Source organism: Candidatus Neomarinimicrobiota bacterium, from assembly GCA_036476315.1.
GTDB lineage: Bacteria > Fidelibacterota > Marinisomatia > Marinisomatales > S15-B10 > JAZGBI01.
This window is the reverse complement of the sequence record JAZGBI010000098.1, coordinates 1-57,671: the sequence shown is the minus strand read 5'-3', so window position 1 is coordinate 57,671 and position 57,671 is coordinate 1. Positions and strand designations below refer to the sequence as shown.

Annotated in this window: 53 protein-coding genes and 1 pseudogene (1 of these 54 running past the window's edge); 31 read left to right on the top strand and 23 right to left on the bottom strand. The window is 51.4% G+C overall.

What is annotated here, in order from left to right:
- A protein-coding gene (locus V3U24_09935) for a gamma-glutamyltransferase (GenBank protein ID MEE9167760.1) crosses the window boundary here: on the top strand, positions 1-1,336 show its 3' portion. It extends 200 nt beyond the left edge of the window; 1,336 of the gene's 1,536 nt are visible here — the last part of the coding sequence; its start codon lies beyond the left edge, outside the window; it ends in the stop codon at positions 1,334-1,336.
- A gap of 15 nt (positions 1,337-1,351) precedes the next feature.
- On the opposite strand, the gene V3U24_09930 is transcribed toward V3U24_09935, so the two are convergent.
- From V3U24_09930 to V3U24_09915, 4 genes are all read right to left on the bottom strand, one after another.
- Entirely contained in the window at positions 1,352-2,059 is a 708-nt protein-coding gene (locus tag V3U24_09930) for a gamma-glutamyl-gamma-aminobutyrate hydrolase family protein (GenBank protein ID MEE9167759.1), read from the bottom strand.
- 151 nt (positions 2,060-2,210) lie between these two features.
- Positions 2,211-2,381: a hypothetical protein gene (locus V3U24_09925; GenBank protein MEE9167758.1), complete on the bottom strand. Its 171-nt coding sequence runs from the start codon at positions 2,379-2,381 to the stop codon at positions 2,211-2,213.
- Positions 2,362-2,952, bottom strand: a complete 591-nt coding sequence (locus V3U24_09920; protein MEE9167757.1) for an NADH-quinone oxidoreductase subunit B family protein — start codon at positions 2,950-2,952, stop codon at positions 2,362-2,364. Before V3U24_09920 ends, V3U24_09925 begins: the two co-directional genes overlap by 20 nt.
- 3 nt (positions 2,953-2,955) lie before the next feature.
- On the bottom strand, positions 2,956-3,204 hold the full coding sequence (locus tag V3U24_09915; GenBank protein ID MEE9167756.1) for a hypothetical protein: 249 nt from the start codon (positions 3,202-3,204) through the stop codon (positions 2,956-2,958).
- A gap of 319 nt (positions 3,205-3,523) precedes the next feature.
- On the opposite strand from V3U24_09915, the gene V3U24_09910 reads away from it, so the two are divergent.
- The 9 genes from V3U24_09910 (at position 3,524) to V3U24_09870 (ending at position 11,711) form a co-directional block, all read left to right on the top strand.
- Positions 3,524-5,161: an NAD-dependent malic enzyme gene (locus V3U24_09910; protein ID MEE9167755.1), complete on the top strand. Its 1,638-nt coding sequence runs from the start codon at positions 3,524-3,526 to the stop codon at positions 5,159-5,161.
- Positions 5,162-5,242: 81 nt separating this feature from the next.
- Positions 5,243-5,923, top strand: coding sequence for a TIGR02206 family membrane protein (locus V3U24_09905; protein MEE9167754.1), 681 nt, complete (start codon positions 5,243-5,245; stop codon positions 5,921-5,923).
- Between the two features lie 73 nt (positions 5,924-5,996).
- Positions 5,997-6,233 (top strand): hypothetical protein, encoded by a 237-nt coding sequence (locus V3U24_09900; protein MEE9167753.1) that lies wholly within the window; start codon positions 5,997-5,999, stop codon positions 6,231-6,233.
- Positions 6,234-7,334 (top strand): endonuclease/exonuclease/phosphatase family protein, encoded by a 1,101-nt coding sequence (locus V3U24_09895; protein ID MEE9167752.1) that lies wholly within the window; start codon positions 6,234-6,236, stop codon positions 7,332-7,334. It begins immediately after the preceding gene.
- Positions 7,331-8,143: a hypothetical protein gene (locus V3U24_09890; GenBank protein MEE9167751.1), complete on the top strand. Its 813-nt coding sequence runs from the start codon at positions 7,331-7,333 to the stop codon at positions 8,141-8,143. The genes V3U24_09895 and V3U24_09890 overlap by 4 nt, the downstream gene beginning before the upstream one ends.
- 191 nt (positions 8,144-8,334) lie before the next feature.
- Positions 8,335-9,228, top strand: coding sequence for a diacylglycerol kinase family protein (locus V3U24_09885; protein ID MEE9167750.1), 894 nt, complete (start codon positions 8,335-8,337; stop codon positions 9,226-9,228).
- Positions 9,229-9,255: 27 nt separating this feature from the next.
- Complete coding sequence (locus tag V3U24_09880; GenBank protein MEE9167749.1) at positions 9,256-9,552, top strand: hypothetical protein; 297 nt, start codon at positions 9,256-9,258, stop codon at positions 9,550-9,552.
- Complete coding sequence (locus V3U24_09875) at positions 9,545-10,099, top strand: hypothetical protein (protein MEE9167748.1); 555 nt, start codon at positions 9,545-9,547, stop codon at positions 10,097-10,099. The genes V3U24_09880 and V3U24_09875 overlap by 8 nt, the downstream gene beginning before the upstream one ends.
- 553 nt (positions 10,100-10,652) lie before the next feature.
- Positions 10,653-11,711 carry a PDDEXK nuclease domain-containing protein gene (locus tag V3U24_09870; GenBank protein MEE9167747.1) on the top strand — a complete coding sequence of 353 codons (1,059 nt, stop codon included), beginning with the start codon at positions 10,653-10,655 and terminating at the stop codon, positions 11,709-11,711.
- 747 nt (positions 11,712-12,458) lie between these two features.
- Here V3U24_09870 and V3U24_09865 read toward each other — a convergent pair.
- The 6 genes from V3U24_09865 to V3U24_09840 form a co-directional block, all read right to left on the bottom strand.
- Complete coding sequence (locus V3U24_09865) at positions 12,459-13,136, bottom strand: Swt1 family HEPN domain-containing protein (GenBank protein ID MEE9167746.1); 678 nt, start codon at positions 13,134-13,136, stop codon at positions 12,459-12,461.
- Between the two features lie 326 nt (positions 13,137-13,462).
- The gene (locus tag V3U24_09860) at positions 13,463-13,681 is read right to left on the bottom strand and encodes a hypothetical protein (protein MEE9167745.1); all 219 of its coding nucleotides are present in this window, start codon (positions 13,679-13,681) and stop codon (positions 13,463-13,465) included.
- Positions 13,678-13,917, bottom strand: coding sequence for a hypothetical protein (locus tag V3U24_09855; protein MEE9167744.1), 240 nt, complete (start codon positions 13,915-13,917; stop codon positions 13,678-13,680). Before V3U24_09855 ends, V3U24_09860 begins: the two co-directional genes overlap by 4 nt.
- Before the next feature lie 517 nt (positions 13,918-14,434).
- Entirely contained in the window at positions 14,435-14,608 is a 174-nt protein-coding gene (locus tag V3U24_09850) for a hypothetical protein (protein ID MEE9167743.1), read from the bottom strand.
- Positions 14,605-15,033, bottom strand: a complete 429-nt coding sequence (locus V3U24_09845) for a PPC domain-containing DNA-binding protein (GenBank protein MEE9167742.1) — start codon at positions 15,031-15,033, stop codon at positions 14,605-14,607. The genes V3U24_09850 and V3U24_09845 overlap by 4 nt, the downstream gene beginning before the upstream one ends.
- A gap of 23 nt (positions 15,034-15,056) precedes the next feature.
- Positions 15,057-15,734 (bottom strand): SOS response-associated peptidase, encoded by a 678-nt coding sequence (locus V3U24_09840; GenBank protein MEE9167741.1) that lies wholly within the window; start codon positions 15,732-15,734, stop codon positions 15,057-15,059.
- 158 nt (positions 15,735-15,892) lie between these two features.
- On the opposite strand from V3U24_09840, the gene trxA reads away from it, so the two are divergent.
- Positions 15,893-16,717 (top strand): thioredoxin, encoded by an 825-nt coding sequence (trxA, locus tag V3U24_09835; protein MEE9167740.1) that lies wholly within the window; start codon positions 15,893-15,895, stop codon positions 16,715-16,717.
- Positions 16,718-16,804: 87 nt separating this feature from the next.
- Here trxA and V3U24_09830 read toward each other — a convergent pair whose 3' ends face one another.
- Positions 16,805-17,938 (bottom strand): aminotransferase class V-fold PLP-dependent enzyme, encoded by a 1,134-nt coding sequence (locus V3U24_09830; GenBank protein ID MEE9167739.1) that lies wholly within the window; start codon positions 17,936-17,938, stop codon positions 16,805-16,807.
- Positions 17,935-19,479, bottom strand: coding sequence for a radical SAM protein (locus V3U24_09825; protein ID MEE9167738.1), 1,545 nt, complete (start codon positions 19,477-19,479; stop codon positions 17,935-17,937). Before V3U24_09825 ends, V3U24_09830 begins: the two co-directional genes overlap by 4 nt.
- 96 nt (positions 19,480-19,575) lie before the next feature.
- Here V3U24_09825 and V3U24_09820 point away from each other — a divergent pair, with 96 nt between their 5' ends.
- From V3U24_09820 to V3U24_09735, 18 genes are all read left to right on the top strand, one after another.
- Positions 19,576-20,559, top strand: a complete 984-nt coding sequence (locus V3U24_09820) for a DUF1028 domain-containing protein (GenBank protein MEE9167737.1) — start codon at positions 19,576-19,578, stop codon at positions 20,557-20,559.
- The gene (locus tag V3U24_09815) at positions 20,552-21,694 is read left to right on the top strand and encodes a threonine synthase (GenBank protein ID MEE9167736.1); all 1,143 of its coding nucleotides are present in this window, start codon (positions 20,552-20,554) and stop codon (positions 21,692-21,694) included. Before V3U24_09820 ends, V3U24_09815 begins: the two co-directional genes overlap by 8 nt.
- Before the next feature lie 490 nt (positions 21,695-22,184).
- A complete protein-coding gene (locus V3U24_09810; GenBank protein MEE9167735.1) occupies positions 22,185-22,439 on the top strand; it encodes a hypothetical protein in 255 nt (84 codons plus the stop codon).
- Between the two features lie 61 nt (positions 22,440-22,500).
- Positions 22,501-22,926 carry a rhodanese-like domain-containing protein gene (locus V3U24_09805; protein ID MEE9167734.1) on the top strand — a complete coding sequence of 142 codons (426 nt, stop codon included), beginning with the start codon at positions 22,501-22,503 and terminating at the stop codon, positions 22,924-22,926.
- Between the two features lie 308 nt (positions 22,927-23,234).
- Positions 23,235-24,671, top strand: a complete 1,437-nt coding sequence (locus tag V3U24_09800; GenBank protein MEE9167733.1) for a Na+/H+ antiporter NhaC family protein — start codon at positions 23,235-23,237, stop codon at positions 24,669-24,671.
- Between the two features lie 173 nt (positions 24,672-24,844).
- The gene (locus V3U24_09795) at positions 24,845-26,014 is read left to right on the top strand and encodes a hypothetical protein (protein ID MEE9167732.1); all 1,170 of its coding nucleotides are present in this window, start codon (positions 24,845-24,847) and stop codon (positions 26,012-26,014) included.
- Positions 26,014-27,576, top strand: coding sequence for a FecR domain-containing protein (locus tag V3U24_09790; GenBank protein ID MEE9167731.1), 1,563 nt, complete (start codon positions 26,014-26,016; stop codon positions 27,574-27,576). Before V3U24_09795 ends, V3U24_09790 begins: the two co-directional genes overlap by 1 nt.
- A 22-nt stretch (positions 27,577-27,598) precedes the next feature.
- Complete coding sequence (locus tag V3U24_09785) at positions 27,599-30,364, top strand: hypothetical protein (protein MEE9167730.1); 2,766 nt, start codon at positions 27,599-27,601, stop codon at positions 30,362-30,364.
- A gap of 160 nt (positions 30,365-30,524) precedes the next feature.
- Entirely contained in the window at positions 30,525-31,655 is a 1,131-nt protein-coding gene (locus tag V3U24_09780) for a carboxypeptidase regulatory-like domain-containing protein (GenBank protein MEE9167729.1), read from the top strand.
- On the top strand, positions 31,652-32,629 hold the full coding sequence (locus V3U24_09775; protein ID MEE9167728.1) for a tetratricopeptide repeat protein: 978 nt from the start codon (positions 31,652-31,654) through the stop codon (positions 32,627-32,629). The genes V3U24_09780 and V3U24_09775 overlap by 4 nt, the downstream gene beginning before the upstream one ends.
- Positions 32,630-32,631: 2 nt before the next feature.
- The gene (locus tag V3U24_09770; GenBank protein MEE9167727.1) at positions 32,632-33,996 is read left to right on the top strand and encodes a tetratricopeptide repeat protein; all 1,365 of its coding nucleotides are present in this window, start codon (positions 32,632-32,634) and stop codon (positions 33,994-33,996) included.
- Between the two features lie 9 nt (positions 33,997-34,005).
- Positions 34,006-34,794 carry a MotA/TolQ/ExbB proton channel family protein gene (locus tag V3U24_09765; protein MEE9167726.1) on the top strand — a complete coding sequence of 263 codons (789 nt, stop codon included), beginning with the start codon at positions 34,006-34,008 and terminating at the stop codon, positions 34,792-34,794.
- A gap of 5 nt (positions 34,795-34,799) precedes the next feature.
- On the top strand, positions 34,800-35,582 hold the full coding sequence (locus V3U24_09760; GenBank protein ID MEE9167725.1) for a flagellar motor protein MotB: 783 nt from the start codon (positions 34,800-34,802) through the stop codon (positions 35,580-35,582).
- Between the two features lie 25 nt (positions 35,583-35,607).
- Positions 35,608-37,143, top strand: coding sequence for a flagellar M-ring protein FliF C-terminal domain-containing protein (locus V3U24_09755; protein MEE9167724.1), 1,536 nt, complete (start codon positions 35,608-35,610; stop codon positions 37,141-37,143).
- Positions 37,144-37,152: 9 nt separating this feature from the next.
- Positions 37,153-38,082, top strand: a complete 930-nt coding sequence (locus tag V3U24_09750; protein ID MEE9167723.1) for a FliG C-terminal domain-containing protein — start codon at positions 37,153-37,155, stop codon at positions 38,080-38,082.
- 103 nt (positions 38,083-38,185) lie between these two features.
- Entirely contained in the window at positions 38,186-38,923 is a 738-nt protein-coding gene (locus V3U24_09745; GenBank protein ID MEE9167722.1) for a DUF481 domain-containing protein, read from the top strand.
- 42 nt (positions 38,924-38,965) lie between these two features.
- Positions 38,966-40,384, top strand: coding sequence for a tryptophanase (locus V3U24_09740; GenBank protein ID MEE9167721.1), 1,419 nt, complete (start codon positions 38,966-38,968; stop codon positions 40,382-40,384).
- A gap of 111 nt (positions 40,385-40,495) precedes the next feature.
- Positions 40,496-41,671 carry a dipeptidase gene (locus tag V3U24_09735; protein MEE9167720.1) on the top strand — a complete coding sequence of 392 codons (1,176 nt, stop codon included), beginning with the start codon at positions 40,496-40,498 and terminating at the stop codon, positions 41,669-41,671.
- 54 nt (positions 41,672-41,725) lie between these two features.
- On the opposite strand, the pseudogene V3U24_09730 reads toward V3U24_09735, so the two are convergent.
- Positions 41,726-42,047 (bottom strand): annotated as a pseudogene (locus V3U24_09730) (four helix bundle protein).
- Positions 42,048-42,160: 113 nt separating this feature from the next.
- A complete protein-coding gene (locus V3U24_09725; GenBank protein ID MEE9167719.1) occupies positions 42,161-43,789 on the bottom strand; it encodes a M28 family peptidase in 1,629 nt (542 codons plus the stop codon).
- 93 nt (positions 43,790-43,882) lie between these two features.
- Here V3U24_09725 and fabG point away from each other — a divergent pair, with 93 nt between their 5' ends.
- Positions 43,883-44,626, top strand: coding sequence for a 3-oxoacyl-ACP reductase FabG (gene fabG / locus V3U24_09720; GenBank protein MEE9167718.1), 744 nt, complete (start codon positions 43,883-43,885; stop codon positions 44,624-44,626).
- A 2-nt stretch (positions 44,627-44,628) separates the two neighbouring features.
- Here the strand turns inward: fabG and V3U24_09715 are convergent, their stop codons facing one another.
- Both V3U24_09715 and ppdK read right to left on the bottom strand, forming a co-directional pair.
- Positions 44,629-45,171, bottom strand: a complete 543-nt coding sequence (locus V3U24_09715) for a hypothetical protein (GenBank protein ID MEE9167717.1) — start codon at positions 45,169-45,171, stop codon at positions 44,629-44,631.
- 61 nt (positions 45,172-45,232) lie between these two features.
- Positions 45,233-47,935: a pyruvate, phosphate dikinase gene (gene ppdK / locus V3U24_09710; GenBank protein ID MEE9167716.1), complete on the bottom strand. Its 2,703-nt coding sequence runs from the start codon at positions 47,933-47,935 to the stop codon at positions 45,233-45,235.
- A gap of 200 nt (positions 47,936-48,135) precedes the next feature.
- Here ppdK and V3U24_09705 point away from each other — a divergent pair, with 200 nt between their 5' ends.
- Positions 48,136-50,037: an acetoacetate--CoA ligase gene (locus tag V3U24_09705; protein ID MEE9167715.1), complete on the top strand. Its 1,902-nt coding sequence runs from the start codon at positions 48,136-48,138 to the stop codon at positions 50,035-50,037.
- Here V3U24_09705 and V3U24_09700 read toward each other — a convergent pair.
- The 7 genes from V3U24_09700 to V3U24_09670 all read right to left on the bottom strand — a co-directional run bounded on the left by V3U24_09700 (position 50,026) and on the right by V3U24_09670 (position 57,533).
- Positions 50,026-50,604, bottom strand: a complete 579-nt coding sequence (locus V3U24_09700; protein MEE9167714.1) for a biotin transporter BioY — start codon at positions 50,602-50,604, stop codon at positions 50,026-50,028. The two genes, V3U24_09705 and V3U24_09700, sit on opposite strands and share 12 nt — an antisense overlap.
- A 55-nt stretch (positions 50,605-50,659) precedes the next feature.
- Positions 50,660-52,198 (bottom strand): bifunctional phosphoribosylaminoimidazolecarboxamide formyltransferase/IMP cyclohydrolase, encoded by a 1,539-nt coding sequence (purH, locus tag V3U24_09695; protein ID MEE9167713.1) that lies wholly within the window; start codon positions 52,196-52,198, stop codon positions 50,660-50,662.
- Positions 52,195-52,809, bottom strand: coding sequence for a phosphoribosylglycinamide formyltransferase (purN, locus tag V3U24_09690; protein MEE9167712.1), 615 nt, complete (start codon positions 52,807-52,809; stop codon positions 52,195-52,197). Before purN ends, purH begins: the two co-directional genes overlap by 4 nt.
- Before the next feature lie 199 nt (positions 52,810-53,008).
- Positions 53,009-54,367: a phosphoribosylamine--glycine ligase gene (gene purD, locus V3U24_09685; GenBank protein ID MEE9167711.1), complete on the bottom strand. Its 1,359-nt coding sequence runs from the start codon at positions 54,365-54,367 to the stop codon at positions 53,009-53,011.
- A gap of 153 nt (positions 54,368-54,520) precedes the next feature.
- Positions 54,521-55,996, bottom strand: coding sequence for an amidophosphoribosyltransferase (purF, locus tag V3U24_09680; protein MEE9167710.1), 1,476 nt, complete (start codon positions 55,994-55,996; stop codon positions 54,521-54,523).
- A 5-nt stretch (positions 55,997-56,001) separates the two neighbouring features.
- The gene (gene purB / locus V3U24_09675; GenBank protein ID MEE9167709.1) at positions 56,002-57,348 is read right to left on the bottom strand and encodes an adenylosuccinate lyase; all 1,347 of its coding nucleotides are present in this window, start codon (positions 57,346-57,348) and stop codon (positions 56,002-56,004) included.
- Between the two features lie 20 nt (positions 57,349-57,368).
- A complete protein-coding gene (locus V3U24_09670) occupies positions 57,369-57,533 on the bottom strand; it encodes a GxxExxY protein (protein MEE9167708.1) in 165 nt (54 codons plus the stop codon).
- Positions 57,534-57,671: the final 138 nt, after the last annotated feature.

Here is a 57,671-nt window from a genome sequence, read left to right as displayed (position 1 = left end):
CTTCGCGGAGATGCCGAGTGGGGAAGTCATAGATTCTGAGCTTGATTTTGTGAGCATCTATGTCAATTTCGGAACGGCTGACCAGGAGTTCCACATTGGCAAAGGGGCCGTTGCGGTGCCAGGTGCCGTAGCGGGTCTTTTGCACGTTCAGGAAGTGCTGGGTTCCATTTCTCGCATGGATGTCCTGGCGCCCGCTATCCGGGCAGCGAAAGAAGGTGTTATCCTTTCCCACATTCAGGGTTACCTGGCCACCCTCCTGGAACCGATTCTGACACACGATGAAAGAGGTCGACAGCTATTTGCGCCACAGGGGACATTGTTGGGAGGGGGTGACCGGCTGGTGATGTCCGACTTTGCGGATTTTCTCGAGGTTCTGGCTCACGAGGGATCCGATCTCGTCTACAAAGGAGAGGTGGCAAAAATCATAGTTGACTGGGCAGGTGATGGAGGCCTGTTGAAGGCTGAGGATCTCGAGAATTACAGGGTTAAGGAGCGAACCCCGCTGAGAACGGCATTTCGGGGACACACCGTGCTGCTGAACCCGCCACCGGCTCAGAGCGGTCTCCTCATCGATGTCTCCCTGTCTTTGCTTGAGAACACGGGATGTGCCCGGAAGTCACCCATGCCCCTGAAAGACCTGGTAACAGCATTTGACGTTACGAATCAAGTGCGAAGAGATTATTTGGCACATGGGATGGAAGGGGAAATCCATGAGTCCCTCACTGGACGCGACGATTTCCCTTCGTATGTGGAGAGTTTTCACCGGTTACACTCATCGGATGGAGCCACCTCACGCTCTTTTTCACGGGGTGAGACGACGCACATCAGTATTCTCGACAAAAAGGGCAACGCGGCCAGTCTTACCGTTACCAATGGAGAAGGTTGCGGGTACGTCCTCCCGGAAGCCGGATTCATGCTGAATAATATGTTGGGAGAGGAAGACTTAAACCCCGGGGGGTTCCACCGCCATCAGCCCGGGGAACGTCTTCCCTCCATGGTAGCACCTACCATAGTTGTGTCTGATGGTAGGCCAATCCTCTTGACAGGGACGGCAGGAAGCAACCGGATTCGATCTGTCATTGTCCAAATCATCGCGCACGTTCTGTGCGATGGGCTGGAGATACAAGAGGCAACGGATGCTCCAAGAGCCCACCTTGAAGGGACGGTCCTCCATGTGGAGCCCGGGATGTCCGAGGAAGATCTTATGGAACTCGAAAACCGGTATACGGTAGAGCGGTGGGAAAGCCGGAACGTCTTTTTTGGCGGTGCCAATTCGGTGATGGCTGAAGAGGGCGCCGGCGACCCCAGACGCGGCGGCTTTTCGTTGACATTTTGACCGGGGACTGGCGAATCATCCCCCGGCCGGAACCCGCGCCTCATCAATGAGCCATTGAAAAAGTTTTCTCTGAACAGGGTCGTTTTCCATCTTTTCCGGGTGCCATTGGACCGCAACGAATCTGGCGGACGAATCCCGGGATTCAACCGCTTCCACAAGACCGTCCTCTGACCAGGCGGTCGCCTTTAAGTCTCTCCCTTTTGTTCGTTTACCCTGATGATGGGTGCTGTTTACCACGATCGCATCTTTTCCCAGGATGTCGAAGAGGAGACTGTTTCTGTCGATGGTCACGGAATGCTGCGTGATGGGCCCCTTGTAGTTCCCGTGGTTCACCGAACTGGAGAGCTGTGAATGGAGATCCTCATAAAGTGTCCCGCCGTAGATTACATTGATATGCTGCAAGCCAGCACAGATTCCCAGAACCGGCTTTTGCTGATCCCGGCACAGTTCGAAAACTTCCCTGTCGAAGGTAACCCGGTTTGGATGCATGGGTTCTTCCCCGTTCAATTCATAAGATGAGCCGCCGTAATACTCCACCGGAAGGTCCGGCCCGCCGATGAGTATGAGTCCATGAATTAAATTGCCGGCTTCTGACACTGAAGCGTTGGAATTTGGATGCGTCAACATAAAGGGGACACCCCCGTTATCCCATATTCGATAGACATAGTCCTCTTTGATCCCCATCCAGAAGGAGTCATTCAGGGCATAATAGTAAGGACTTATCCCGATCGCAGGGACAGGGCCATTCGGATGTTTTTTGGCTATAGTACCCCCAGAAAGCTAAGCGGCGAAATTCAGCAAGATTTTCCTATTTCACAAGGAATGATGCATTCGCCGGGTTTTGAAATAATAGACAGGGGTTCCTGGGAAAGGGTCAGTCGCGTCTTCGCGGCTGCTGTCGCTTTCGAATCTCCTTGAGATCAGGCCCATGTCCCCGAATATCCTTTTCGTAATGGTGCCACCATTCGAGCTCCTTGTCCGTTCGCTCGCTGAGGCGCTTCCACCACCCGAGGTCTGTGATTCTCTTATATTTTTTCTGTCTCACGGGGTGGGCCGATTTCCCTGAAAAGCTCTGCGGAAGTCTCCTTCTTTTTCCGAGAAAAGAGATTCTTGAGGTTTTTCGAGATCGTCTCCTGAAAGGGACGTTCACTCAGGATTTTTTCCTGGAGTTTCAGCAATCCTTCGATCAATGCTTCCGGTCTGGGGGGACAACCGGGTACGTATACGTCTACGGGAATGACAAGGTCCACCCCCTTGAGCACGTGGTATCCGTACTGCCAGTACGGTCCTCCACTAGTGGCGCAACTTCCCATAGAGACCACATATTTCGGGTCCGCCATCTGTTCGTAAAGTCGCTTGACCCGCAGGGCCATTTTCAGAGTTACCGTGCCAGAGACAATCATAACGTCGGCTTGTCTTGGGGAAGAACGGGGCATCATTCCTATGCGCTCAAGATCGTGACGCGAGGCCGCAGTGGCCATCATTTCGATGGCGCAGCAGGCCAGGCCAAATTGAAAATACCAGGGTGATGTAGCTCGGGCCCAGTTCACCAACTTATTCAAGGGGGCGACGAGAATGTCCCCGGACCCATCTTTTCCCACTGCTCTGGCGGCCATGTTCTACTCCTCAATTCTTTCTGCAGCCATATAGACAGGCTTGTCGCCCATAAAGTCGTGATACGCCAGGATCGCGTAGCCCTCATTATTCCTCGTGGGACACCGGTTGCAGGACCGTGACCCATCGACGCGGTGCCGGAGAATTTCGAGAATCTTTTCATCGGCTTCCTTGGATCCTGACACCAGTTCCTCATCCATTTCGATGTACCACCGGAGTGTCACGAGGTATCTGTACCCTTTCTTTTCGCTCATAATGTTCTTCTCCTCATCAGGAAGAAACCCGTTCCCAAGAACAGTAATTTAGAAACTCCAGCTCATTTCACAAATGCAATATCCGTTCCCTTCAGCATGAATCCCCCAAGGTTTCGAATTTAGATAGGACTCTCGCTCTTTCACAAAGCTCTTCTGGCCCCACATTGCCGTATTCATTACAATCTTACAAAGAGGGTAAATGTTGCGTAAATTCTTGACAAGGGAAATCTTCTATCTATATCTAGACGAGTTACCAGGTTTGATCAATGTTATGCCGTCTTCGATTCTTGTTAATGTCTAATACTAGGGGGATACTACCATGTCCACCTCTAATCAGGAGATAGAAAGGACAAGCATTTCCGTTCTGTACGATCCGGCTCTGAACAAGGGGACAGCTTTCACAGAAGAAGAGCGAGACAAGCTGAAGCTGAAGGGTCTTCTTCCTCCCAGAATATTCTCAATGGAGGAGCAGGAGAAACGGGTCCTGGAGAATTATCGCCGGAAGACGTCCGATATCGAAAAATACATTCACATGATTTCCCTTCAAGACAGAAATGAAACCCTATTCTACCGTGTCGTTGCGGACAATATTGAAGAAATGATGCCCATTATCTATACCCCCACAGTGGGTCAGGCGTGTGAGGAATATGGCCACATTTTCCGCCGACCCAGGGGTCTTTTTATCACGGCAAATGACAAGGGCCGCGTAACGGATGTGTTGAGAAACTGGCCCGAGAGGAAGGTGGGAATCATTGTGGTCACGGACGGGGAACGAATTCTCGGCCTCGGTGATCTTGGTGTCCACGGCATGGGAATCCCTGTGGGCAAGTTATCTCTCTACACTGCCTGCGCAGGGGTTCATCCGTCATTGTGCCTGCCCATTACCATCGACGTAGGGACGAATAACGAAGATTTCCTTCAGGACCCCCTCTATATGGGACTCTTGCAGAACCGACTCCGGGGCGAAGAATACGATGAACTTATCGATGAAGTTGTGACGGGGATTGAGGAGATTTTCCCCGGTACTTTGATCCAGTTCGAAGACTTCAGCAATTTGAACGCATTTCGTCTCCTGAGGAAATACCGTGATGAGGTGTCTACTTTCAACGATGACATTCAGGGGACAGCGGGAGTCGTTCTGGCGGGACTGTTTTCAGCCCTGAGGATTACGGGGGGGACACTGACCGATCAGACCCTCCTCTTCTTCGGGGCTGGAGAGGCCGGCATTGGCATCGGAGACCTTATCGTATCGAGCATGATGGACCAGGGCCTGTCCAAAGAGGAGGCCAGAAGGCGGTGCTGGTTTGTCGATTCCAAGGGACTGGTTGTCAGCACCCGAGACAATCTTCAGGAGCATAAGTTGGCCTACGCTCACGATCACGAATTCGTGCCCGATCTATTATCAGCGGTTGAAGAGCTCAAGCCCACGACCCTCATTGGCGTTTCGGGCCAACCGCAGACGTTCACCCAGACAGTTGTGGAAGCCATGGCAAGAATGAATAGGCAGCCCATTATTTTTGCTCTCTCCAATCCAACTTCAAAGGCGGAATGTACCGCGGAACAGGCTTACACCTGGTCACAAGGGAGAGTCATTTATGCCAGCGGAAGCCCGTTTGATCCGGTTAACTTGGATGGGAAGACGTACGTGCCGGGACAGGGAAACAATGTCTATGTGTTTCCCGGTGTGGGATTGGGAGCCATCCTCTGCGGTGCCCGTCACGTAACGGATGAGATGTTTTCGGCCGCCGCCAGAGCGCTGGCTCAAGACGTGTCCGAGAGCGATCTGGAAAAGGGGTGCATATACCCCCCTCTGACGAAGATCAGAGCCGTCTCCGCGGGAATTGCCGCCGCCGTGATGAAAGAAGCCTACGAAAGTGGCCTGGCGACAAAACCGGAGCCCGAAGACCTCTTTGCATACATCAAGTCGCAACAGTATGATCCGCTGTATCTGAACTAGGTCACAGACTCCACGGGCTCAAATTAATTAATAGTCTCTCTTTTTGGGTGGCTCTATATTTCCCGCCGAATGACTCCCCATGTGACAATCCCCATTTTCAGCCCTCTCTGGTGGCAGGCAAATATCGTAACTGCCGTTCTCATCGCCACCATTATTTTCATCGGGAAAAGGCTCTCGCCCAAATATCGAAATCGCCTTGCGGTTATCCTGGCAGTCGTTCTTCTGTCCCGATGGATACTGTACCATCCGTACGTGATGTGGTTGGGGAAATGGAATGTGCGATCCAACTTGCCTCTACACATGTGTGGACTGTCCGCGTTACTGTCCGGAACCGTTCTCATCTGGCGGAATCAGTGGGCGTATGAGTTTCTCTACTATTGGGGCATTCCGGGAGCCTTTCATTCGCTCCTGACACCGGAATTCACAAGCGGCAGCGAAGCACTGTTATTCCAGGAATATTTCGTTGCCCATGGGGGAATCATAGCCTCAGCCCTCTACCTGACACTGGTGCTGCGAATGAGGCCTCGAAAAGGATCCTGGTGGAGAGTTACACTCTGGACGCAACCCGTGCTGGTGGTTATTGGAGTGGTTAACTGGCTGCTCGATGCTAACTACATGTACCTCTGTGAAAAACCGATAGCCAATAATCCATTTGTCATGGGAGAATGGCCCTGGTATCTCCTGGGGCTGGAAATTGCCGGCTTATTGCATGTGCTCATCATCTACTCCCCATTCTGGCTCCATTATCGACGCCACAGCTAGCACTTCCTTTGAAATAAGCCCCTTTGATGAGAGGAGATACAGGTAAGATTGTGCGGGTAGGTATAACGGTAGTGTGGTTAAGTTTGGACTGCGGGGAGGAAACGCGGAGTACAGCTATCATATCAATACTATTTCCCGAATCCTGCTCGCCGATGGAACGCTCGTTTATTCCGCTCAAAAGGACCGGAGCCAGTCGAAACAGTCTCTATCGGGTCTTTCGTTCGGCCGGATCCTGGGGATCTGTTGTCTGGGAGGTCTGGCACTGGTTTTTATTGGTGGGATTCTAAGACAGACCGCCTTTAGGCTATAAATGAGAGTTTGTATTCTTTCTCTTCTCCTCCTTTTTTTGGGCTGTGGGCCGCTGGCTACGAGTTGGGATGAAGCCGAGGAAGCGATTTCTTACACCGCGATTGAAATAGCGCCTCCGCCCACCGCCGTGGACACCATCCTGGTTATGACGTGGAACATCCGGTACGGAGCGGGAAGAATTCCATGGTTTGGGGACGGGTGTGGGGATCGCGTACTTCTTACGGAGAGGGAAGTCATCGGTAACCTGAAAGTCGTGGCTGACAAGATTAACGACACAAAGCCGGATATTCTGATTCTCCAGGAAGTGGATGTGGAATCGAAAAGGACGGCCTTTGTTGATCAGGTTCAATGGTTACTGGACCACACCCATCTTAACTACGGAGCTTATGCCTCGTATTGGCAGGTTCAGTTCATTCCCAGCGATGGGCTGGGGAGAATGGATGCCGGGAATGCCATTCTAAGCCGGTGGAACTTCACAGAGACAGAGAGGGTTCCCCTGCCCCTACGAGGGGATCAGAGTTCCCTGACACAATACTTTTATCTCCGCCGGAATATCCTTAAGGTGAAACTTGATCTTCCGAGTTACGAGGACTTTTATGCGGTTGGCGTCCACACGGCGGCCTTTTCGACGGACGATACGAAACAAAATCACATTAACACACTCAAGGAAGAATTGGATGCTCTGGATAATACAGGAGCCCTCTTTGTGGCGGGGGGCGATCTCAATGAATTGCCACCGGAATCCGATTCAACCGACTATTGCGATGAAGATAAATGTGACGGAGAGTCTTTCCATTCTTCAGACGACGATCACAAAGAGGGAGCTTACTACGGACTTGAAACCACCTGGTTGAATGGCTTGTACCGAGGTTACAGGCCGGCGATTCGGTTAAACGAATATTTTGGTGACAATGTGTCTTATTTCACTTATTTCATCCATGACTTCACTGAAAGCAGTCCTCCGCATGCGTCAGGCGGACGGAAGCTCGATTATCTTTTCACCAATTTGAGCTGGGCGACAGACTCAGATTCCACGCATCAAGGCGCGACCCGGTTATCTGATCACATACCCATCAGCGCAAAACTGGTGCTGTCACCATGACGTGCAGAAAGATATTCGCCCTCCTCCTTTTAACTGCCACTGTTGCTGCTCCTGCCGCTGAGAGAGAGTGGTCAACGGGAACGGCTCACACACTTCCCAGGGGACGATATGAAATCGGACTGTTCCAACCGTTGCGCTACGGTCAGACAGAATATGTCGAATGGTCCACGCACCCGATTCTCTTTATCAAAATGCCAAATATCAGGGTCAAGATTTCTCACTCTACGTTTTCCGGTTGGAAAGTGGCTACTCGACACAGCCTGGTCTATCCGACGCCATTATTGCGCTTGCTCAGAGTAAAGGGATTTGGCATACAGGCGTTGGCCGACATGGATGTTGGCGGAATCATCTCCGACGATCCTACCATACCTCAAATCCCGCATATGATTTCCTCGCGGAATGAGATAATGTTGACCCGGTTCTTTGGGACGTCTACTTTCATTACGGTAAAAGCGGGTTTGGCGTTATCCGTTAAGTCGGGCGAACTGGACAGCCGCACCAGTGTCGACCTGCCAACCGTTTTTCCCCGCCTTGGTGTTTACCACAACACATACGGGATGAACCTGGGTCTTGATTTTCTCACGAAAGTGACCAAACGGACAGAGCTTGTCACTGACATGGATGCCCTGTTGCTGCCGGGATTGGATGAAGGGACCTTTGCCTTTGAGCACAAGGGTTTGTTGATCTGGAACAAGAGTTCCCGGTTCCAGGTAACCGTGGGATACAAGCTGGTGTTCGGTGAATATCCGTTCGGAACCCAGTGGCACCTGCTGCCTCTGTTTGATCTTCAGTGGGGATGGTCGAAGTGAGGAGACGGAGAACCGGAGGATTGTTCCGTAGGAACTCCTTTGACCCGTAGGATCTCCTGCGGAGGAGGAGAAATGGAAACACGGGGCCTGCTTCTATGTCGTAATGGAACGAACGCCGGGATTCGTGACACCTTATGCCCGATCTGGATGCTGAGAGCTAACAGCTGACCGCTGATCGCAAAATCAAAGCTATGACAAATAAACGCTTTATTCTCGCAGTCAATCCGTTTGGGGGAAAGAAAAAGGCACTGGAGGTTCTAAAAAGGGTCACGCCGGTATTTGAATCTTCCGGGGCGAAACTCGAGATCCGGGAGACTGAATACGCCGGGCATGCTGGTGACATGATCAACCAGATTGATTTCTCGGACTGGGACGGCTTTTGTCTCGTGGGCGGAGACGGCACACTGCACGAGGTTCTCAACGGACTCTTAACCCGCACGGATGCAGCACAAATTCCGATCGGTTGCATACCTGCAGGTACGGGGAATTCTTTCATGCATGACCTGAATTGCCTCGACCCGGTGGAGGCTGCCCGGAAGATTCTGCAAGGGAAAACTCGTCCCATCGATGTGGCAGAAATCCGGATGGGAAGCGACACTGTCTACGCTTTCAACGTGGTTGGATGGGGAATGGCAACAGACATAAATGTGACGGCGGAAAAGGTTAGGTGGCTAGGCGAAAGCCGGTATACGCTTGTAACTCTCCTTCATCTTCTTAAGCTGGTTCGCCGCCCGGCGAGACTTATCATTGACGGTGGGGAAGATGAGGACGAATTCATCTTTGCCATGGGCTGCAACACGCAGCACACGGGGAAAGGGATGCGCCTTGCACCCTACGCGAAACTCGACGACGGACTCATCGACCTTGTCATTGTTCGAAACGGCAGCCGTTGGAAATTGTTAAAGTTATTTCTCAAAGTGTTCGACGGTTCCCATGTCTCGGATCCCCTGGTGGAATATCATCAGGTCAAGAAGTACTCAATTATTTCACGTGAAAACGATATCTTGAATGTCGACGGGGAGCTTAAAGGAAATACCCCTTTTGAGGTGTCGGTTGTGCCCGGGGCCTTTCACGTATTTATGTAACGATAAGGAATTGAGGAGGAACAGACCGTGTCTGAATATCCATCTTCAGTGATCACGCAGGATAGCAAGGGTAATAAGGAAGTGAGACTTCTCCTTGATAGAGGTAAATTTGTCCGCTATCGATACCTGGATTCCGTTACGGGAAAAATCGCTGAAAATGAAAAGATGTCCATCCTTTTGAAGAATACGGAAGGGGAGGAAAAGCATCTTTACATAATCCCTCTGCAGCCCGGCAGATCGCTTGTTATCTGGCCGAAGGGTGGCGAGAAAAGTCGCAGTGTATGGAACAGTGAGACGGGAAAAGAGGAAGCATTATTTGACTGACCGCTCTTATTTCAGAGTCCCCCTTATTATCGTTTTGTTAACTGGGTGTCTTTTCGGGCAACGCTGGGACGTGACGCTTACCTCAGGACAGACCTACGCGAATGTCCGCATAGACGATGTTCACGATGGCGCACTCCTCTTCCAGGTGGATTTCTACCAGGTCTCGGTGCCTGTGGATGCCATTGCTCAGGTAAACTACCAGAGTCAATTCGGGCTTCATTTGTGGGGTTTTCTTGGAGGGCTGGCAGGAGGTTACGCGGGTTATCTTTTGGGGAAAGTGTTTGAAGAGAAGATTTTTGAAATGCCTTTAGAGCCCCGGGAAGATCCCATCGTGTTATTTCCCACCGCGACGGGTACCGTACTGGGGACTGTTTTCGGAGCGGATTTTGCCCGGCAAACGGGAAGGGCCATAGATAGAAGGGAGTATGATCTTTCCTCGATGGCGCCGGAGGAAAGACTAACGACCATAGAGTATATTCTGAATGATTATCACCGACCCTTTTTCCTGAGATTCTCCCCGCATTTTTTGTTGGCGTCCCGGCCATAAACGATGGGGAAGAGGCAACATCTAATTAATTGGGTAATGGATTGGGTAATATGGAGACAGTCAATGACTAAAAAAGAATCATGACCAGACTGGTTCTTATTGCGGCACTCGTTGTTTTGATTCTTCTGTACATGAACCGCAGCAGGGTGAAGGCAACGGCATACAACGTAAGATCGTCCCTGCAAAACCCTGTTCTACGGACACAGTTGTTGAGAAAGATTTTCTTCGCACTCGGCCGTCTGGCAAGGTTGGGTATATTCAAACGAATTTTCAGACCATGATGCAGCCTGATGCTATCCCTGTTTTCTAATGAATTGGGTGATGCCAGCACGCATCTGAATTGCCGAATATTGTCCGAACTGGAGAGCTACAGCGGGTTTCAGTTGTTGCAAGATTTGCAGCAACCGCCACGTTAAGGTTCGGGATTATTTCACAGCGATTTAAGATGGGAATACCTGCAGGGATGGGCCTGAGCGACCGCCGGGCAAACTTGAGCTCACGAGAGTAAAAGACGAGTATGACGTCCAAAAAGAAATCTAAGGGAACCGAAATAGTGAAACAACCTGTTGCACAATTGATAGAGCCACCTGTCGGCTATGCCGAATTATTGGAAGATCTGAAAAAGCGAATCAGAACCGCACAGATAAAAGCTTCTCTTTCCGTCAATAGAGAGTTGGTCTTACTCTATTGGGATATTGGCCAAAGGATCCTTCTAAGACAACGGCAGGAAGGGTGGGGAACAAAAGTTGTTGCTCGCTTGGCTGCAGATCTGAAGAATAGTTTCCCCGACATGACAGGATTCTCACCGCGCAATCTTAAGTTCATGAGAGCACTAGCAGAAGCTCACCCTGATCGATCAATTGTGAAACAGCTTGTTTCACAAATTCCTTGGGGACACAACATACGCATTATACAGACGGTAAAGGATGCCCACGAGCGGGAGTGGTACATCCAAAAAACCATTGAAAACGGCTGGAGCCGAAACGTACTTGTGCACCAGATTGAAAGTGGGTTGTATCAGCGACAAGGGAAGTCTATAACCACGTTTGAGCGGACGTTACCTGCTCCGCGATCTGACCTCGCTCAGCAACTAATCAAAGATCCCTACATATTTGACTTCCTGACCCTGTCGGAAAAGGCAACTGAGCGAGATCTTGAACGGGGCCTTCTCGCGCATCTGCGGGAATTCTTGTTGGAATTAGGTGTTGGATTTTCATTTGTGGGCAGTCAATATCATCTGGAGGTCGGTGATCAGGACTTCTACATTGATCTTCTCTTCTATCATCTCCGTCTGCGCTGTTTTGTGGTTATTGACCTCAAAATCGGAAAATTCAAGCCAGAGTACGTGGGTAAAATGAGCTTTTATCTGTCTGCTGTGGATGAGCAGTTAAGACACCCTGACGACCACTCCAGTTTAGGTATCATCTTATGCAAGAGTAGAAATAAGATAATCGTGGAATACGCATTGCGCGATACGGAGAAACCAATGGGAGTAGTAACATATAGGCTTACAGAAGCAATGCCGGATAATTTGAAAGAGAATTTACCGACTGTTGAAGCATTAGAAGAGGAATTAGCGAAAGAAGAAATTGAAAACAGACATGAGGATTGACCAGCTGCACCGATGTCAAAAAAAGGATGGAGTGGCCTTTCCTAGGGGACGGCGTACTTCGGCGAAACGGGTGTCAATGGGGCATCAAAGGGGCAACAAAGGCGACAAACCCGCCACAAACACGACATAGAGCCGCCAAACTCCCGCTTGAGGTAATATCTAATTAGTTAGGTAATCTGGATGGAGACAATCTATGACTAGGAAGGAAGTGGAATCGGCACAATCGCTGGTAAAGGAACTCTGCCTTCCTTCATCTCGATGTTCCAGAAATCCTACATGTCTCTCTCAGTGAGTATTACACTGAGGTCGTCTGCAGGAACAAGTAGAAGGAAGAACATATCAGATCGGATCTTGTGTGTCTTTCCGACGGCACGCTTCCCGGAAACATTTGTTCCTCTGCTAGTCGATATGTTGGCGATTATCTTGCCATTTAAACTGACGGCATCGAATTCGAAAACGCCACCCGATGATAACCGGGCGCTCATATGATGAAAAGCTTGTCCATATTGTTTCGACACCCATTGTTTGCGAACCCAGTCCTCTACTTCTAATTGAACTCGAGTGTCGGCCACTTTGTCAGTTCACTTCAAGAACTTATCGGCCTAACGGCGAAGCTCAGTTGCCTGCGGTGAACACAATATGCATTCAATCGACAGGCATCAAACTTCTTTTATCTCCAAAACAGTCAATATCCGCCTATCGACGCAGGTGAGTTGGAGAAGTTGTTGGGCATTGCATGAAGGATTTCTATGGAATCGAGTCCTTATGCGACTTGAGGAGTTCAACCCAATCATGAAAATATAGCTCGATCCTTTTAAGGTCAGTTTTGTTAACTGGGTTATGATGAGCCAAGATATTTCGTGGATGTTGCAGTTCATCCAGTTTTTGGGTAATCCAAGAACGTGATGGAAATAGGGATTTGAAATCTTCCCAGTTTCTCTCAATGATAGCTCTAAGATCCCCAAAGTCAGAGTAGAAGATTTTGTGCTGGCCTCGTTTGCCGTGCCACGGTTTCCTTTCTTCCTTTTCTATTCTATCGGATACTTTTCTCCTGAGACGTTTTGACACTCTGTTCTCCCACCATTCTTTTCCGTGCTTTCTATCCATAATTCGCCTAACGACTATTCTAAGTGAATTCTCTAAGACGTAATAAATTGGATAGATTTTGGCCATTTCCTTGGCATCACGGGCAACTGACGATGACATAAATGCATCAACCTCAGGTAATGCACCTTCTAACCTAATCCTGACTGGCGTTCGAATAGACGACCGCTTACTTTTTTGAACACTCCTAGCTCTGACTGCTAGAGAAGAATTGCGAGGGATTAAGCTTCTAACACGCCGAACCATCAATGGCTCTAGAAACTTGGTCAAATCCAAGCCTTCTTGGTGAGCAATAACATATGTTGCTTCCTCAGTCGACATCGGGCCATGGCCACTCTTCATCTTCTTCACCCTCTGTGAAAGACGCTGTGGGGTGACACTAAGGCGCTCCAAGAGAGCGGTTCTCAGACGTCGGTTTGTTACCATCGACTAGGAGTTCCTTTCATTTAGTCCTTCTGGCTAAACTTGCGGATTTTTCGAGAGGGGAACATCCTACTCACCGCGCTCCGATCAATTTGTAGTGCTGTTCCAATTTCTTCTTGCGTCGCTCCGCCTTTAAGCAACAAAAGTATAAGGAGACGCTTTATGGAATCTAATTCTCGTTGAATAGGATCACTAACCTGACTTTTTGCCACTTTAGCCATGCTCTAGCCCCTTTTTTCCCTTTTGCGCATTGCAGAGAGTGCAACACGGACAGTGTTAGGAGTAGTCCCTAGGATCTCGGCGATTTCCTTCGGTTGAAAGCTGGCGTTGCTCAATAGCATGATTTGTTCTCGTTGCTTCTTGTCTGCAACAAGGGAATGCGCCGCCAGACGGACCAACAGATCCAGCTTCCGAGAGATCGTCTTGAAATGGTCGTCAGTCATGTGTTTGCCTCCTTGCGTTTTTTACGTTTCTTCATTTGGGAAAGTGTCGCTGTGACGTAGTTGGTCGACTTGCCCAGAATAGACGCTACTTCTGACGGCAAAAGTCCGAGCCCAGCAAGATGTTGGATCTTGGCAGTTGGCCGAGCTGCCTCAGAGCCGCCCAAGGTTTCCAAGTGAAGGGCAATCAGAATGTCGAGGCGGCGAACTACCTGTTTGAGTAAAATATGATCTTGCATTTAATCCCCCATTTTTGCGTTACTAATGCACGGACAAGCACAAATGCACTTTAAACAAATAGTTATTACAATAACATTACGCAATTAGGGCAGTCTTTTTTACAAGGCGTTGGAAAACCCCTGTATGGCCAAAGCAGGAAGTGACGTGATCGGAGCAGAGGACCTAGCCTGAAATGAGCGTCTAGGATGTCTGCGGCGTGCATCCAACGAACCTCTTCGAAGACTAATCAGCCGTTGATGAAAGAGAACTTGTGTGAAAGTTATAGAAGGCAGATAAGGTCTGCTTTAAAGATAGAGTCTTCTAACACATCTTATTGGCAAGGTAACCATATGAAGCTGTGGGCCCGATTTCTTTTCCTAACTGCTATATGTCTTATTTGATAAAGCGTGGCGAGGTGCCGGGATAAGTGAACTGCCTGTACTGAAACCTCCCTCTGCAGTAAGACTACCGATGAGTTGAATGACAATCAAGAGCGAAATAACGACAAGGCCGTAACATTCAGCCCTCGGCAACCAGTCACCAGTCCCGAAGGACCGGAATCTCCTCTACGCTCAACTCCGCTCCGAATGGCAGTGGGCAGTCTACAGCGGGGGAACCCGCTGTATCGGGAGAGGGATTGAAACTCAATGGCGGGGCCAACAACGAGTTTACACCCCATCCGGCTAACAGCTCAGCGTTGGCGATTTTCATTCTAAAATTGTCCATAAAGGGAGACCGGTCTGTGCGTCAAGACCCCTCTCAAAAACCGGACCCTCAAAAGATTCCAGTATCAATTCACATGCGAAAACCACCGTTCCTGGAGCGAGATGTCCACCATAAGTTTTTCCTGTCTCGTCTGCCAATGTGATGTGGGCATGGACAAATGGTTTTCCATCCTTAAGTGAAACATTACCGACAAGTTTGGTGATCTCAAGGGACTGATCTACCATCAAGAATTCGTATTCATGCGTTTCTTGGTTGTAGAAGGCAAGACGGGCCCTCTGAACTGCACCCAGTGCCTCCATGCGTCCAATTTGAACTTTTTCCTTGCGGCAAATGTCACTGATCTCTTCCAATAAGTCACAGCCTTGACTTAGCTTGCCCATGAACAGTGCTCTCGGTTTAACCTTTTTCATAATTGACATGTCTATACTTCCTTTCAATAGCGCCCCCTCACCCGCTGAATGCATTCGGGGGAATTATTTCCCGGTGAATTGACAAAGTTAGACACCGGAAAGATTTCCAGCTGTCCCTCGTAGGGTTTCAGCAACGTTATTGCTTCATTGGGACGGTGTTCATCCGTCCGAAGCCATAGATCCAGATCTGACGTTTGTAAAATGACCGGCATCCGGTTGTGGATGGACTCTAACTGCGAGTTCGGTTCCGTTGTAATAATGGTATAGGAACGGAGCTCGTCGCCCTCTGGACTTGTCCAGATATCCCATAATCCCGCCATGGGAAGTATCCCTCCATCAGGATCGTGGATGTAGTGCGGAACCTTTGACATCCCCTCCTTCTTCCACTCATAGAACCCGTCTGTGAGCACAACGCAGCGTCGCCTTGGGACAAGACGTCGAAAGGATGACTTTTCCATAACGGTTTCAGCTCGCGCGTTAATCATTTGGGAACCCTGGGGAATCTCCCCGGCCCAGGAAGGCACCAGTCCCCAACGCATGAGCTTGACGTGGCGATCGCCATTGGATAACAGGATTGGTGATGTCTGGGTTGGAGCTATGTTATAGCGGCGGGAGTAGTACTCTTCCTTCTCCCAATGCTTGATGGTGAAAACCTCCTTCATGAAAGGCAGGTCCAGCGTCAGGGTCGTTCTACCACACATTTTGTACCCTCCAAAAGCCGCCCCGCCGATCTGAATGGGATTCAAAACAAAGGGTGGTCATAGTATTCGCTGTAAGTCAATTCGTGATACGATACACCGGGAATTTCTGCTTTTCACATAAACTTAACTCTGCAGTAAATTTTGGACAACTCAGAGTTATGTATCTTGATAAGGAACCCATAGATTTTCAGGCGGACGTCGTCGAGGCGAGCCGATCTCGACCCGTGGTGGTGGACTTCTGGGCGGCCTGGTGCGCTCCATGTCGCATTCTGGGACCGATCCTTGAGAAGCTGGCGGGGGATGCCGGGGACTCATGGACGCTCGTGAAGTTGAACACGGACCTTCAGCAGGAGATAGCCGCACAGTACAAGATCCGTGGTATCCCGGCGGTGAAAATGTTCCTGAACGGAGAAGTGGCTGGAGAGTTTGTGGGCGCACTGCCGGAGACCCAGGTTCGCCAGTGGTTGAATGACCACTTACCCGGTGCGGCCAAAGAGGCCCTGGCAGTGGCTGAGGGGGCTCTGAAAAAGGGGGATACCTCTACCGCCATGGTGAAGGCCCGGGAGGTTCTCGATAACGGGGATGTAGATCCGAATCTGGAGAAACAGGCCACCATTATCCTCGCCGAAGCGAGTTTTCCCACCGATCCTGAGGAAAGCAGGAAACTTGCCGCCCGGTTTGAGAGCGGGGACCTGTTTTTCGACAGAGCGGAGGTGGTATTAACGCGATACGATCTGGAGAAAGGGGAACTGCCCGAAGATGAAGATTCTCTCGCCCGCAAGCTTTACACCGAAGGCATCAAATTATGGCGTGCCGGCAATCGGGACGAAGCAGTGGAAAAACTCATCGAGTCCCTCGGGGAAGATCGCCGTTGTATGGACGATGCTGCACGAAAAGCTATTATCGGAATTTTTCACATCCTGGGGGAAGAACACGAAACCACCCTGAAGTACCGTCCCCGGTTTGCGTCAACCCTCTTCTGAACTGGTCTTCCCTGCCACAAAGACTCATAGTCACGAAGAAATGGTGTTTCGTGTCTCACTGGCCCAGACTCAGCAACTCTCTCTAATCTAGAGAACCGCCTCAAGCACGTCAAACAGTCGATCGATATCACCCTCGTTGTTATACAGGTAGGGGGAAACGCGTATGCAGTCACCCCGGACACTGACGTAAACTTTCTCTCTTGAAAGGCGGGCCGGAAGTTCTTCAGGCACTCCTTGCTGGAATCGCAACCCCAATAAGTGCCCGGCCCTCAGGTGCCGAGGCGATACGGCGAGGTCAAGCTCACGGGCTCTCTTACTGATCATATCTGTCATTCGTGACAGGGTCTCGGCAATGCGGGGAACTTGCCATTGAAGGATTTGCTCTAACGCGGCTACCGCGAGGGGCATGAGGGTAAAGTTGCTTCGTTCCCCCACGTCGAAACGTCTCGCTCCCGGCTGATACTCGCTCGAATAGTTAACCAGGTTTGCGAAGTCCTCACTGTTTATTCGGCTGATCCAGTTGTTCTCAAGAGGACGGCCATTCTGATGAGGGGGAGCGACGTACAGGAACCCGGTGCTGTAGGGTCCCAATAACCACTTGTACGCGGCTGTCACCATGAAATCAGGCTGAACCGAATTCAAGGGTAACGGGAGGACACCCAGGGACTGGGTGACATCCAGGACCAATGCCGCATCAACCTCCCTGCAACGATCACCAACCTTCTCAAGATCGATGAGGGTCCCGTCCGTCCAGTGACAGTGGGGCACGGCAACGACGGACATCGTTTCGTCGATGGCAGAAAGGAGAGCCGTGGTCCAGTTCCAGTTCTCCGGGCGCGGAACGGTGATTATGTTCGCCCCCTTTTCCCGGGCCAGCTCTTTCCAGGGATAGACATTGGATGGGAACTGTTCCGACAGGACCACGATAGAGCTATCCCGGGGGACGTCAACGTTGGCAGCGGCAACGGCCATGCCGTAGCTTACTGCAGGGATGATGGCGATATCAGGGGCTTCGGCGCCCATAACCTGGGCACATAATTCTCGAGCGCGATCGGACGCATTAAAAAAATCCCCTGGCGTGATACGCCATGGAAAAGCTTTCAGGGCCGTACTTTCCCTACCCGCGTTAGTGACGCTGCGCAACTGAGGGGACATATAGGCACAATTGAGGTAGGCAATATCATCAGGGATATCAAACAGGTGTCTCTGGCAGGGGATCACACTGCTACCGCCGCTTCCCCCCGGGCGAAGGAGCAGTTAAAGCAAGAGCAGTTTCCGTTGAGGTTACCAAGAAGCCACTGCTCTCTTCGTCTAGTGTCGCGTTTTAGAGCGATCCTTAGGGGATCACGATCATAAAAACCGAGCCCTAGTGTAAGACCATTCCAGGCACTCGCTGCCCCCTCTTTCAATAGACGCTTGTAGAAATAGCGTGGGTAGTGTTTGCGAACGTTGTTCTTTGCGAGAAGGAAGAAATTGTGGTACCGTTTATACATCTCAAGGACAATTCTGTTGATTTCTTCGGGAGAGAGATGGTAGCTGCGGGAATTTGCTTTCGTTCCCATATACCAGGAAAAATCATGGCGATTGACCACCAGTCCCATCTTCAATGTTTCCTCCCTCAGTTCCGTCATAGGCAGTGGTGTAGGATTGAAAAATAGGGGCCCATCCACCTTGAGTTTCTTGAGAAAATGAAAATTCTGCCATATGGATTCTTCGGTATCTTCCGGATTCCCCACAATGGTGGCTCCCAGAACGATAATCCGGTTCTCCCTTAGATAGGCAACGGCCCTTTCCGTCCGGTCAAGATTCACCTGATTATCTTTCCTGAAGAACTCAAGATTTCCATCACTTGCATTTTCTATGCCGAGAAAAACAGTCTTAAACCCCGCCTTTCCCATCTTGTCCACAACTTTTTTGCTGCTGGATATGCCTCGTACGCTGGCCTGAATAATGTAGTGGATGTGGTTCAATTTGGAGGCAATGATGGCATCGCACACCTCTTCCAGGTGTCCCATGTTGAGAGTGATGTTGTCGTCAACCATGAAAATGGCTTTGGCTCCACGTGCTTGAGCATCGCCGATGTCCTGGATGATTCGCTCTATGGGGTAACGCCTGAAGGTTCTGCCGTACATTTTGATGATGGTGCAGAAGCTGCAGTCGAAGGTACATCCCCGGGAGGTCTCAATCACATCACAAGGCCGGCCCCACGCATGGTAACCGAACAGTATTCGGGACGTTCTGTCGGGAAGTGCTATCTCCTCCAGGTTCAGATTCCCGGCGGCAGGATTATGGATGAATTCGCCATTCGCCTTGTAAGATAGGCCCGGAATATCCGCTAAATCTTGTTTACCTTCCAGGGCACGAATTAGGTTCCGGAATGTTTTCTCCCCCTCATGTCGAACAATTAAGTCAATGTACTGAGATTCCTCCTCCGGAATGTTTTCGTAGCAGAGCGTTGGGTGATATCCTCCCAGCGCAATCCGGACGGTGGGGTCAAGTTCTTTCGCCATTTTTGCGATCCGAATTGCGGTATCGTACTGGAAGCTAAAACAGGTCAGACCCAGCACATCCGGGCAGAAATCTTTGAGAAGCCGAGCCAGATATTTCTTGAGATTCCCCCTGCAAAGAACAAGATCGGCGATGGCGACTTTATGTCCTGTTTCGAGATTTCCTGCCAGAGATGAAAGGGCAAGGTTAGGGATTCTGGCACCCTTAATGAATGCCATAATAGCATTTGGCATGGACATCAACAATATTCTCATTCTGCCCCCCTCGTTGGAAGAGCGAGACGCAATATAAGGCATTTGTGGGGGCCGGGCAATAATGGGTAACTTTTACACCAACGAAGGGAGGATACCATGAGTCGACAGATTCTTTCATTCACATGCCTTGTTGCCGTGACCACCACCGTTGCCATTTCCCAGGAAATGCCTTCCCGCCCCGTGAGTACCTATTCCATTGTGGCTCTCGATCCGGAGACGAAGGAACTGGGAGTTGCGGTGCAGAGTCACTGGTTTTCTGTAGGATCCGTGGTTCCGTGGGCCGAAGCCGGAGTAGGAGCAGTGGCCACCCAGTCCTTCGTAAAGGTAGACTACGGACCTGATGGTCTGAGCCTGATGAAGGAGGGAATGACGGCTGGGGAAGCCCTGGCAAGACTCCTTTCCGAAGATGAAGGAGAGGCGGTGCGACAAGTGGCAATGGTTGATATTCGGGGTAACGTGGCGGTGCATACGGGAGACAGGTGCATCGAAGCAGCGGGCCACCAGGGTGGAGACAACTATTCCGTTCAGGCAAATCTGATGGAGAAGTCCGCCGTATGGCCCGCCATGGCAGAAGCCTTTGAATCGGCAGAAGGTGATTTGGCTGACCGGATGATGGCTGCCCTGGAGGCGGCAGAAAGTGAAGGGGGTGACATCCGGGGACGTCAATCGGCCGCTATGTTGATTGTCAACGGCACGCCCACAGGGATTCCCTGGAAAGACGTTGTGATGGATCTCAGGGTGGAGGATCACCCGGAGCCTCTGAAGCAATTAAAGCGACTGATCCGGATACACCGGGCTTATGACCATGCGAACAAGGGCGACCAGCTGTTGGAGAAGGGTGATATCGAGAGCGCCCTGAAAGAGTACGATGCGGCCGCCCGGTTCTACCCGGAGAACATAGAACTACCTTTCTGGAGCGGCGTGACGTTAGCCAGCAGCGGCCGTCTTGACGAGGCCCTTCCGATATTCAAATCCGTGTTTGGAAAAGATGACCGGTGGCGCCAACTGACCCCGAGACTGGTGAAGTCAGAGCTCCTACCTGACGACCCCGAGATGATGGAGGCCATCCTTAATCAATAGTCCCGCCCGCGACACCGCGCTTGTCTGTACGTTCTGCGGGAACGATTATTCGGGCGGTGATCCTCCTACTCTCTGCTCATGCGGGCACCCCCTTCAGGTGGAGATCATCTGGCCAGGAAAACTCCCAACACGCGAAGCTATCGATATCAATCTGTCTTCCCTCTGGCGCTATGAGTGCGTACTGTCTCCCACAAGCGAGGAGCAGAGGATCACCCTTGGCGAGGGGTGGACCCCATTTATTGAAGCGGGTGACTACAGGGGCATTTCTCTCTGTTTCAAGGACGAAACCAAGAATCCTAGCGGCTCCTTCAAAGATCGCGGTATGGCCGTGGCCATTTCGAAAGCAAAGGAATATGGAGTAAAAGAAATATGTCTCCCTTCAGCAGGGAATGCGGGCGTTGCGGCGGCAGCCTACGGTAGAGAGGCCGGTGTTGTCTGCCACGTCTACCTGCCGGGAAGAATTCCCCATGCCTTCGTGAAGGAGACGGAAAATTACGGTGCAGATGTGAGACTCGCTGGGAACACGCTCGCAGAGTCCGCATTGAGGATGCAGGAGGAAAAAGAAGCAGCCTGGTTTGATCTGTCAACTCTGAGAGAGCCGTTCCGGGTGGAAGGAAAGAAGACGCTAGGGTATGAGATCGCGGAGCAGTTGGGTTGGCATTTCCCGGATGTGGTGATATATCCCACTGGTGGAGGTACAGGCCTCATCGGCATGTGGAAGGCATTTAACGAAATGAGACGCCTCCATTGGGTTGAGGATGAACTCCCACGCATGGTGGTGGTTCAGTCCTCGGAGTGTGCCCCGGTTGTGAAGGCGTTTGTTGAAGGGCGGGATCGATGCCAGCCATGGAAGAAAGGCCACACCGCTGCCCTCGGCCTAAATTCACCTGATCCCATTGGAGGATCATGGATGTTGAAGGTACTGCGGGAAAGCCGGGGGACAGCGGTCATCGTGAAAGAAGCGCTCATTCAATCTGCTCTGGACGAAGTGGCACAGGCGTCGGGAACAAATCCCTCCCCGGAGGTGGGAGTGGCGTGGCTGGGATTCCAACAACTTACCGGGAGTGGATGGATTCGACCAGGGCAAAAGGTTGTGATTCCCGTTACGGGAAGTGGGGAAAGATATGGGTTGTAGGTGTTAGCCCGCATTTCTCACCACCAAATCTACTGCAACGGAGTGTAATGCTTACGACAACGGCGACCCGATAGCTATCGGGATGTACTCGACGTACTGTCTAGTACACCTCCGTCAATTTTTCTCTGTAGGCCTTGTATTCATAAACGTCTCCTCTCCCAACGCGTCGGGACTACGATCTATGGTGAGAAAAGCGGGTTAGAGTGTTTCCCGGGGGGACTCCTTCGGAGAAGTATTAAGGTGTTGAAGGGGTAAGTTATGGAAGGGTTTAATTGGCGAAAGGGGATCGTGGCTTCGGTGGCTGCCTGGGTGGCGGGCCTCGTTAGCGTTTCTTGTATTATTTGGAAATCCTGTTTCCCAACGCATTGTTTTTTCAGGAGAATTCGGTCAGAGCGAGAAACGTCTGAATATGTGGAGGCGGCTTGAACCGCTGCTGGCGATCACCCCGTTTCGTGATGATCTCGCACAGTAGACGGTTAAGAAACTCGCAGTGATGCTTCTACTTTATCTGTGGTCCCTGGGTCTGGTGAGTCTCTATGCCTTTGTGAGTCCGCAATTGACGGAAAAAATGGGCAGGAAAGTTCTGATCTTCGGAGCGATTGTATGGCTCACATTCTTTTTCTTCGAGGTATTTGCCCCCTTCAATCTTCTTGGAGAACCGTTTCTCCTTGTCCGTTATGAACTTCTCCTTGAAGCCATCATCGCTCTGGCGTTCGCCTGGATGGTTGTGACACTTTATCATTGAAGAGGTGTATTTCTTTGATAGAGTGTGGTAAATTATTTGTTAAATCTTTCACGAGGTGTTTATGAGAGCAGGTATTATCGCGATTATCCTGATGGGCATCGGAGCTTTTGTTGCCTGCCAGACACGCGCTACGATTGGGAAGGAACCCGTCTACGAAAACATCACGCCGGCCCGGCTGAAGGAGAGGCTGGAGAGAGGCGAAGATCTCGTGCTATTGGATGTACGGTCACCTAGGGAGTTCACGGGTCCCCTTGGCCACCTGGAGGGAGCCATTCTTATTCCTGTACGAGAATTGGAGGAGCGAGTGGGCGAGCTAAATGATTACAAGGACAAGGAGATTATCGCGTACTGCCGTAGCGGGAATCGTAGCCGGACGGCAGCCACACTTCTTTCGCGCCACAGTTTTCGTGTGACTAACCTACTAGGTGGCATGAAAGCGTGGAATGCGTCCATGAACGCTCCCGCAGAAGATCAGAAAATGGATTAGTCGGAGGGATCAACCCCATGCCCATGTACGATTACTATTGTAATAAGTGTGGTCGAACGTTTGAGGAGCTTCTCACGAACTGGGATGACGACAGGGAAGTGGTGTGTCCTGACTGTTCTGCGCGAAATCCAGAGCGGCTCATGGGAGCTCCGGCCACGATGGGTGTGTCAGCACCGAAATCTTCGTGTCGATGCGGCAGGCGACATTCGTCAGCCGGTGGCTGCTCTCACTGCACCTAGTTTCTAATCCTAAGTCTTCCTATGATCCATCTCCACTCACCACTCACCACTCGCCACTAACCATTTCCCGTGGAAACATACGGCATCTGGTCGTTACTTCCCCCTGTTGGCGCGCTGGGGCTCGCACTGTGGAAAAAGCAGATCTATCCTGCCCTCCTGTTTGGTGTCTGGTTGGGGTGGTGGGTATTGGAGGGGTGGAATCCCTTCACAGGTCTCTGGTCCACGGCGGAGTCGCTGGTTTCGGTCTTTAGTGATGCGGACAATACGCGCATCATTTTTTACAGCTTGTTGGTGGGCGCCACGTTGACGCTCATGAGCGCCACAGGAGGGGTAGAAGGATTCGTAGGCTGGTTGGACCGGCGAAACTGGGTGAAGAGCCGGCGGCAGGCCCAATTGGTTCCGTTTCTTGCGGGTGTGCTGATCACGGTTGAAAGCTCTATTACGGCCCTGGTGGCGGGTACCGTGGGGCGGCCGCTCACGGACCGCCATGGTGTGAGCAGGGAAAAGCTCGCTTACATTTGCGACTCCACCTCCGCTCCCATCTGCATATTGGTGCCCTTCAATGGTTGGGGAGCTTACATCATTGGACTGCTTGCCGTGCAGGGAGTGGATGGACCGGTAGCAGTGCTTCTTCGGAGTGTAGTGGTGAACTTCTATCCCATGGCTGCAATTCTGATCGTACTTATCTCCATTGTTCGACCATGGGAATTCGGTCCTATGCGTGAGGCGGAACGGCGGGCCCGAGAGGAAGGAAAACCGTACGCTGATGGCGCCCAGCCCATGCTGGCAGATGATGTCATAGATGTGAAGCGGCAACCCGGATTGACGCCGAGGGCTCGAAACCTCATCATGCCTGTTATCACCATGGTGGTGACAATCGTGATCGGGATCTATCTTACAGGGAGGCGGAGTGCCGGACCGGGAGCTGATCTTTGGGACATCGTTCAGGCAAGTTCGGGGGCGACGGCCGTCTTCTGGGCAGTTATCATGAGCCTCGCGGTGCTTGCTCTGTTCAACCTGGGACGAGGAAGGATGAGTTCCGGCGATTTCTTGAAGTTTATATTCAAGGGGATGGGCGGTATGATTCCTGTGGTGAGCCTGCTGATTCTTGCTTTTGCCCTGGGGGATACCGTTCGTCAGCTCGGGATGGGTGAATACGTGGCGGGTCTCATGGAAGGTGTGGTTCATACGAAAGTGGCTGTGGCAGGACTCTTTTTGATCGCCTGTTTTGTCGCTTTTGCGACGGGAACCTCGTGGGGGACATTCGCCGTGATGGTGCCCATTGCTGTTCCCATGGCAACTGCACTGGGAGGAAGTATTCCCATGTTTCTGGCGGCGGTGTTGGGAGGGGGCATCTTTGGCGACCACTGCAGCCCCATTTCTGATACCACTATCATCTCTTCCATGGCATCGGCCTCTGATCACATGGATCATGTCCGCACGCAAATTCCCTACGCCTTGATAGGTGCTGGGATTGCCTCCTTCCTGTATCTCCTGGTGTCATAACAGCTGGTCTTGCCCCATACAGTGTGAAGCTGATTATACTTGGTTCCCACTTGTGATTCAGATCACAGGCTCAAAATGTAAGCGAAATCTATTTTGATGTTCATAAAGCGGGAGCTAAACTTGGCAGGTTCATAGCTGGGACAGGTTTTCCTTCATCAATTTAGGAATAGGTCATGACGAAAAAAGGAATTGCTCTAACTTTTTGCATTCTGCTGGTCAAGTCACTTCTTTTTGGACAGTCGGTTACATTAGACGGAACGTTTTACCGCTTTATCACTTACTATGTCAGTTCCGTTGATATTAATACCGGTAGTTCAGACGTCCAGCTTTTCAGATACCGTCTCGCGAGTGACAGTTATCCCATTTCTGTCACGGTGGAATTCGAAATCACGATTCAATCCGCTGCCCTGGGAATACCCGACCCCACCACGCTGATCGAGGTGGCGGCGGATATTCCTGAAATGACGGCGCACATCGACCTGGACAACAGAGATCTTTCAACCGAAAACCTGGTTCTATATGATGTGGAGGGCAACGAGGTTGAAGTAGACATCGATGTTGAGAAGAGTCTGGAGATGGAAGATCTGGATGACTTATTCAGCGTGATTGTACAGACAGGAAGACTTCCCGAGGGTGTTTATGCCTTTCGTCTCTCCGTGTTTTCGGAGGATGGTGGATTGCTTGCCACGGTGGAACAGATCCTCAATGTAACCCCATCGAGAACGCTTCAATTGACCTCTCCCGGGGGTGGTTTTGAGGAACTGGCAGAGAACGAGATTTATACGACCTACCCCGTTTTCCAGTGGGAGTCAGAGATGTTTTCTGCCCCCCACATCAGGAATTGCCCGGAATGTGGGTTTTTCCTGAGAGTCGCGGAATTCGTATTCGAAGAACATGCTACTGTGGAAGACGCCATTGAGGATGTGACGGCTCTTCCTCTTGATCAGGCGATGGGGTGGCAACTTGTGTCAGAAGCGTCCGGAAACCAGTTGAGTTTCATGTATCCCACGGCAGGGGTGGTGGACCTCATGGCCGGCAGCATTTATGTATGGCAGATCCAGAAACGGATTTCCACAACCGAAGGTATTGAGAGGATCAACAGTCCCATTTACGCTTTCATGATTAAAGATATGACCGTAAATCCAATCATGCAGGCATTGCAGGAGATCCTGCCGGAAGAGATTCTGCAGGCCTACTTCACACCGGGCGGTCCCTTAACGGGATACCAGGCCTCCGGCACCTTCACTCTTGATGGCACAGAAAGCGATATGTCCACCTTGAACGCCCTGGTAGAGGAGTTCAGACAGGGAACCGCGAGCTTGATTTCCACTGAGGTCCGGTGATGATGCGGAAGTTATTGTTCCTGGTCACTGTCACCAGTGGACTACTGGCCGTTGACAGGATAGCGTTGACCATGAAGACGTCCGGACAGGTCAGTCATAAGGGAGAACAAGTGCCAGACTTTCAGACCCTCCGGCGCGGCTCCTCGCTTTTTGATGGTGATTTTGTGGTCACCGGCGATGATGGGCTGGCCATCGCTCTGTTTTTGGATGATAAGTCTCAACTGAAGATTAGACAGAACACGGAGACGCGGATAGCAGGAAGTCGCACCGAGGGGGTAATTTCCAAGCGTGTGGAGTTGAGTTATGGCACCTTGAAGGCAACGGTGAAAGAGCAGACCCAGCAATTCACCATCACCACCCCCACGTCGGTTGCCTCGATCAAGGGGACCGAGTTGTGGGTTTTGACTGATCCCGATTCTGGAGATATCATCATCAGTCTTGAGGGAGCCATCGAGCTGACCAATCTCATATCCGGAAGCGTTCATTCCGTAGTACCGGGGACCGTTGTAGAATCGAACGCAGACGGTAAAATCGAGGTTCTCGCCACGGTAAAGGTCAGGGGAGAAGCCTCCTCGGGTATATCGGCAGGCCGATTTACACTTTCCGGTATATCCGTATTGGGTGGAGGGGTGAGTGCCCAGGATCTGTCTGACACTGTAGAGGTCACGGGAGGCACGGTCTTTGAGGGGACTGACGTAAAAGCGGGGGCGGTAATCACTCTCACCGGCATCCTGGATGAACAAACTGGGAACGTGGAGGCCACTCTCATCGAAGTTTCGGAGCGCGTCACGATAAGAGGGATTGTGTCATCAACGTTCACGGGAAACCGGTTTCCCATTTCCGACGTGACCGTTGTGGAGGGCGATCGAGAAACTCTCCCCGCCGAGGTGAAGATAACCGAGGGGACGGTAATCGAAGGTGACGATATCATCTATGGGGCAGAGGTCACCGTGGTGGGGATTTTCAACAGGGAGACCGAAGTTCTTGAAGCCACACAAATGATCGTTGTCATTCCTAAATTGAGAATCACGGGACTTATCACCGCTGTCAGCGAGGAGGGCCTGGTTGAACTGTCTGAAATCGAGGTGAAGGTGGGTGAAATTGAGGCTTCCGCCTTATCGGGCCGGGTAATTGTAACAGGGTCGACCGTGATAGAAGTAGACGAACTGACTGTCGGTCTCAAGGTGACGGTAGTGGGAACCTTGGACGAAGAGACGGGAGACATAGTTGCTGAACGTATCCGCCTTCCACAGGTAGTGCTCTTGGCGACGGTTAATTCTCCGGTAGTAAACGAGCAGTTCGAAATCACCGACATCACCGTCCAGGAAGGGGATCTCGATCCTTCAACTTTGTCCGGTATTGTGAAATTAGGACCGGATACCGAGATTGAGGGAGGTGAGATTACGACCGGTCTTCGGGTAACGGTTACCGGGAGTGTGGAGAAAGAAACGGGGGCATTTCTGGCCACCGCCGTTATGGTGATCGTTGCTGAACGGGAGTTGATTTTCGATATGGAGGATAATCACGGGCGAAGAAAAGAACTCATCATCAAATTTCAATAGCAGGGGACAAGTAAGGAATAAGATGGATCAGCAGACAAGCGGTTCGCCGTGGAAAAGGATTTTTCTCACGTCAAGTTGTGTTATTTTGACATTTACCTCTCTTCACGCTCAGGCCACAGGGGTCATCACCCATCAGCCGGTTATTCGCCACACGGCCACTGAAGTCCTGGTCATACAGGCGGATGTCTCCTCTCCTGTTGATGTGGAGAGGGTAGACCTTTTCTATCGAGAAACGGGTGAAGAGGGCTTCATTGAAGTGGAGATGGAAGGAACGACGGAGGGGTGGCGTGGCGAAATTCCTCTGGAACGCCTTTCTCTCGAAGGGGTGGAATACTTCATTTCGGCAACGTTGGTGGATGGGTCCGTACTCAACTTCCCAGAGACCGATCCCCAGGATGCCCCAGTTTCTGTTCAGATTAGCCCGGAACCGGAGCCGACGACGGTGGTTGAGGCAGCACCTGCGGTGGGAGTTGATGCCGTTATTATTTTCAGTCCCTTGCCCGGAGCAAGAATCCCGTTCGATGATGTCCTCATTGCGGCTTCACTTTTCAATGTGGACTCTGTGGATGTATCCTCGGTCAGACTCCTCGTTGACGGTCGTGATGTAACGGCCCGCTCTCTTGTGGGTCCCGATCTTGTGACGTATGAGCCTAAACTTCTCCTCCCGGGGAGGCATCAGGTACGGATAGAACTGACCGCTTTGACGGGTCGCCCTGTGGAGCCAAAAGCCTGGTCGTTTGAGGCCGTTCGGGAGCACGTGGAGAAAGTGGAAGCTGTGGAGCGGGTCCTGACCTATGGTGGCAGGATAAACGGGGGTTACTCTTTTGATGAAATCGATGAGGGTGATCCACTGGCAATCAGTCAGACGACGGCGAACTTCTCTGGAGAGTGGGGTCCTTTACGATTCAAATCGGATCTAAAACTCACATCGGAAGAGGATTCTTTCAAGCAACCGAGAAACCGGTATCGGTTGAGCTTGGAAGCCGGCGATTACCTGCGGTTGAAGTTCGGGGATTTCAATTCCCGGCTTTCCCGATTCACTCTGGACGGCAAGCGAGTGAGAGGCGTGGATGCAGACCTGCAACTGGGCTTCGTTAACCTTCATGTGGTGAAAGGCGAATTGGAAAGAAAAATCCAGGGGAGACTTGGTGAAGGAGAGACCTACCTGTCTGAAGGCGTGGAACTTCAGGGAGAATCCATAAGATACCAGCTCAACAGGAAGGGATACACCTTCCAAAAAGATATTTTTTCCACACGGTTGAGTTTTGGCAGCGGAAAGATCTTTCAGCTGGGCTTCAACTGGTTGAAGGCAAAGGATGATATTACTTCGGTAGAGCCTATTCTGGACAATGCCAAGATAGAAGTCGACACGGTTGAAGCGCTTTCCCTGGCAATTAGCCCGGATATCTACACCTACCGTGACCTTAGTAATCTGCTCCTGGAGAACAACTATTCTATTGATCTGGCGGACGAGGAAAGCTGGGCCGGTGATTCCCCTCAGGACAATATTGTGATGGGTTCCGATTTAAAGTTCTCTCTCTTTAGGCGTCAGATCGGAATCGAGGCGGGATTTGCATTCAGTATGTTCAATGGGAATATATGGGGTGGCGCGTTCAGCAAAAGCGAACTCGACACTCTGGGTGTTTTGGGTGATTCGACACTGGACGGAAAGATTGGAGGATCCTTTGACATCCCATTCGATCCCAAGGATTATGAAGACCTGTTTGTGCTGAATCTGAATCTCAGGCCACTCATACCAGTGGACACGCTGCTCCTGTTTCAAGAGCCCGTGAAGGCGATTCTGAAGCTTCCTTCTGCGGCGTACAATTTTAGAGCCTCGGGCAATTTACTTCAGAATCGCCTCAGTTTCGAATTCGTGCAGGTGGGCCCCGAGTTCAATTCACTGGGCAATCCCTATATTCAGAAAAACAATCGGCAATATACGATTTCAGACAGAGTCGGGTTTTTCCAGAATCGCCTTCTTCTCAACCTTATCTATAAGCATCAGGATGATGACATTCTCCGTGTGGTGACGGACGTGACCACAACAAATACGGTAACTATGAACGCGGGAATTTACCCGGGAGGGGATCTCCCTTCTTTCGCGTTGAGCTACCGGGTTCAGGACCGCGATAACGGTAAAACGACCCTGGATACGGTAAACGTCGATCCTGAGGCACGAAGAATCGACCTGGAGGACCTTCGCAATTTCACGAAAAGTGTCAATGCCAGTTTTGGACTCACCCACCGAGTGAGCTTCTCGGGGTTCAATCACAACCTGTCAGTCAACTACGTTTTGCTTGACCGGGCGGATCAGTTTGATGACCGCCCTTCCGCCCCATACTTCGGTACGAATCTTACTGGGGATACGCTGTTCTTCGATTCCACCTTTGTATCCCCGAATCTGAAATCAGATGTGATCAATCTGTCTGTGATGACGGAATACCCCTTTCCTCTGAAAACCACTGCGATTGTTTCGGTGAACAGAAGCACATTTGGCATCCCCGAGGATTTTGCCTATGATTATGGCGGTCAGAATATTACCAATGTAACCCTGAGTGGAACGTATGATGTGCTGGGGAATCGACTCAAGCTTTTGGCGGGGATCAATCGTACCTCGGGTACGGGGAACGAGGAATTCAGCCGGCTGGGGATCCGTGCAGGAGTCAATTACCGGATCACCGAATATCTCCGGGCTCGCTTCGATGGGGGATTGCGATTCAAAAAGATTGACGGCGAGTCCAAAAGGAGCACTCTTATCAGAGCCTCTCTCAACTATACGTTCTAGGATACAAATCCCGCCCATCCGGACCACGGGCCGTTTTCGGGCCCCATTTAGCCTCCGGACCTTTTCTCTTGACATTTTGAACCGGAGGGTTTACACTCTATGACGCCTAACGGCTTTTCGAAATCTGGGGTTGAATACGAGGTAAATCCGAGGTACTCGCATGAAACAACCTGCCAAGAACTTTATCCTTATTGTTTTTGCTACAGCCCTTGTGGGGTCATTCCTGGTCGCTCAGGATGAGACGTACACCGTCAGCGGTGTCGTGAAAGACCAAGAGGGGGAAAAAGTACCTGCTGCTGACGTGGTGCTTCTCGATGCAGACGGGGGAGAGGTGGACCAAACCTCAACGGGGAAGCGGTTCGGTGGTAAGGGTAAGTTTGAGTTTAAGAAGGTGTCGCCCGGCAGGTATAGTGTGAAGGCGACCGAGGAGGATGCAGGTTCCGCCTCCCTCGATTTCGCGGTGGCCGATGAAGACCAGGAAATTGAACTGTCATTGGTCGTGGCGAAAAAGCCCGGTGAAACGGGAGCGGCTGCCGCAGGGAAAGAAGCTGAGCGGTTGCCACAGGAAGAATATGTCACCACCGAACTCAGTTTTGAACTGAAGAAACTGGCGGCGGAAATGGATCATCTGGGAGGCCAGGTTCGGGATCTTCAGGCGAGAAGTGAAATGTGGACGAATCCCCTCTCCATTTACAGCAAAGAGATTATTCTAGACAACGGAAGCACTGTCTTTGGAAAAGTCGTGTATCAAGATGAGGAAATCTTGAAAGTCGAGACGTTGGTAGGGTATCTGGTGATAGACCGGAGCCAGGTGGTTCGGATTGTGGAAAACGTTATTGCGGAGGAGGAGCCGGAATATATTCCCGAACAGATTCGGGAGACCTACAGTCCACCTCCCATGCCGAAGCTGGCACAACCTCGCTATGTGGCAGGAGAACCCACGGAACGGCTTGCCGCCAGGGATCGAGCGGCCAATATTGTTCTCATGGGAAATATTTCCGAAAAAAGGGACCGGTCCAACAATACCACTTTTTCCGGCCAGGTGAAGAACATTGGTGGCCGCCGGTCAGATTTTGTCAAAGTGAATTTTGTATTCAGGAAGAACTGGAGTGGTGAAACTCAAACCCTGACCTCTTTTGTCTCGGGAAGTTACTATTCCTTCGACTCTGGTATCACCACGGACTCCTCTCTTCTCCCGGGGGCAACTGGGACATTTGAACTCGTCATACCCGCAGAATTTGGGTCGTATATCGGCTATTCTTATACGATAGATTGGGAAGAGTACGAATGAGCATCGTTCGCGCCATGATCTATCTGCTGCGAAATCTCGCTTTTGCGATGGTACTTTCAGGCTATCTGGCCGGCCAGTCAGCGGGACCCGTGGGGAATGACATTTTCTTTCTCGATCTGGGAATTGTGATTGAATCGGCTACAGGGGATGAAGAAGTTACCCGGCTCGTGAAAGCGCCCCCGGAGAAAGTAAAATTCTTTGTCGATAAGGCACCCAGCGGATCTGTCTTTATTGCATCCACGAGAGAAATGCAGCAAACATTGAATCGAATTAGCCAAAAGATTGAGACTCTTGAGGCCGCTTTTGAGAGGGAGGTGGGGAGCCTGAGGCAAGAGAATGAGGACTTGCGCGGCATGATAGCCGATCTGTTGGCAAGGGAGCCGATCTCTCACCCGGAGGAGGCCCGGGTATCAACGTCTGAAGTAATGCCGTTGAACGTGGCTCCCGCTGACGCCACGGCTACTAAAGCAGCCGATGATGAGGAGGTCACCGTACCCGTTGCTGCGGAGGAACCCCGGGAAGAGGAATTGACCCAGGTAAGTCCAATGGAGATTAATTTGGTCGAAGCCCCGTCACGTCGACTGACAAATGAAAAGCGGCCCTTTAACCGGACGGTCTATATGAATGCCGTTTTTGCCTATCAACGAGAGGATTTCAGCATGGCGCTGCGACATTTTGCGGAGCTGTACCTTGGAGACGTTGATGATGTTACAGCCGGAAACGTTCTCTACTGGATAGCGGACTGCTACTATCAGATGGGTGAATACGGTGAGACCCTGAGAACATTGGTGGCGATTGAGCCTCTATTCAGATCAGATAAGCAGGACGATGCCATGATCTTGACCGGGCTGGTCTACCGCCAGATGGGGGATGAGATTCAAGCGATTGAAGCGTTCGCCAATATCATAGACAATTATCCTGACAGTGAATATCTCAAACTGGCTCAACTGGAGCTGCGGAACGCCGAGAGGTAGTCATGATTGGGAAAGTAAAGACAATTTTTGTGGTAATGTTTTTGGTGGTGGCCATTTCACCGTTGGATTCGTTAACCCGGGTGGCGTATACGCGCCCCGGAGTAATGATGAAAATTCCCACCACGCGCACCGCCCGTTCACCCTATCTATTCAGCACGGGCTTCGGGGCTGAAATCCACAACTTTTCCCCTTTCAACGTGGCCCGAGGAGTCTACTTCCAGATGGATGTCACCGACAGGTTCACTCTCGGATTTTCTTCTGGTCAGGGGGCTGACACCACATCTTTAGTGCTTCTGGATACGTCCCAGTACGTGGCGCCGGCGGAATTCGGTTTCCATTTTCAGCAGCGGGTGTACGTACGTGATAACATCTCTTTTTCCCTGGGACTTCATGATGTTGTTTTTGAAAATGCGACGGAAAACGGATTGAATTTGGATACAAAGCTCCTTTCCTTTTTCGGCGTTATTGGGAGTGAGAAGCCATTCGGTGGCTACCATCTCAGCACGTACATCGGTTTCGGAACGGGAGGGTTTTCGCAGGCGTTGGTGACGCGGGAGTCGACCGCGGCAGCGGACACCACGTCGAGCGGTTCCAACGTCGGTGTTTTTGCGGGATTTCTGTTAACCACGCCTTTCTTACCCCAGTGGGGTGGTTTGGATATTGTGGGTGAATTCGACGGGTCGGGCATCAATGTGGGACTCCGCATCCCCCTTACCTCGGATTATCGCCTGGGCCTAGGATTCACCCACATAGAAAATTTGCCCACGTTTTCCGAGGAGCCGTACGGAGCGGATCATCCGGGATTCACCATCGGTCTTGATATGTCGGTACCCAGGGCCGCTGCCGTGAGGGAGGTCCCGGGGCTCCCGGGCGCACCATCTCCCATTCCCGAGGCAGCCATGCTCGATACGACTCTTCTTGCCGCGGACTATGCCGTGGCGGTTCTGCGAGATTCCCTGAGAGTGTCCAGATATCAGACCCGAAACCTCGGTGCCGAGGTGGCCCAGTTGAGGCAGAAGTCGGTTACTCTGGACGATTCTGTGAATACATTGCGGTTGGAAAGAGGCATTGGCCAGAAGAATCTGAACCGGGCCATGCGTCATCTGTCTCGGTCTCTGAGATACTTCTATTCGGGAGACTACCGTGAAGCACTCCAGGAAGTGGAAACCTCTCTGGAATTGAATCCCAATCTGGCGTTGGCCTATGCTCGGCGGGGATCCATCTATTACAAACTTGGGGATATTCAGAGAGCCACCATCAACTGGAATCTGGCGCTTAAGATGGATCCCGAGTATGATGATGTTCGAAATATATTGAAGGCGTTGCACGAGAATCGGCTAAAAACCACAAGCTTTAGTACGGAGTAGAAACAACTCATGGACATAGCAACTCTCGTAGGAATCCTGATTGGGTTGGTTTCCATAAGTGGGGGAATCTTTATCGCTGCCTCGGCCGTGGGTGCAGGTGTGGGCGGTTTCGTTTCCGCAGCCAGCTTCGCAATTGTAGTCGGCGGAATGGTAGCTTCAGTCTCCGTTGCATTTCCACTCTCGGAGGTCATGAAACTGGGAGCCGCCATGGGGGCGGTCTTCAAAGGCGGAGTCGTAAGGTTGGGAGGTCTTGTCGATGCGGCGGTAGGAGTGTCGGAGTCCGCAAGAAAAGGACCGGCAGAATTGGAACAGGCTATTGGGGGAATCAGGAATTTCTTCTTCAAAGACGGTGTTCAGATGGTGGTGGATGGGTATTCAGAGCCCGAGATCATCGAGATTCTGAATACGCGTATTGATTACAGAGAAATCCGTGAGAAGCACCAGGCAGAGCTGTTCAAGACCATGGGAAACATGGCGCCGGCGTGGGGGATGATCGGGACACTCATCGGACTGGTGATCATGCTTTCAGGATTTGGTGGTGAAGGGGGCGGCGGTACAGAAGCCCTTGGAGTAGGTATGTCGGCGGCGCTTATCACAACGTTTTATGGAGCCGTGCTTGCAAATCTCTTCTTTCTGCCCATGGCAGCAAAGCTTAATTCCCGTATCTCTCAAACCAGTACGATGCAGGCAATGCTGGTAGAGGCTGCTAGGCTCATACATCAGAAAAAACATCCCCTCATCGTACGTGAAAAACTGAATTCATTTATTCCACCGAAAGAGTGGAAAAGAGAAGAGTAGCCTGATTGGCCGTATCGGCGACAGAGAAAAAGCGACTTATAGAAAAGGGTCGCGCTCAAGTTGAAGAGGGGCTCCCCGGTTGGTTTAGCACCTTTGCCGACATGATGACCCTCCTATTGGCATTCTTCGTTTTGCTGGCGGCCATCTCGACCATTGATCCGGTTAAGCTGCAGGAAATGGCCGATTCCATGGGCAAAAAGGTTGGCAAGGTTACCAAAGAAGGGCAAGCAATGAATCTGGCTGATGTTAAGAAGGCGGTCACTGAAATGTTGGAAGAGAATGAAGATACGCTTGAGGGTGTTGAAGTATCCACCAGCCCCAAGGGTGTGACAATTGCCATTCCATCGGAAATTAGTTTTTCTTCCGGCTCCGCTGAATTGATGACCGGTATCGTTCAGGTATTGGAAACGCTCGTCCCTACCATAAATAGGCCTGGCAATAAGTTTCCTGTGGCGGTTGAAGGACACACAGACAGTGACCCGCTTCCGAAGGGATATCAGGATAAGTATCCCAGTAACTGGGAACTTTCAGCAGCCCGTGCTGCCGGCGTTGTCCGGGAGCTGATTAAGTTAGGCGTTGATCCCACACGGTTGGAGGCTGTCGGATTGGCTGAGAACGTTCCCAGAGATCGCCCTACGGATCGATTAATAACCCCAGATATTATCAGGAGGCAGAATGAAACGGTTGCACTAAAGGCGAGAAACAGGCGGGTCGAGATTACTTTCAAGGCCACTCCTGGAGGCTCTGCAGGAGTGACCGGGAGTCAGAAAGTAGAAAAGGAAGAATAAGAATTCGTTAAGAATAGGGGAAGTTATGAAAAGGAGATTGACATTTATGGCGGCGGCCACCCTGGTTGGGGCTACGATTGTGGGTGTAAGTATGGGTCAAGAGTCTACCTATCTGGCACAGAAGTTGATGCTGGAAAACGATTTTAGAAAACGTATCGAATCTGCCCTGTCAAAGGTGCTGGCTGACCACCGGTATGTGTTGGATGTCACGGTGGATCTGAAGTTCACCCCCACTGTAAGGGAAGAAGTGACATTTGAGCCGTCCCCCAAGGAAGCGCCGGAAAAATCCGCACCCACCCCTGCCGAAGAACGCCAGGGGAGAAAGTCAAGGGTGACGGGTATCCCCATACCCGGATTCGATTTCCAGGTAGAACAAGAGGAGGAAGAAACTGAAGAGCCGTCTGTGGTGGAACTCGAAGAGGCCCTCCCGGAGCCTTCCTCAAGAGAAGGGGCACGGATCATATCTCAATCGTACACTGACATTACGGCTTCGATACCTATGATAGAGAAAATGGAAATCAGCTGTATTCTACCGGAAGCGTCATCTCCGGAGTTGATTGAGAATGTACGTCAAATCATTATGGTTGCTTCGCATTATGACCGCAGCCGGGGTGATGTGTTGAGCATCATGACAGCTTCCTTTAAGGTGAGGAGGGACGAGCGGACTGCCGAAGCCATCATACTGCGGAGTATTGCCCAGAAGATTGATCAGCTTGAAGAGAAACAGGCTGAAACCGACGCAAAGGTTGCGGAGGATTGGCGCCAGGAATTGGAGAGGTGGAAGGATGAAGAAGCCAGTCGCCGCGAGGAAGAACAGTCCGTTTGGCGTTTGGAACTGCAAAAGCTTGAAAATGAGCGGCTCAGTCGAGAGTTTGAGGAGCAAAGAGAGGCCCTTCTGGCACGAGACTCCTTGAGAGTGGTTCAGTTGGCCAGCGAAATCAATCAGCTGAGGGTCGAGCTGGGAACGGCCAGCATGACCGATGAAGAAGAACAGGCTGCGGTGGATGAAGTCACCGCCATGGAACAGGAGAAGGCCCGGTTGGATTCCGTCATAGGGGAAAAGCTTGCAATGCTGCAACAGGTTCAAAGAGAGATGAGTCGGGCGAATGGGGGCGTGAGTAATCTCCCCATTTATCTCATGAGTGCCATTTCATTGCTGGCGGTTGTGGCTCTCGCTGCTGTCATCCTTTTCAATGGGAGACGCAAGCCGCGGTACGTTATGCCGCCTCCCTGGATGATGAGGCCCCCGAAAAAAAAAGTGACGAAATCTGAAGGCGGAGAGGCCCGAGTGACACCTCCGCCCACGCCGCCTCCACCCCCATCGGTTCCCCCGGTTGCACCCGGTGAAGATCCGGCGGTTCTCCAATCCGAAGTCAAATCGACGCGCCAGTCCATCGTGTCCGCGGCCGTGAGTGAGCCCGAGACGGCAACCGGCATTGTGAAGGAGTGGCTGGAAGAAGAGGCACCCCCTCAGGCTGAAGCGGCTCCGGCCCCTGAAGAGGCACCTCCCGCAGCACCCCCCGAAGAGGAAAAAAAGGGGAAGAAGAAAAAGAAAAAGTAGAGGCGAGAGATGATTACCGAATATAACAGACTGTCCGGCCTGGATAAAGTGGCCATAGTCTTTTCCGTTCTTGGAGAGGGCCTTGCGGTTAAACTCATTAAGGGGTTGGGAGAAACGGAGGTGAGAAAAATCCGTAGCCGGATCCGTGAAATGGAGCCCGTTTCCTCTTTAATCAAAAAGCAAGTCGTTGATGAATTCTATCTTGCCTTTATTTCGAGGAAACTCCAGAAATCGGATGTGACCGATGCGAAACGACCCTTCGAATTCCTTGACAGTCTCGCAGATGAGCAGCTCGCGGCACTTCTGGAAGTGGAAGAGCCTCGCATTATCGCCATGGCCGCGGCCCAGGTTTCATCCGAGAGGCGGATGGTGGTAATCAACCGGCTAGCGCCGGAAGTTAAAGGAAGGGTACTCATGGAAATGGGTAATCTGAGTGAAGTTCCACTGGAAGCGATCGTGAATGTGGCCACGCAATTGGAACATAAGTCTCACTTCCTTCCCCGGGCCGTGGACTTCTCCCGCGGTGGGGGAAAGAGTATCGCTGATATTCTGGGCCAGATGCCTCCCGAGGAGGAGGAGAGATACCTTGAAACCATCTCCCGGGAATCACCTGACCTGGTGAAAGAGATCAAGAAGTACTACCTAACATTTGATGACATCTTCAGCTTTCCCGACAACCTACTTCGGGAAATCATGAACACGGTCGAGCTGGATACCATCGCACTCGCTTTCAAGGGTCTGCCTCAGGAGACCTCGGACAAGGTTCTCAATAACCTCCCGCAGAAAAAACAGGCCATGTATGAGCCCGTGGAAGGGGCCATCCCGAAGCGAGAGGTGAATATGGCAAGAAAGACGATCGTGGATGCGGCACGGCAGATGGAAAAGGAAGGTCGATTTAATCTTGAGGACGTTCTGGGCGGTTCGGAAATGGTGGATTAGCTGCCATTCGAATTCTCAAAACAGGCCTTCCGGGAGCCACTGCTCAGGAAGGCTTTTTCGTATGAATTAGTTTCAAAATGAGACGAATTGAGGTTTTGGAGAGATGAAAAGAGTCGTAATATTGTTGAGTGTCCTTTCTGTTGGAGCAGTCTCGGCGGGGGAATGGGAAAGATCCTTCACAGGATCTCTCACAACCCAGCAGGGGAATACGCACCTGACTTCATATACCGTAGCAATGTCCAGTGAGTATGCGGGAGACCTGTCCATAGAACCCTTTGGGCAATTGGGAAGGATCAATCTGCCGGACAGTGAAGTGAGATTCACTGTCAGCCACACGCGAGGACAGTTAAATGATGCTCTTTACGAACACGATGGCAGCGCTTCTTTCCTCCTGGAGATCATGGCGCATGAGACTTTTTCCCCATTCTTTCTGTCGTACTGGGCGTACGACTCCACAACCTTCCTCGAGAGAAGAGTTCAACTGGGTGCCGGGGGAAAATACACGGCTGGGAAGGAAATTTCCGTCAGTGTAGCCTATCTGTGGGAGATAGAGGATTACAAAGCCGAAGCAGTAAGAAGACAATACCGTCTGTCGGTTCGGCCCAAGTACAAAAAGAAGTTCGATAGCGGAATCACTGTTAATTACATGATCTTTATCCAACCCCTGGTCCGAAACCCTGCCCATCTTCTCATTGATAACCAGTTTACACTCTCCATTCCCACCCCATCCGAAAAGTTCATGATCACGGCAACCTGGCGGGACCAGTATAACTCCCAACCGCCGAAAAACGTGAAAGAGCGGGACACGGATGTCAAGGTTGGATTCACATTATCCTGGTGACTATCACTTCTCAAAATCGTATGGAGATTTCGGCGGGATAACGTGGGAAAAGAAGAGATCCATCAGTTGAACAAAGCTGGGACCACTTTCCGAACCATAATCGAGCCGTTCAAGATCAAATCGGTCGAGCCGATCCGGATGACCACTCGCCAACACCGGGAGAAAGTGCTCAAACAGGCAGATTACAATGTCTTCCAGATTGATGCCCAGGATGTGATTATCGATCTTCTCACCGACAGCGGCACCGGTGCCATGAGTGCCAACCAGTGGAGTGCTATTATGCGGGGCGACGAGGCCTATGCGGGGAGCGAGAGTTACCGGCGATTTGAAAATGTGGTGAAGGAAATCTTCGGATTCAAGCATGTCATTCCAACCCATCAGGGACGGGCCGCTGAGCGCATTCTCTTTTCAGCCGCATGCAGCGCGGGCGATGTGGTTCCCAATAATTCACATTTCGACACTACCCGGGCCAATATCGAATTCAGGGGTGCCATCGCCGAAGATTTGGTCATTGACGAAGGGAAGGATCCTCAGAACCCATATCCGTTCAAGGGAAACATGGACGTGGATAAGCTGGAATCATTGATTAAAAAGGTAGGGAGAGAAAAGATTCCCCTCTGCATGCTGACGGTTACGAACAACTCAGGTGGGGGACAACCAGTATCGATGGAGAATATTCGCAACGTTAAGGAGATTCTTTCCAGGCATGATATTCCCCTTTATTTTGATGCCTGCAGATTCGCTGAGAATGCTTACCTGATTAAGCTTCGCGAAAGGGGATATGGGAATAAGCCTGTCTGGGAAATCGTCCGAGAAATGATGAGCTACGGAGAGGGCTGTACCATGAGCGCGAAGAAGGACGGCCTGGCAAATATTGGTGGCTTTCTGTGCACCAATAGTGACCATCTTGCCCGCGAGGAGAGAAATCTTCTCATCCTGACAGAGGGCTTCCCCACCTATGGGGGACTGGCAGGAAGGGATCTGGAAGCCGTTGCCGTGGGACTCAAAGAAGTCCTCCGTGAAGAATATCTTATTTACCGGGTTGCGGAAACACAGTATCTCGGGAAGTTTCTGGAAGAGTCGGGCTTCCCTATCGTCCAGCCGCCCGGCGCCCATGCGATCTATATCGATGCAAAAGCGAGTTTACCTCACATTCCTTCCCTGGAATATCCCGGAGAAGCTCTGGTGGTTGAACTGTATCGGGTGGGTGGAATACGGACAGGGGAGATCGGTTCGGTGATGTTCGGGAAGGTGGACCCTAAGACGGGAGAGGAAACGCCAGCGGAGATGGAACTGGTGAGACTCGCTATTCCCCGAAGAGTGTATACACAAAGCCATATCGATTATGTGATTGAAGCGTGTAAACGCGTCTGGGAAAAACGGGAACAGCTCAGAGGTTTTCGCATTGTGGAGCAGGCGAAGTTCCTGAGGCATTTCACCGCAAAGTTTGAGCCCGTCTAGAGGGATTGTTTCCCCGACTCCGTAAATAGATGGTGGCAAACCCGTTGAGATGAGAATTTGACAGAGATAATTCCGAGAAGATCTGGCATTAGAAAAGGGAGGAAGCATGTCATGAAAAGGACGGTCACGCCAGTTTTCTTGTCCTTATGCGCATTCTTGGCCTGCACCGAATCGGTACAGGATTTCCATGACCGGGCATATGTGGCAGACACCCATAACGACGTTCTTCTCCGTGTGATGAGGGGCGAAGACATTACGCAGTGGACATCATCGGGTCATTCGGATATTCCCAGGCTACTGGCGGGGGGAGTGGATGTCCAGGTTTTCTCCGTCTGGATCAACCCCTCTTTCTTCCCCCTGGATAGTTCTTTTGAGCAGGCGAATGCCGAGATTGATGCCCTGTATGAACTTGAGGGGAAAGCGCCGGGGAAATTTGAAATGGCAAAAACATACGATGACCTATTGGCAATCGAGGAGACGGGAAAACTGGCGGCCGTTATCGGTGTGGAAGGAGGCCATCATATTGAGAATAGTCTTGAAAACCTGGAACACCTATTCAACCGGGGCATGCGATATCTCACACTCACCTGGAACAATTCCACCACGTGGGCCACTTCTGCCAGGGATGAGGCGGAGGAGGAGGACCTCCCTTTTCTCGGTTTGACGGATTTTGGGCGCGAGATTGTCCAGACTTGCAATGACCTGGGGGTAATTGTGGATGTCTCACATGTGGGGGAACGGACCTTCTGGGACATCATGCAAACAACGTCAAAGCCGGTAATCGCCTCCCATTCTTCCGCCTACGCCCTCTGTCCTCACTACCGGAATCTGAAGGACGATCAGCTCCTCGCTGTGAAGGAAAATGGTGGGGTCGTATTTGTCAATTTCTACCCGAGCTTTATTGACAGCACGTTCTCTGCACGAGCGGATCAAGTGGAAGAGGATTACGCGAATGAACTGGATTCCCTCAGAGCTCTTTATGATGAGGATTCAGATGACTTCTGGGGAGCCCGCATAGAGGTGCTTGAAGAACCACTCGCCAAAGTGGCACCGCCCATTGACATTCTCATAGACCACATCGACCACATCGTCCGGCTTACCGGTGCGGACCATGTGGGGCTTGGATCGGATTTTGACGGCATTTCCGTCCCCCCTCAGGGATTGGAAGACTGTACGAAGTTTCCCGCGATTACAGAGAAACTTCTGGATCGGGGCTATTCCAAGAGTGATGTTCGCAAGATTCTCGGGGAAAACTTCAAGCGAGTGTTTAAGGAAGTTGTTGGTTGAACTGGAAGTTGATGACTGGGAGACCAGGGGAATGGGAGAGAGGGAGACTGGGAGCTATACCTTCAATATCCACTTCTTGGGATTATTAATCATGGTGACCAGCTTACCAATACTGTTGTCGTACTGTTTGTAGATCTTGTTGGCGGCGTTCTCCGTTATATATCTGCATTTGAGGGCGAATTCGACCCACACCTGAGTCCCGGCCGCTTCGGATTCTGCATCGCTCAGTTTTGCAATGAATGCAGCCTTATATCTTCCGCTTGCGGTACGCTTCCGCCGTGTTGGAACACGCGGAACGAGAGGATCTGCGAATTTCGTCTATCAAGGAACATCTTTCTTCTACAGGAAATTCGCTCGTGATCTCAAAGATTTCCATAGCCACATCAAAGGCCAGCGCGTATACATGCAGATCCCTGTCTGATCTTATCTCGGTTACCAGGTCTACTTTGTCCTTCTTCGCCCCTTCACCTCGTCTCTCTGTCTCTTTGTCTAGAACATAATCTTATCCGGAAGCTCGGGATATTGGCCGGCATTCTTTCTCGGCCGCGTGATGTTTTGTGTGACGCCCCATCCTGTGAGGAAGACCAGCCGGGCCACTTTGTCCAGCTTTTCGAAATTGATTTTGTCGACGGTGTCCGTCGGCTTATGATAGTCTTTATGCACCCCGGAAAAATAAAAAATCACCGGGATGTCATTTTTTGCGAAATTATAGTGGTCACTCCGGTAATAGAACCGGTTGGGATCATCCAGAGAGTTATACCGGTAATTGAGATGAAGTTCCTTGACCTTGGTGGCGGCGAATTCGTTTATTCGATGGAGGTCTTCGCTCATCATATTCGAGCCGATGACATAAATGCTGTCAGGTGCATTCCGGCCCACCATATCGATGTTTAGGTTCGCCACGGTGCTTTCCAGGGACATAAGAGGGTGTCCTACATAGTATTGGGAGCCTAGTAACCCCTTCTCTTCGCCGGAGACAGCGAGGAACAGATATCCCCTCCTTGGCAATTCCGGATTTGTCGCTACCGCCTCCGCAACCTCCAGGAGGACGCTCGTTCCCGTTCCGTTATCATCGGCGCCATACGAGATGGTTCCTTGTTCGTCTACACCCAGATGATCATAATGAGCGGATATGATGATCATCTCACCACCCGCTTTGGGATCGTTTCCCGGGGAATATCCAGCGACATTCTGGGTCACGAGAGTCTCCTTTTCCACATCAAGGGTAAAACGAATGTATCGATCATGGAGGGTCTGAGAAACGGGGTCCCCTCCGGCGTCCAATTCCGTCTGGAGTTCCTGAAGCGTTTTGCCCGCTCCTTCCAAAATTCGGTCCGCGGTGCGAGTGCTAATAAAGAAAAGGGGCACGGATTTTCCCGAGGTTGGAAGCATCATGCTCTCACGATGTAGCCACCGCTCCCACCCTTTGAACTTCTCGGTGAAAATCCTGTCTAACTTTGGATTTGATGCGACAAGGAGTGCAACGGCCCCTTTTTCTTTGGCCTCTGTCAGCTTTTCCCTCACATTGGAGAAATGGGTGAATTCTTTCCCCTTGAAACGGCGGGCATCATCAAAATCAGGCTCTCCTTCAATGACCAGAGCGATTCTGTGAGAAACCTCTATTCCTGCGTAATCGTCATAGTCGTACTCCGGCGCTACAATTCCGTACCCGGCGAAAACAACCGGTGATTGAATCTCCAACTTGCTGGTCAAGTTGCGGGTGGAGAGGAAGTAATCTTCCTTATATTGAAAGATTTCTTTCAGCTGACTTGCCCCCTCCTCATACAAAAGGGCGAGAGTGGGATCCTCTCCCAGGCGGCTCTTCAAGACTTCATACTGCTGGAAAAAAGACCCGTCCGGATTCAGAGAGGTGAGTCCGATTCGTCGAAATTGAGAGGCGATATAGTGGGCCGCCACCTGAAGACCGCGATGGCCGGTTTCTCTTCCTTCCGTTGCGTCTGAAGCGAGAAATATGAGATGAGCTTCAAGATCACTTTGCGAGATCGACTGGAGGGCTTTTGAGACTTCTGAGACGTCAAAAACAGGGCTGAAGTAGATATCCTCCTGCCCCGGCATGACAAGGGGAAGAAGAAGGAGATAGAGGCAGGCCCGTCGCAAGGTGGGGGGAAGTTACAGTGAGGATGCAAAAGAAAAAAGATTGAAGGTCAGGCAAAAGTATTGCATTATTTCCGGTACTAAGAGGAGACTAAAATGAAGGGACTCAAAGACAAAGTCGTGATCATTACGGGAGGAGGTCAGGGTATAGGGCGAGAGACGGCTTTCCGGTTTGCTCAGGAGGGAGCCAGAGTTGTCGTGGCGGAGGTTAATCAAACGACTGGCGAGAGTGCGGCTCGCGAGATTTCCAGCTCGGGTCCGGAGGCCCTGTTTGTTCATGTGGACATAACCCACAGGGAAAGTGTGCGGCAAATGGTTACATCGATGATGGACAAGTTCGGGTGCATTGACGTTCTGGTGAACAATGCAGGCGTGATACAGGACAAAACGTTGAAGAAGATGACCGATGAAGAATTCGACCGCGTCATCCGGGTAAACCTGAAAGGGACCTTCATTTGCACCCAGGAGGTGGCGCGGGTAATGCGAGAGCAGCAATCGGGGGTGATATTGAATGCCACATCCGTGGTTGCACTTTACGGCAATTTTGGTCAGACCAATTATGTGGCCAGCAAGAGTGGCGTCATCGGGATGACCAGGGTCTGGGCCAGGGAGCTGGGGAAATACGGCATACGGGTGAATGCAGTGGCTCCGGGATTTATCGAGACGGACATGTTGAAGGATATCCCCGAAGAGATAATCGAGGCGAAGGTGAGAAAGATTCCCTTGGAACGGATGGGTCAGCCTGGGGAAGTGGCCAGTGTCTACTGCTTCCTGGCCAGCGACGAGGCCAGTTACATAAACGGGGCTATTATTAACGTTGATGGGGGGATAGTGGTATGAACTTAGGAGATCAGGGGAGTCAAATCTTTGCCAGATATAGAGACCACTTCCGGATTCGCCCAGGTCTCGTTTGTCAGGTCATCGAGGAGAAAAACTTCCTTTCCGAGCTCCAAGCAGCGGAAAAAGAGCTCTTCCAGATTGCCCCCTTCTCTGATATGCAGAAAGAGGAAGCGCCCCATCTGATTTAAGATGAAATCGTCCCGTTTTGTCACCTTTTTTTCATCAATTCGGTTGTCACTCATCCAGGGGGAAATAATAAGAACTTTTCCCCTATCGAGATCTCCCCTCAGGGATTTTGACACCCTGAAGCTATGAATTCCTTTAGCGAGAACGTAAATGATGTTGGACGGCGATCCCGGTCTCCTCGCCTTGAGTAACGCCTTTTCAAGTTTTGACTGCCACCCGCCAGCGAGAGTAACAGGCGATTCCATGAGGGGATTAACAAGGCTAAGAACTGAATTATGAACAGAGATCGGAATGTCCCGGGAGCCATAAATAGCGATTGGATTGTCGTCAAGAAGATCCGTGTTACCAAGATGATACATGGTGTCTTATCTCGGTTGAAGAAGTCAGGACAGTCTCGGTGAACTCCGTGTAATCTGTGGTTTACTTATTTCGAATGGCTGCCTGGGCAGCCGCGAGCCGGGCGATGGGCACACGGAAAGGAGAGCAGCTCACGTAATCGAGGCCGGCACGGTGGCAGAAATCGATGGAATCGGGGTCGCCCCCGTGTTCACCGCAGATTCCCACCTTCAAGTCATCCTTGACTGACCTGCCTCTATCCACACCCAGCTGGACCAGCTGTCCGACTCCCGCCTGATCCAGTGATTGGAAAGGATCATGGGGAAGGATCTTCTGCTCCAGATAGGTAGGCAGAAAGCCCCCGATGTCGTCGCGGGAAAATCCATATGTTGTCTGTGTCAAGTCATTGGTTCCGAATGAAAAAAATTCAGCCTCTTTGGCAATCTCATCGGCCGTGAGAGCCGCCCTGGGGAGCTCGATCATGGTCCCAACAAGATAGTCAAACTCCTGTCCTGTTTCATTCATCACTTTTTCTGCCGTTTGACGGATGATTTTCTCTTGATGTTTGAACTCGGCCGCCGTTGCTATGAGAGGAACCATGACCTCTGGCTTGGCTTCCACACCCTCTTTCGTGAGCCGGGCAGTGGCCTCGAAGATGGCCCGGGCCTGCATTTCAGTAATCTCAGGATAGGAAATTCCCAGGCGGCATCCCCGGTGCCCCAGCATGGGGTTGAGCTCGTGGAGTGACTGGATTCGAGCCTGCAGGTTGGCTTCGTCCACACCCAGTTCCGTCGCCAGTTGCGCTGTCTTCTCTTCCGTAAGATTCACGAATTCATGGAGGGGAGGATCGAGAAGGCGGATGGTCACGGGAAGTCCCTCCATGGCTTTAAGGATCGCGTAGAAGTCCTTCCGTTGGTAGGGGAGGAGTTTCATGACGGCTTTCCGCCGCTCCTCTTGCGAGGCGGCGACGATCATTTCGCGTATCGCCGAGATCCTGTCCGGGTCAAAAAACATATGTTCCGTTCGACAGAGACCGATACCCTCAGCGCCAAAAGTTCGGGCCTGCTTCGCGTCTTCTGTCCGGTCCGCATTTGTGCGGACACCCAGCACCCGGACTTCGTCGGCGAGTTTCATCAGTGGCCGGAAGGATTCATTATGTACTGGATCCGCCTGAACCAGCGGCAGCTCACCCAGATAGACATTTCCTTTGGTGCCGTTCAAGGTGATCCAATCCCCTTCTTTCAACACCTTTCCATTTACGTGGATCGTTTTCTTCCGGCGATTGATATTGAGCGCTCCGCATCCGACGATGCAGCATTTCCCCCATCCTCTGGCCACAAGGGCGGCGTGGCTTGTCATGCCCCCCTTTGCGGTCAGGATACCCTCAGCCACGTGCATGCCATGTACGTCCTCAGGAGAAGTTTCATTGCGAACAAGGACCACCTTTTTTCCGTCGTTGGTCCACGATTCTGCGTCATCGGCTGTGAAAACGATCTGGCCCAGAGCACCGCCGGGTCCAGCCGGAAGACCGTCGGCCAGAAACGCAGCTGACTCCTCGGCGACCGGATCCACCATGGGATGGAGAAGCTCATCCAGTTGAGAGGGTTTGACTCTCATTAAGGCTTCTTCCTTTGAAATCAATTCTTGATGATGCATATCCACAGCCATCTTAACCGCCGCAACGCCGTTGCGCTTGCCGACGCGCGTTTGGAGCATCCATAAACGGCCTTCTTCAATGGTGAATTCGATGTCCTGCATGTCCCGGTAGTGAGTGTCAAGCCTCCTCTGGATGTCATCGAGGGCCGAATACGGCCCGGGCATTGCTTCTTCGAGAGAAGGAAGATCCCGGTTCTTTTCTGTCTTTCCGTCAATATTAAGGGGATTGGGGGTGCGAATGCCAGCCACCACATCTTCCCCCTGGGCATTGGGCAACCATTCACCGTAAAAGACATTTTGGCCCGTCGCAGGATTGCGGGTAAATCCCACTCCTGTGGCGCTCTCTTCTCCCATGTTTCCGAAAACCATGGATTGGACGTTCACGGCGGTTCCCCAGCTATCGGGCAGTCCCTCGATCCGCCGGTAGGCTACCGCCCGTTTCCCGTTCCAGGATTGGAAGACAGCCCCAATCGCTCCCCAGAGTTGTTCATAGGAATCATCAGGGAACTCGGCACCTAAAACGTGGCTGATTCTTTCCTTGAATTTTTCCGACAGGGTCTGCCAGTCATGGGCATCCAGTTCAATATCTTGATGCACCCCTTTGTCTTCTTTGTGCAGCTCAATAAGCTCTTCAAGCTGCTCACGGATGCCGAGGCCCTCTTTGGGTGTAATGCCCCCGGCTTTTTCCATGACAACGTCGGAGTACATCATCATAAGGCGTCGATAGGCGTCGAAAACGAAGCGGGGATTATTCGTTTTCTTGATGAGGCCAGGAATGGTTCGAGTAGTCAGACCCACATTCAAAACGGTTTCCATCATGCCCGGCATAGAGGCCCGGGCACCCGAACGCACTGAGAAAAGAAGGGGATTATTAGAATCCCCGAATTTCCGCGCCATAATCCGTTCCGTTTTTTCTATGGCGGAATCGACATCTTCTGCCAGTTCAGCGGGGTACGTCCGGTCGCGATTGCTGTAGTAGCGGCACACTTCCGTCGTGAGGGTAAAACCAGGTGGGACGGGGATAGCCAGATTGGTCATCTCTGCAATATTGGCCCCTTTGCCTCCGAGGAGTTCTTTCATGTTGGCACTACCTTCGGCCTGACCGTCACCGAAAAAGTAGATATATTTCAACGTGGACTTCTCTCCGTACGTTTTCTTAATCTGGGTTCCACGACCGGAAAATTTAGAGCATGCAAAAGAAGCATACAAACCGTATTTGAGTTGATTTTATAACGAGAAGTCGGTACCATTTGTCCAACTGCTGAAGGGAAGGAGGGGCAATGTCAGATATTATGTGGAGTCCAAACTCCAGGGCGATGAGACGATCGCAGATGGATAAGTTTCGCCGTTTCGTCAACGAGCGGCGCGGATTGGATCACCTGAACTACCATCAGTTGTACGACTGGTCGGTGAATTTCATTGGTGAGTTCTGGGCGGATATGTGGGAGTTTGGCGAGATCATCTCTTCTCAATCATATCATGAGGTAGTTGACGATCCGGGAAAGATGCCCGGAGCGAAATGGTTCTCTGGGGCCCGTCTCAATTTTGCGGAAAACCTTCTTCGCTTCCGTGATGCCCAGACCGCGGTGGTTTTCCGGGGAGAAGGTCAGCCCGATCGGGAACTAACCTATGGTGAGCTGCACCAGGAAGTTTCAAGAATCGGTCATGCTTTGAGAGAACTCGGAGTCACCGCAGGAGACCGGGTAGCCGGTTTTATGCCCAATCTTCCGGAGACTGTTGTTGCCATGTTGGCCACGGCGTCCATCGGGGCCGTCTGGAGTTCTTCGTCTCCCGATTTCGGGATTCGCGGTGTCCTCGATAGATTCAGTCAGATTCAACCGAAGGTTCTCTTCTCGGCAAATGGCTACTATTACAATGGCAAGCCCATCGACAGTCTGGAGAAACTGCGGGGTATTCTGAGTGAACTACCGGATGTCGAAAGGGTTGTGGTGGTTCCCTACACGCAGGAGCGAGAAGACATTTCGGGCATAAGGAATGGTATTCATTACCGGGATTTCCGTCCTGACGATGAGGTTCCTGAACTGCCATTTGAACAGCTGCCCTTCGACCATCCCCTATACATCATGTATTCTTCCGGCACGACAGGCCTGCCCAAATCGATGGTCCACGGAGCCGGTGGCACCCTCATCCAGCATCTGAAAGAACTTCGTCTTCACACCGATCTCAGACGGGAGGACACCATTTTCTATTTCACTACCTGTGGGTGGATGATGTGGAACTGGTTGGTGAGCTCCCTGGCCGTGGGTGCCACGGTGGTTCTTTTCGATGGTTCCCCCTTCTATCCCGATGCCGGGGCCATGTGGCGGATGGCTGAGGAGCTGGGAATTACGGTCTTCGGAACGAGCGCCAAGTTCATCTCGGCCTGCGAGGCGGAAGGCGTGAAACCGAAAGAGGCATTTAACCTGAGAAAACTGCGGGCCATCCTTTCTACCGGTTCGCCACTGGTGGAAGAGAGCTTCGACTACGTTTACCGGGATATTAAGGAGGATGTGATGCTGTCATCCATCTCCGGCGGGACAGACATCATTTCCTGTTTTGCCCTGGGGAATCCTACCGTGCCCGTATACCGGGGGGAACTTCAGTGCCGGGGACTGGGAATGAAGGTGGACTCCTTTGACCCGCACGGAACAGGACAGACAAACGAGAAAGGAGAACTTGTCTGCGTCTCACCCTTTCCCTCTATGCCCATCTATTTCTGGAATGATCCAGACGGTTCGAAGTACCGAGGTGCCTACTTCGATCTCTTTTCAAATGTCTGGAGCCATGGAGATTATATCACGATAAACGATCATGGAGGTGTCAGGATATTCGGTCGGAGTGATGCCACGTTGAATCCCAGTGGTGTTCGGATCGGAACTGCGGAAATCTACCAGGTTGTGGAAGCTCTGCAGGAGGTGTCAGATAGCCTGGCGGTGGGACAGCAGTGGCGGGGAGATGAAAGGGTGATCCTATTCGTGAAGCTCAACGAAGGTGTGGATCTTACGGACGCCCTTGTTCAACAGATCAGACAGACGATTCGAACTAACTGCTCACCACGTCATGTGCCAGCCAAGATTCTTCCCGTCACAGATATTCCCTACACCATAAACGGGAAAAAAGTGGAAGTTGCCGTGAAAAGGATCATTCACGGTGATGAGGCCCTCAACCGGGATGCCCTGGCAAACCCGGGGTCTCTGGATCTTTATACAGATATCGCTGAGTTAAGAAGCTGACGAATCTTTCCCTATAAGCTTCCAGCCTGAGGGGAGCAATACGGCCGCCAATCCAATCTTCACGATCTCGCCCGGGATAAATGGGAGAAATCCAAGTTCCAGCAGGCGATCTATTCCCGTGAATGGAGCCAGCCAGAAAAGGCCAACAGAGAGAATGGCAAGATTTCCCAGGACCATGGCGAGGATGGTCGTTCCGGTTTTTCGGTCCCACCCTTTTTCTGCCAGCAAACCGGTGATGAACGCTCCGGGGATAAAGCCGAAGAGATAGCCTCCCGTGGGGCCCAGCATGTGGGTAAATCCAAAAGCCCCTCCTGCGAAGACGGGTAGACCAACAAGCCCTTCACAGAGGTAAACCACAATAGCAGCGACGCCCCGGGTTCGGCCCAGCATGGCTCCTGTCAGGAGAACGCCGAGAGTCTGACCCGTGATAGGAACGGGAGTGAAAGGGAGGGAAATCTTGATCTGGGAAAGGAGGGCAATGAACAGGGAACCTCCGACAACGAGTGTCACATCATATACGATTGACCGTCCTCTTACTGAAGGCCTTAAGACATCGGCATATATCATATTCCTTCTCCTCGTTTTATTGCTGGCCAAATCTATGGAGAAGACATCTTCCCCGTCAATGCTTGAAACAGCGCGTTCCCGTGAAGACCATGGCGAGCCCGTGCTCGTCGCAGGCATCAATCACCTCCTGATCTCTAATCGATCCTCCCGGTTGGATCACAGCCCGCAATCCACTATCCGCAATCATATCGATGCTGTCCCGGAATGGGAAAAAGGCATCCGAGGCAAGAACGGCACCCGTGATCCGGTCTCCCGACTTGCGAATCGCGATCTCCACCGCGTCGACCCTTGACACCTGACCGGGACCGATGCCTACCGTGGCATGGTCCTTCGCCGTGAGAATAGCGTTGGACTTCACATGTTTCAGAACCTTCCAGGCGAAGAGCATATCTTCAATCTCTTGCTCTGTCGGCTCCGCCTCGGTCACAGTGTTCAAGTGTTCGAGTATTAACGTGCTAATGTTGGTCTCCTGAACTAAGAGGCCACCATCGACGAATTTGAACTCCACCCTTGAATCCGGTGGGGTGATCTCTCCCACTTCCAACACCCTTAGCTTTTTCTTTGTGCTAAAGATTTCCAGGGCTTCCCGTTCGTAATCTGGGGCGAGGACTATTTCAATGAACACTTTCCTCAAGAATTCCGCGATATCGCTCGTGCATGTCCGGTTCAAGGCAATGATCCCTCCGAACGCGGATAGTGAGTCGGCTTCAAATCCCCGGGTGAAACAATCGGTGATGCCGCTGCCGGTGGCAACACCGCATGGATTGGCGTGCTTCACCACCACGCAGGCAGGTTGGGAGAATTCTCTCAAACACGCCAATGCCTCATCGGCATCCAAAATGTTGTTATAGGAAAGTTTTTTCCCTTGATGGATCTTTGCATTCAGAACGTTCGATCCACTATCGTGGGAGACTCTGAACGCTGCGGCTTTCTGGTGTGGATTTTCTCCGTAACGGAGGTCATAATGCTTATCGAATGTTACCGTGAAAGGATCAGACATTGGTTTATCATTGAGATGATTGTATATGAGTGCGTCGTAGCGGGCCGTATGACCGAAGGCCTTGGCAGAGAGCCTTTTTCGGGTTTCAAACGTCAAGCCCCCTTCAGTTTTGAGTTCACCTAACACGGCTCCGTAATCCTTCGGATCCACCACGATACCTGCCCAACCGACATTCTTTGCAGCGCTTCGAATCATGGAGGGTCCCCCTATGTCAATATTTTCGAGAGCCCTATCAAGGTTAACGTCTTCCTTTGAAACCGTTTCGGCGAAGGGATAGAGATTGCAGACAACCAGATCAATCCAGGCTATGTCGTTCTCCCGGGCGCTCTCGCCATGCTTATCGCGGAGGCCGAGAATGGCGCCGTGAATCTTTGGATGGAGAGTTTTTATGCGACCATTCATTAGCTCAGGAACACCAGTGACATCGGAAACATCCGTAACCGAAATGTCTCTGTCGGTCAGAACCGCGGCTGTACCCCCTGTTGAAATGATCTCAATGCCAAGATCCTTCAAGCCCTTTCCCAACTCGACTATTCCTGATTTGTCGGACACTGAGATCAGGGCACGTTTGATTTGAATACCCTCGGTATTCATAGCGCCCTGGGTTGGCCATAAAGGGCACTGAGTTTTTCTTCCTGGAAGAGTTGGATGGCCTCGACAAAAGCCTTTCCTTCCAGTGCCTGAACTTTTTCTTTCAGGGATTCGGGAGTTTCGTCGGGTTCAACGGAACATGTTTTCTGTACCACAATGGGACCTGCATCCAGGTCTTCTGTCACAAAGTGAATGGTGCAGCCTGTTTCTTTGGCTCTGGCCTTCAGAACTTCCTCGTGAACGTTCATATCCATTCCCCCAGCGAAAGCAGGGAGTAGAGAAGGGTGTACGTTCATGATTCGATTGCGCCATTTCTCGCAAAACCATCCCGAGAGAATGCGCATGAATCCGATGAGCAGAATGAGCTCTACCCCTCTGGCCTCCAATACTCCTGACATTTCAGCGTCGAATTCTTCGCGGACCTTTTCCTTATGACTGATGAATACCGCGTCGATCCCGTGATTCCTCGCCCGTTCCAGGATGTAGGCCTTCTTCCGGTTGCTGATAACGACCTTAACGGAGGCATTGAGCTCCTGCCGGTCTATGGCATCAATCACAGCCTGCAAATCCGTTCCTCTGGTTGATCCCAAAACCCCCAGTTTGATCGCAATCATCTCCTATGCACGGAAACCGTTCAATTCCATAGTGAATTGTTGCTTCGTAGTTATTGCCATACGGCAATAACTACGGAGTTCCTGACGATTATTTTCGTGTCCTAAACCTCTCGATCTTTGACAAAACCTGGTTCCTCTGATTAATCTTCTTTTCTTATGACGGATAACGTGAACACGTTAACACTCTGGCACTCAAGCACTATAATCCTATTGTTCTCCGATAGCGGAGACAGTTGGCATTGCTGTTCTTATGATCGATAAAGGACAGCCTTTTTATATTTCTGTACGCCTTTTTTCGTGCTTCTTCCAGGGAAGCGCCCCCCGCCACCACGTGCAGGGCTCTTCCTCCATAGGTCACCAGGCCTTTTTGGCTGTCTTCGTCAACGCCCGCATAGTAAAGGGCAATACCTCGCTCTAATTTGTCGAGCCCTGTTATCTTATGCCCCTTTCCGTATCTTCCCGGATATCCCTTGTTCCACCCCCTGGACGCTTTGGAGCGTCCCTCCATGGCGATCACATCCACGTAGCATTGATTGTTCCATACCTGTCTGATGGTATCCAATGATCCGTCACACACAGCCATACCAATTTCAAAAAGATCCGTGCTCAGCTTCCGAGCGAGAACCTCCCATTCGGGGTCGCCGTGGCGCACGTTTATTTCAAAGACATCAAGATTATCGTAAGGATCGAGGTTCAATCCCCAATAAAGAACTCCCTTGTATTTCCAGCCAAGATCGTTGTAGAGAGCATCGACAGTGGGATTGACAATTTCTTTAATGATTCGGTTGAGGAGCCAGGGAGTGACCAACTTATGGGGGCAGTAACATCCGGTGCCCCCGGTGTTAGGATTCCCTCCAAATTGCTCAATTAATGTTTTGTCATCCGTATCGAAGGCAGACTTGTAGTCCTCCGCGAACATCCTCAGAGGCATGACATGCTCGCCGTCCAAGTAGGCAAAAAAGGAAATCTCTGTCCCGTATTTTCTTTCTTCAATGACCACCCTGCTGCCCGAGTCGCCAAAGATTCGTTCCACCATGATTCTGTCAATGGCTGTTTCGGCATCCTCGATGTCTTCGCAGACTATCGCTCCTTTTCCCGCCGCCAGACCGTTGGCTTTTACGACCACCTGGTAACCTATGTTGCGGACATACTCCTTGGCCTTTTCCGGGTCATCGAACGTGGCGTACTCCGGTTTGGCAACACCGATTTTGGTCAGAAGGTCATCGGTGAATGCCCGGTCGCTCTCCAGTCTGACGTATTCCTTCTCCGGACCGATTGCCTTGATACCATTCTCGCTCAGGACATCTATGAGACCGTCTTCCAGAGGATTTTCTGATCCCACATCTACCAGGTCTACGCCTTTGTCAACGCAAAAATGGACCACCTCATTGAAGTTCGTCAATGAGACTCGTTCAATAAGTTTTCTCTCCCCTTTTGGGGTATGCAAAACCCCGGGATTCCCCGGGGCGAAATAGACCTTGTCTATGTGCTGGCTGTCTCCGTAGGCGTCAGCGAGACAATGATCTCGGCCTCCAGAGCCGTATACGAGAACTTTCACTCTGTCAGCGCGGAGACAGTGAGACACCGAGGATCACTATAGCTATAACACCCTTCTGACGATTCCATTTTTCAACACCGCTTGGTTGAAGTTAAGAAGAAGTCCGCGTCCCCGCCTGCTCCCGACTAAAAGGAGGGCGGGCAGGTCCGTGGTTTAGTTCTGAGCGCGTTCTCGGATCCTCTTGTTTTCCAGCGTCACGATCTTCACCTCATCCACGTCCCCTGTCACGTAGTTGCCATCGAGGCACGCCATACACGGGAGGTAGATGTCATGTTCACCTTTTCTGGTCACTGCCTCGGCCAGATCATCAATCTCCTGGTACAGAAGTTTGTCGGCTCCCATGTTTTCTCGTATCTCTTCTTCAGACATACGGGATGCGATAAGTTCCGCGCGGGTGGGTACGTCAACCCCGTAAAAGCACGGGGATTTAACGGGAGGACACGCGGCCACAAAATAGACCTCCTTTGCGCCAAACTCCCGGATCATCTTGACAATTTCCTTGCTCGTATTCCCCCGGACAATGCTGTCATCCACAATGAGGACAATCTTGTCACGGATCTCTGTCTCCTGAGGAACGAGCTTATACCGGACAGATCGTCTTCGTTCTTCCTGGCCGGGCATGATGAAGGTACGCCCGATAAATGGATTCTTGTAAAGGCCTTCAGAATAACGCACACCGAGTTCATTGGCAAAAGAAAGGGCAGCGGTGTTGGCGGTGGATGGAGCAGGGATAACGATATCAGGTATGGAGTCTGGATACCTTTCCTTCCAACGATTGGCCAGATTCTGTCCCATGCGAAGTCTCGACCTGTAGACGCTCACGTCATTCATCATGGTATCAGGGCGGGCGAAGTAGACGTATTCAAATACGCAAGGGGTGAACTGGTCCGTCTTGAGAATGCGACTGTACATGGTACGGTCCTCGCTCACGTAGATAATTTCTCCAGGAGCCACATTTCCGGCGTTTTCGAAACCGAGAGCGTAAAACATGGTGGTCTCGGAGGCAAAGATGTAATCGGTGGTGCCGTCCGGATTATGTCGCTCTCCTTTCACCAAGGGGCGAATGCCGTGGGGGTCGCGGAAAACCACCATCCCCTTGCCGATAATCATCCCGATAGCGGAATAGGATCCTGTGAGTTCATTGAAAAGATACTTCCCCGCCTGGCAGATGTGTTCAAAAAAACTGTCTGCCTGGCCGTTGGTCGTGGCGTCATCGAGGGCATCGGCAAACAGGTGAAGGATTACCTCCGTGTCGCTCGTAGAGTTGACGTAACGCTGGTACTTCTCGTCAAGATCTCTTACCAGGTCATCATAGTTTACAATGTTTCCATTATGAGCCATGGCGATTCCGTAGGGCATGCTCGTCCAGAATGGTTGGGCCTCCTCCATACTGAATCCTCCAGCCGTGGGATACCGTGTATGACCGATCCCAATCGTTCCCTGAAGGCGTAGCATATTCGTTTCGTCGAAGATATCTCTGACGAGACCCACACCCTTTTTTGCGTGAAACCGGGTGTCATAGGTCATGATGCCCGCCGCGTCCTGTCCTCGATGCTGAAGATGAATGAGTCCCTCGTACAGCTCGGCAACCACCGGCTTCTGCGAAACGATGCCCACTACTCCGCACATAAGGGCTACCCCTCACCTACAATCTTGGACGCAAGACCGATGTACGTCTCAGGGGAAAGCGCCAGCAACATCTGTTTCTCAGTCTCTGGGAGATTCAGTTGCTCCAGCATGGCGTGCATATCACTCTGGGTGACCCTTTCCTTCCGGATCATTTCTTTGAGCCGCTCGTATGCTTTCTTGTCCCCCGTTTTGCGAAGAACCGTCTGGACCGCTTCCGCCAGAACCTCCCAATGTTCATTGAGCTCTCTCCGGAGATTTTGCTCGTTGATGAAGAGCCTTTTTAATCCCTTTCGAATGTTTTTGCATGCCAGAAGGGCGTGGGCAAGGGGAACACCCTGGTTCCGGATGATGGTACTTCCTGACAGGTCGCGCTGGAGGCGACTGACAGGAAGAGCATTGGCGAGGTGGGAAAGGTAGACGTTAGCCAAACCGAGATTCCCCTCAGCATTTTCAAATTGAATAGGGTTCACCTTGTGGGGCATGGTGCTGGATCCAACCTCTCCCGAGTGCTGCCGTTGATTGAATATGCCTCGGCTCATGTAGAGCCACACATCCCGGCACAGATCCAGGAGTACAGTGTTAATACGAGAGAGTATCTGGTAGCTCTCCGCAAGAGCATCGTTGGCCTCGATCTGCGTGGTTACAAGGTTCGGCTCCATCCCAAAAGACGAAATAAATTTCTTGCTGAAATTTATCCAGTCAATCTCAGGAAAACTGGCAACATGGGCACCCCACGTTCCCGTGGCCCCAGAAAGCTTGCCCTGCAGCTTGTGTCCTTTCATCTGGCGCAGTTGCCGGGCCAGGCGCTGAACATAGACTGCATATTCTTTTCCCAGCGAGGTAGGGGTAGCAGGTTGACCATGTGTCAGCGCCAGGATCGGAGTGTCCCGGTAACTTTCTGCAAAATGTTTCAGCTCACCGATCAAGCCGCTCAAGATGGGGAGGTAGACTTCGGTGATAGCTTCTTGCCACATGAGAGCATAGGCGAGATTGTTGACGTCCTCAGACGTGAGGGCGAAGTGGACCCATTCCTCGTATTCTTCCATGTCGAGCCTGTTGAGTTTTCGCCGAAGGAAGTATTCCACTGCCTTGACATCATGATGGGTCTCTTCTTCAATTTTTTTTATGGACTGAAAATCCCGGGCTGAGAAACTCTGATACAGCAGGCGAAGATCTTTTTGGCGACCCGCGGAAAACGGCGGAAGCTGTGGGATGCCTTTTTCCTTTCCCAGAGCGACAAGATACTCTACTTCCACTTGAATGCGGTATTTCATGAGACCCATTTCTGAAAAGAATGGGATAAGTTCCTCGACCTCATCCCGGTACCGGTCATCAAGGGGTGAGATATTCATTTGATTGTTAGCCACAGAGGTTACAGAGATATTCTTTTGATACCGTCAACGAGTCTCTTTTCGCCAAAATTGATTAAGAGCGCTCGACTAAGATCGGTTGCCTTCAGATATGACAGCGCCTGAGCCATGGCAACTTCAAGAAGGGTTGCCAAGGCCAAGGGTACGATGAACTTCAATGGCAGCACCTATGATTTTCTCAGTTGGCTTATCAGCCATTTTCTATTTCTCTGTGTCCTCTGCGGCAAGATGGAGAATTCGTTGAACGGCGAGGACACAGTTCTCTGGATCCAGAATTGTCAGGACCGGCGTGTCGCTGGGCATCT

Excerpts from the sequence above, each read along its gene's own strand:
- V3U24_09920 (MEE9167757.1), bottom strand. The coding sequence starts at position 2,952 with ATGGCCGCCAGAGCAGTGGGAAAAGATGGGTCCGGGGACATTCTCGTC.
- V3U24_09915 (MEE9167756.1), bottom strand. The coding sequence starts at position 3,204 with ATGAGCGAAAAGAAAGGGTACAGATACCTCGTGACACTCCGGTGGTAC.
- V3U24_09910 (MEE9167755.1), top strand. The coding sequence starts at position 3,524 with ATGTCCACCTCTAATCAGGAGATAGAAAGGACAAGCATTTCCGTTCTG.
- V3U24_09895 (MEE9167752.1), top strand. The coding sequence starts at position 6,234 with ATGAGAGTTTGTATTCTTTCTCTTCTCCTCCTTTTTTTGGGCTGTGGG.
- V3U24_09890 (MEE9167751.1), top strand. The coding sequence starts at position 7,331 with ATGACGTGCAGAAAGATATTCGCCCTCCTCCTTTTAACTGCCACTGTT.
- V3U24_09885 (MEE9167750.1), top strand. The coding sequence starts at position 8,335 with ATGACAAATAAACGCTTTATTCTCGCAGTCAATCCGTTTGGGGGAAAG.
- V3U24_09865 (MEE9167746.1), bottom strand. The coding sequence starts at position 13,136 with ATGTCGACTGAGGAAGCAACATATGTTATTGCTCACCAAGAAGGCTTG.
- V3U24_09860 (MEE9167745.1), bottom strand. The coding sequence starts at position 13,681 with ATGACTGACGACCATTTCAAGACGATCTCTCGGAAGCTGGATCTGTTG.
- V3U24_09855 (MEE9167744.1), bottom strand. The coding sequence starts at position 13,917 with ATGCAAGATCATATTTTACTCAAACAGGTAGTTCGCCGCCTCGACATT.
- V3U24_09850 (MEE9167743.1), bottom strand. The coding sequence starts at position 14,608 with ATGAAAATCGCCAACGCTGAGCTGTTAGCCGGATGGGGTGTAAACTCG.
- V3U24_09845 (MEE9167742.1), bottom strand. The coding sequence starts at position 15,033 with ATGAAAAAGGTTAAACCGAGAGCACTGTTCATGGGCAAGCTAAGTCAA.
- V3U24_09840 (MEE9167741.1), bottom strand. The coding sequence starts at position 15,734 with ATGTGTGGTAGAACGACCCTGACGCTGGACCTGCCTTTCATGAAGGAG.
- trxA (MEE9167740.1), top strand. The coding sequence starts at position 15,893 with ATGTATCTTGATAAGGAACCCATAGATTTTCAGGCGGACGTCGTCGAG.
- V3U24_09825 (MEE9167738.1), bottom strand. The coding sequence starts at position 19,479 with ATGAGAATATTGTTGATGTCCATGCCAAATGCTATTATGGCATTCATT.
- V3U24_09820 (MEE9167737.1), top strand. The coding sequence starts at position 19,576 with ATGAGTCGACAGATTCTTTCATTCACATGCCTTGTTGCCGTGACCACC.
- V3U24_09805 (MEE9167734.1), top strand. The coding sequence starts at position 22,501 with ATGAGAGCAGGTATTATCGCGATTATCCTGATGGGCATCGGAGCTTTT.
- V3U24_09795 (MEE9167732.1), top strand. The coding sequence starts at position 24,845 with ATGACGAAAAAAGGAATTGCTCTAACTTTTTGCATTCTGCTGGTCAAG.
- V3U24_09790 (MEE9167731.1), top strand. The coding sequence starts at position 26,014 with ATGATGCGGAAGTTATTGTTCCTGGTCACTGTCACCAGTGGACTACTG.
- V3U24_09785 (MEE9167730.1), top strand. The coding sequence starts at position 27,599 with ATGGATCAGCAGACAAGCGGTTCGCCGTGGAAAAGGATTTTTCTCACG.
- V3U24_09780 (MEE9167729.1), top strand. The coding sequence starts at position 30,525 with ATGAAACAACCTGCCAAGAACTTTATCCTTATTGTTTTTGCTACAGCC.
- V3U24_09775 (MEE9167728.1), top strand. The coding sequence starts at position 31,652 with ATGAGCATCGTTCGCGCCATGATCTATCTGCTGCGAAATCTCGCTTTT.
- V3U24_09770 (MEE9167727.1), top strand. The coding sequence starts at position 32,632 with ATGATTGGGAAAGTAAAGACAATTTTTGTGGTAATGTTTTTGGTGGTG.
- V3U24_09765 (MEE9167726.1), top strand. The coding sequence starts at position 34,006 with ATGGACATAGCAACTCTCGTAGGAATCCTGATTGGGTTGGTTTCCATA.
- V3U24_09755 (MEE9167724.1), top strand. The coding sequence starts at position 35,608 with ATGAAAAGGAGATTGACATTTATGGCGGCGGCCACCCTGGTTGGGGCT.
- V3U24_09750 (MEE9167723.1), top strand. The coding sequence starts at position 37,153 with ATGATTACCGAATATAACAGACTGTCCGGCCTGGATAAAGTGGCCATA.
- V3U24_09745 (MEE9167722.1), top strand. The coding sequence starts at position 38,186 with ATGAAAAGAGTCGTAATATTGTTGAGTGTCCTTTCTGTTGGAGCAGTC.
- V3U24_09735 (MEE9167720.1), top strand. The coding sequence starts at position 40,496 with ATGAAAAGGACGGTCACGCCAGTTTTCTTGTCCTTATGCGCATTCTTG.
- fabG (MEE9167718.1), top strand. The coding sequence starts at position 43,883 with ATGAAGGGACTCAAAGACAAAGTCGTGATCATTACGGGAGGAGGTCAG.
- V3U24_09715 (MEE9167717.1), bottom strand. The coding sequence starts at position 45,171 with ATGTATCATCTTGGTAACACGGATCTTCTTGACGACAATCCAATCGCT.
- V3U24_09705 (MEE9167715.1), top strand. The coding sequence starts at position 48,136 with ATGGATAAGTTTCGCCGTTTCGTCAACGAGCGGCGCGGATTGGATCAC.
- V3U24_09700 (MEE9167714.1), bottom strand. The coding sequence starts at position 50,604 with ATGATATATGCCGATGTCTTAAGGCCTTCAGTAAGAGGACGGTCAATC.
- purH (MEE9167713.1), bottom strand. The coding sequence starts at position 52,198 with ATGAATACCGAGGGTATTCAAATCAAACGTGCCCTGATCTCAGTGTCC.
- purN (MEE9167712.1), bottom strand. The coding sequence starts at position 52,809 with ATGATTGCGATCAAACTGGGGGTTTTGGGATCAACCAGAGGAACGGAT.
- purF (MEE9167710.1), bottom strand. The coding sequence starts at position 55,996 with ATGTGCGGAGTAGTGGGCATCGTTTCGCAGAAGCCGGTGGTTGCCGAG.
- purB (MEE9167709.1), bottom strand. The coding sequence starts at position 57,348 with ATGAATATCTCACCCCTTGATGACCGGTACCGGGATGAGGTCGAGGAA.